At 56.0% G+C, this 57,671-nt stretch carries 50 protein-coding genes and 1 pseudogene (2 of these 51 cut by a window edge); 29 read left to right on the forward strand and 22 right to left on the reverse strand.

What is annotated here, in order from left to right; all coding sequences use genetic code 11:
* Together cpxR and cpxA are read left to right on the forward strand one after the other, a co-directional pair.
* Nucleotides 1-213 carry the final stretch of an envelope stress response regulator transcription factor CpxR gene (cpxR, locus tag KIF87_RS17295; RefSeq protein WP_006179159.1) on the forward strand. The gene continues 486 nt to the left of window position 1, outside the view, so the window shows 213 of its 699 coding nt (coding positions 487-699); the start codon falls outside the window, past its left edge; its stop codon occupies nt 211-213.
* The gene (gene cpxA / locus KIF87_RS17300; RefSeq protein ID WP_023309731.1) at nt 210-1,583 is read left to right on the forward strand and encodes an envelope stress sensor histidine kinase CpxA; all 1,374 of its coding nucleotides are present in this window, start codon (nt 210-212) and stop codon (nt 1,581-1,583) included. The genes cpxR and cpxA overlap by 4 nt, the downstream gene beginning before the upstream one ends.
* Nucleotides 1,584-1,636: 53 nt before the next feature.
* On the opposite strand, the gene yiiM is transcribed toward cpxA, so the two are convergent.
* Nucleotides 1,637-2,311: a 6-hydroxyaminopurine reductase gene (gene yiiM, locus KIF87_RS17305; RefSeq protein WP_213329793.1), complete on the reverse strand. Its 675-nt coding sequence runs from the start codon at nt 2,309-2,311 to the stop codon at nt 1,637-1,639.
* Nucleotides 2,312-2,382: 71 nt separating this feature from the next.
* On the reverse strand, nt 2,383-3,003 hold the full coding sequence (gene sodA / locus KIF87_RS17310) for a superoxide dismutase [Mn] (protein ID WP_010436906.1): 621 nt from the start codon (nt 3,001-3,003) through the stop codon (nt 2,383-2,385).
* Nucleotides 3,004-3,291: 288 nt separating this feature from the next.
* Here sodA and rhaT point away from each other — a divergent pair, with 288 nt between their 5' ends.
* Entirely contained in the window at nt 3,292-4,326 is a 1,035-nt protein-coding gene (rhaT, locus tag KIF87_RS17315) for an L-rhamnose/proton symporter RhaT (RefSeq protein WP_213329795.1), read from the forward strand.
* Here the strand turns inward: rhaT and rhaR are convergent, their stop codons facing one another.
* Both rhaR and rhaS read right to left on the reverse strand, forming a co-directional pair.
* Nucleotides 4,327-5,175, reverse strand: a complete 849-nt coding sequence (gene rhaR, locus KIF87_RS17320) for an HTH-type transcriptional activator RhaR (RefSeq protein ID WP_213329797.1) — start codon at nt 5,173-5,175, stop codon at nt 4,327-4,329.
* 73 nt (nt 5,176-5,248) lie between these two features.
* On the reverse strand, nt 5,249-6,085 hold the full coding sequence (rhaS, locus tag KIF87_RS17325; RefSeq protein ID WP_121423270.1) for an HTH-type transcriptional activator RhaS: 837 nt from the start codon (nt 6,083-6,085) through the stop codon (nt 5,249-5,251).
* A 301-nt stretch (nt 6,086-6,386) separates the two neighbouring features.
* Here rhaS and rhaB point away from each other — a divergent pair, with 301 nt between their 5' ends.
* The 5 genes from rhaB to rhaM all read left to right on the forward strand — a co-directional run bounded on the left by rhaB (nt 6,387) and on the right by rhaM (nt 11,541).
* Nucleotides 6,387-7,856, forward strand: a complete 1,470-nt coding sequence (gene rhaB, locus KIF87_RS17330; protein WP_213329798.1) for a rhamnulokinase — start codon at nt 6,387-6,389, stop codon at nt 7,854-7,856.
* Nucleotides 7,853-9,112 (forward strand): L-rhamnose isomerase, encoded by a 1,260-nt coding sequence (rhaA, locus tag KIF87_RS17335; RefSeq protein WP_213329800.1) that lies wholly within the window; start codon nt 7,853-7,855, stop codon nt 9,110-9,112. Before rhaB ends, rhaA begins: the two co-directional genes overlap by 4 nt.
* A gap of 97 nt (nt 9,113-9,209) precedes the next feature.
* Nucleotides 9,210-10,040: a rhamnulose-1-phosphate aldolase gene (gene rhaD, locus KIF87_RS17340; RefSeq protein WP_213329802.1), complete on the forward strand. Its 831-nt coding sequence runs from the start codon at nt 9,210-9,212 to the stop codon at nt 10,038-10,040.
* Between the two features lie 41 nt (nt 10,041-10,081).
* A complete protein-coding gene (gene fucO / locus KIF87_RS17345; RefSeq protein ID WP_213329803.1) occupies nt 10,082-11,230 on the forward strand; it encodes a lactaldehyde reductase in 1,149 nt (382 codons plus the stop codon).
* Nucleotides 11,227-11,541 (forward strand): L-rhamnose mutarotase, encoded by a 315-nt coding sequence (gene rhaM / locus KIF87_RS17350; protein WP_213329805.1) that lies wholly within the window; start codon nt 11,227-11,229, stop codon nt 11,539-11,541. The genes fucO and rhaM overlap by 4 nt, the downstream gene beginning before the upstream one ends.
* Here the strand turns inward: rhaM and KIF87_RS17355 are convergent.
* The 4 genes from KIF87_RS17355 to KIF87_RS17370 all read right to left on the reverse strand — a co-directional run bounded on the left by KIF87_RS17355 (nt 11,529) and on the right by KIF87_RS17370 (nt 16,640).
* Complete coding sequence (locus tag KIF87_RS17355) at nt 11,529-12,806, reverse strand: MFS transporter (RefSeq protein ID WP_121423264.1); 1,278 nt, start codon at nt 12,804-12,806, stop codon at nt 11,529-11,531. The genes rhaM and KIF87_RS17355 overlap by 13 nt on opposite strands.
* A gap of 44 nt (nt 12,807-12,850) precedes the next feature.
* Complete coding sequence (locus KIF87_RS17360; protein ID WP_213329807.1) at nt 12,851-14,974, reverse strand: alpha-galactosidase; 2,124 nt, start codon at nt 14,972-14,974, stop codon at nt 12,851-12,853.
* 104 nt (nt 14,975-15,078) lie between these two features.
* Nucleotides 15,079-16,074, reverse strand: a complete 996-nt coding sequence (locus tag KIF87_RS17365) for a LacI family DNA-binding transcriptional regulator (protein WP_213329809.1) — start codon at nt 16,072-16,074, stop codon at nt 15,079-15,081.
* 17 nt (nt 16,075-16,091) lie between these two features.
* Entirely contained in the window at nt 16,092-16,640 is a 549-nt protein-coding gene (locus tag KIF87_RS17370; RefSeq protein ID WP_033146956.1) for a helix-turn-helix domain-containing protein, read from the reverse strand.
* 103 nt (nt 16,641-16,743) lie between these two features.
* Between KIF87_RS17370 and KIF87_RS17375 the strand changes: the two genes are divergently transcribed.
* Nucleotides 16,744-17,403, forward strand: coding sequence for an AzlC family ABC transporter permease (locus KIF87_RS17375; RefSeq protein WP_047646952.1), 660 nt, complete (start codon nt 16,744-16,746; stop codon nt 17,401-17,403).
* Entirely contained in the window at nt 17,403-17,726 is a 324-nt protein-coding gene (locus KIF87_RS17380) for an AzlD domain-containing protein (protein WP_213329811.1), read from the forward strand. Before KIF87_RS17375 ends, KIF87_RS17380 begins: the two co-directional genes overlap by 1 nt.
* Before the next feature lie 39 nt (nt 17,727-17,765).
* On the opposite strand, the gene KIF87_RS17385 is transcribed toward KIF87_RS17380, so the two are convergent.
* Nucleotides 17,766-17,978, reverse strand: a complete 213-nt coding sequence (locus tag KIF87_RS17385) for a YdgH/BhsA/McbA family protein (protein ID WP_047345526.1) — start codon at nt 17,976-17,978, stop codon at nt 17,766-17,768.
* A gap of 114 nt (nt 17,979-18,092) precedes the next feature.
* Nucleotides 18,093-18,929 (reverse strand): formate dehydrogenase accessory sulfurtransferase FdhD, encoded by an 837-nt coding sequence (gene fdhD, locus KIF87_RS17390; RefSeq protein WP_213329813.1) that lies wholly within the window; start codon nt 18,927-18,929, stop codon nt 18,093-18,095.
* A 372-nt stretch (nt 18,930-19,301) separates the two neighbouring features.
* Here fdhD and fdnG point away from each other — a divergent pair, with 372 nt between their 5' ends.
* The 8 genes from fdnG (at nt 19,302) to KIF87_RS17430 (ending at nt 36,190) form a co-directional block, all read left to right on the forward strand.
* A complete protein-coding gene (fdnG, locus tag KIF87_RS17395; RefSeq protein ID WP_213329815.1) occupies nt 19,302-22,352 on the forward strand; it encodes a formate dehydrogenase-N subunit alpha in 3,051 nt (1,016 codons plus the stop codon).
* 12 nt (nt 22,353-22,364) lie between these two features.
* Nucleotides 22,365-23,267 carry a formate dehydrogenase subunit beta gene (gene fdxH / locus KIF87_RS17400; RefSeq protein ID WP_010436855.1) on the forward strand — a complete coding sequence of 301 codons (903 nt, stop codon included), beginning with the start codon at nt 22,365-22,367 and terminating at the stop codon, nt 23,265-23,267.
* Nucleotides 23,264-23,899 carry a formate dehydrogenase cytochrome b556 subunit gene (gene fdoI / locus KIF87_RS17405; RefSeq protein WP_008501832.1) on the forward strand — a complete coding sequence of 212 codons (636 nt, stop codon included), beginning with the start codon at nt 23,264-23,266 and terminating at the stop codon, nt 23,897-23,899. Before fdxH ends, fdoI begins: the two co-directional genes overlap by 4 nt.
* Nucleotides 23,896-24,825, forward strand: a complete 930-nt coding sequence (fdhE, locus tag KIF87_RS17410; protein ID WP_063144324.1) for a formate dehydrogenase accessory protein FdhE — start codon at nt 23,896-23,898, stop codon at nt 24,823-24,825. The genes fdoI and fdhE overlap by 4 nt, the downstream gene beginning before the upstream one ends.
* A 197-nt stretch (nt 24,826-25,022) precedes the next feature.
* Entirely contained in the window at nt 25,023-26,708 is a 1,686-nt protein-coding gene (locus KIF87_RS17415; protein ID WP_213329817.1) for a ShlB/FhaC/HecB family hemolysin secretion/activation protein, read from the forward strand.
* 2 nt (nt 26,709-26,710) lie between these two features.
* Entirely contained in the window at nt 26,711-27,223 is a 513-nt protein-coding gene (locus KIF87_RS17420; protein WP_213329819.1) for a toxin-activating lysine-acyltransferase, read from the forward strand.
* A 19-nt stretch (nt 27,224-27,242) separates the two neighbouring features.
* Entirely contained in the window at nt 27,243-35,879 is an 8,637-nt protein-coding gene (locus KIF87_RS17425) for a hemagglutinin repeat-containing protein (protein WP_249665952.1), read from the forward strand.
* A complete protein-coding gene (locus tag KIF87_RS17430; RefSeq protein WP_213329821.1) occupies nt 35,876-36,190 on the forward strand; it encodes a hypothetical protein in 315 nt (104 codons plus the stop codon). Before KIF87_RS17425 ends, KIF87_RS17430 begins: the two co-directional genes overlap by 4 nt.
* A gap of 51 nt (nt 36,191-36,241) precedes the next feature.
* Here the strand turns inward: KIF87_RS17430 and KIF87_RS17435 are convergent.
* A pseudogene (locus tag KIF87_RS17435) lies at nt 36,242-36,628 on the reverse strand (SymE family type I addiction module toxin); the annotation flags it as partial.
* A gap of 312 nt (nt 36,629-36,940) precedes the next feature.
* Between KIF87_RS17435 and KIF87_RS17440 the strand changes: the two are divergent.
* The 3 genes from KIF87_RS17440 (at nt 36,941) to KIF87_RS17450 (ending at nt 38,884) form a co-directional block, all read left to right on the forward strand.
* Entirely contained in the window at nt 36,941-37,621 is a 681-nt protein-coding gene (locus KIF87_RS17440) for a hypothetical protein (protein WP_213329822.1), read from the forward strand.
* A gap of 37 nt (nt 37,622-37,658) precedes the next feature.
* The gene (locus KIF87_RS17445; protein WP_213329824.1) at nt 37,659-38,219 is read left to right on the forward strand and encodes an Ail/Lom family outer membrane beta-barrel protein; all 561 of its coding nucleotides are present in this window, start codon (nt 37,659-37,661) and stop codon (nt 38,217-38,219) included.
* Between the two features lie 224 nt (nt 38,220-38,443).
* Nucleotides 38,444-38,884: a hypothetical protein gene (locus tag KIF87_RS17450; RefSeq protein WP_249665953.1), complete on the forward strand. Its 441-nt coding sequence runs from the start codon at nt 38,444-38,446 to the stop codon at nt 38,882-38,884.
* Nucleotides 38,885-38,992: 108 nt separating this feature from the next.
* On the opposite strand, the gene KIF87_RS17455 is transcribed toward KIF87_RS17450, so the two are convergent.
* Nucleotides 38,993-39,448 carry a SymE family type I addiction module toxin gene (locus KIF87_RS17455; protein ID WP_213329828.1) on the reverse strand — a complete coding sequence of 152 codons (456 nt, stop codon included), beginning with the start codon at nt 39,446-39,448 and terminating at the stop codon, nt 38,993-38,995.
* A gap of 266 nt (nt 39,449-39,714) precedes the next feature.
* On the opposite strand from KIF87_RS17455, the gene KIF87_RS17460 reads away from it, so the two are divergent.
* Together KIF87_RS17460 and KIF87_RS17465 are read left to right on the forward strand one after the other, a co-directional pair.
* A complete protein-coding gene (locus tag KIF87_RS17460; protein WP_213329830.1) occupies nt 39,715-39,933 on the forward strand; it encodes a hypothetical protein in 219 nt (72 codons plus the stop codon).
* A gap of 33 nt (nt 39,934-39,966) precedes the next feature.
* Nucleotides 39,967-40,887 (forward strand): alpha/beta hydrolase, encoded by a 921-nt coding sequence (locus KIF87_RS17465; RefSeq protein ID WP_213329832.1) that lies wholly within the window; start codon nt 39,967-39,969, stop codon nt 40,885-40,887.
* 8 nt (nt 40,888-40,895) lie between these two features.
* Here KIF87_RS17465 and fabY read toward each other — a convergent pair whose 3' ends face one another.
* The 7 genes from fabY to KIF87_RS17500 form a co-directional block, all read right to left on the reverse strand.
* Entirely contained in the window at nt 40,896-41,837 is a 942-nt protein-coding gene (gene fabY / locus KIF87_RS17470) for a fatty acid biosynthesis protein FabY (RefSeq protein ID WP_008501835.1), read from the reverse strand.
* A 44-nt stretch (nt 41,838-41,881) separates the two neighbouring features.
* Nucleotides 41,882-42,319, reverse strand: a complete 438-nt coding sequence (gene dtd, locus KIF87_RS17475) for a D-aminoacyl-tRNA deacylase (protein WP_008501836.1) — start codon at nt 42,317-42,319, stop codon at nt 41,882-41,884.
* Nucleotides 42,316-43,197, reverse strand: a complete 882-nt coding sequence (locus KIF87_RS17480; protein ID WP_063144322.1) for a virulence factor BrkB family protein — start codon at nt 43,195-43,197, stop codon at nt 42,316-42,318. The genes dtd and KIF87_RS17480 overlap by 4 nt, the downstream gene beginning before the upstream one ends.
* Nucleotides 43,191-43,790, reverse strand: a complete 600-nt coding sequence (yihX, locus tag KIF87_RS17485) for a glucose-1-phosphatase (RefSeq protein WP_213329833.1) — start codon at nt 43,788-43,790, stop codon at nt 43,191-43,193. The genes KIF87_RS17480 and yihX overlap by 7 nt, the downstream gene beginning before the upstream one ends.
* Before the next feature lie 88 nt (nt 43,791-43,878).
* Nucleotides 43,879-44,349, reverse strand: a complete 471-nt coding sequence (locus KIF87_RS17490) for a hypothetical protein (RefSeq protein ID WP_213329835.1) — start codon at nt 44,347-44,349, stop codon at nt 43,879-43,881.
* Nucleotides 44,346-45,089 carry a winged helix-turn-helix domain-containing protein gene (locus KIF87_RS17495; protein WP_213329837.1) on the reverse strand — a complete coding sequence of 248 codons (744 nt, stop codon included), beginning with the start codon at nt 45,087-45,089 and terminating at the stop codon, nt 44,346-44,348. Before KIF87_RS17495 ends, KIF87_RS17490 begins: the two co-directional genes overlap by 4 nt.
* Before the next feature lie 69 nt (nt 45,090-45,158).
* Nucleotides 45,159-45,533, reverse strand: a complete 375-nt coding sequence (locus tag KIF87_RS17500) for a hypothetical protein (RefSeq protein ID WP_213329839.1) — start codon at nt 45,531-45,533, stop codon at nt 45,159-45,161.
* A gap of 102 nt (nt 45,534-45,635) precedes the next feature.
* Between KIF87_RS17500 and KIF87_RS17505 the strand changes: the two genes are divergently transcribed.
* Both KIF87_RS17505 and KIF87_RS17510 read left to right on the forward strand, forming a co-directional pair.
* A complete protein-coding gene (locus KIF87_RS17505) occupies nt 45,636-46,253 on the forward strand; it encodes a helix-turn-helix transcriptional regulator (RefSeq protein ID WP_121423251.1) in 618 nt (205 codons plus the stop codon).
* A 71-nt stretch (nt 46,254-46,324) separates the two neighbouring features.
* Entirely contained in the window at nt 46,325-49,192 is a 2,868-nt protein-coding gene (locus tag KIF87_RS17510) for an autotransporter outer membrane beta-barrel domain-containing protein (protein WP_213329841.1), read from the forward strand.
* Nucleotides 49,193-49,246: 54 nt separating this feature from the next.
* On the opposite strand, the gene typA is transcribed toward KIF87_RS17510, so the two are convergent.
* Complete coding sequence (typA, locus tag KIF87_RS17515; RefSeq protein WP_029741474.1) at nt 49,247-51,070, reverse strand: ribosome-dependent GTPase TypA; 1,824 nt, start codon at nt 51,068-51,070, stop codon at nt 49,247-49,249.
* A gap of 378 nt (nt 51,071-51,448) precedes the next feature.
* Here typA and glnA point away from each other — a divergent pair, with 378 nt between their 5' ends.
* The 4 genes from glnA (at nt 51,449) to KIF87_RS17535 (ending at nt 55,724) form a co-directional block, all read left to right on the forward strand.
* The gene (gene glnA, locus KIF87_RS17520) at nt 51,449-52,858 is read left to right on the forward strand and encodes a glutamate--ammonia ligase (protein WP_014072406.1); all 1,410 of its coding nucleotides are present in this window, start codon (nt 51,449-51,451) and stop codon (nt 52,856-52,858) included.
* Nucleotides 52,859-53,028: 170 nt separating this feature from the next.
* Complete coding sequence (gene glnL / locus KIF87_RS17525) at nt 53,029-54,078, forward strand: nitrogen regulation protein NR(II) (protein ID WP_023333897.1); 1,050 nt, start codon at nt 53,029-53,031, stop codon at nt 54,076-54,078.
* Between the two features lie 11 nt (nt 54,079-54,089).
* A complete protein-coding gene (glnG, locus tag KIF87_RS17530; RefSeq protein ID WP_023309765.1) occupies nt 54,090-55,502 on the forward strand; it encodes a nitrogen regulation protein NR(I) in 1,413 nt (470 codons plus the stop codon).
* Between the two features lie 111 nt (nt 55,503-55,613).
* Nucleotides 55,614-55,724 carry a YshB family small membrane protein gene (locus KIF87_RS17535; RefSeq protein ID WP_023333898.1) on the forward strand — a complete coding sequence of 37 codons (111 nt, stop codon included), beginning with the start codon at nt 55,614-55,616 and terminating at the stop codon, nt 55,722-55,724.
* Nucleotides 55,725-55,796: 72 nt separating this feature from the next.
* On the opposite strand, the gene hemN is transcribed toward KIF87_RS17535, so the two are convergent.
* Together hemN and yihI are read right to left on the reverse strand one after the other, a co-directional pair.
* On the reverse strand, nt 55,797-57,170 hold the full coding sequence (gene hemN, locus KIF87_RS17540) for an oxygen-independent coproporphyrinogen III oxidase (protein ID WP_213329843.1): 1,374 nt from the start codon (nt 57,168-57,170) through the stop codon (nt 55,797-55,799).
* Nucleotides 57,171-57,358: 188 nt separating this feature from the next.
* On the reverse strand, nt 57,359-57,671 hold the 3' portion of the coding sequence (yihI, locus tag KIF87_RS17545; protein WP_033146972.1) for a Der GTPase-activating protein YihI. 203 nt of this gene lie beyond the right edge of the window; the window shows 313 of its 516 coding nt (coding positions 204-516); its start codon lies off the right edge, out of view; it ends in the stop codon at nt 57,359-57,361.

The raw sequence follows: 57,671 nt of genomic DNA on the forward strand, positions 1-57,671 counted from the left end.
ACCCTGCTGTATCTGCTGGCGCAGCACCTCGGCCAGGTGGTATCGCGTGAACATTTAAGTCAGGAAGTGCTGGGCAAACGTCTGACCCCGTTTGACCGCGCCATCGACATGCACATCTCTAACCTGCGCCGTAAGCTGCCGGAGCGTAAAGACGGTCATCCATGGTTTAAAACCCTGCGTGGTCGCGGTTATCTGATGGTTTCCGCTTCATGATAGGAAGCTTAACCGCCCGCATCTTCGCCATCTTCTGGCTGACGCTGGCACTGGTTTTAATGCTCGTACTGATGTTGCCAAAACTCGACTCACGCCAGATGACGGAGCTTCTCGACAGCGAGCAACGTCAGGGCGTGATGATCGAACAGCACGTGGAAGCCGAGCTGGCAAACGATCCGCCGAACGATTTAATGTGGTGGCGCAGGCTGTTTCGCGCTATCGACAAGTGGGCGCCGCCCGGACAACGCCTGCTGCTGGTGACCAGCGAAGGCCGCGTCATTGGGGCCGATCGCAATGAAATGCAGATTATCCGCAACTTCATTGGCCAGGCGGATAACGCCGATCATCCCCAGAAGAAGAAATATGGCCGCGTAGAAATGGTGGGGCCTTTCTCCGTCAGAGACGGAGAGGATAACTATCAGCTCTACCTGATCCGTCCGGCGAGCAACTCCCAGTCTGATTTTATCAACCTGCTGTTTGACCGCCCTCTCCTGCTGCTGATTGTCACCATGCTGGTCAGCTCGCCGCTGCTGTTATGGCTGGCGTGGAGCCTGGCAAAACCGGCGCGTAAGCTGAAGAATGCCGCCGATGAAGTGGCGCAGGGTAACCTGCGACAACACCCTGAACTGGAAGCCGGACCGCAGGAGTTCCTTGCCGCCGGGACCAGTTTTAACCAGATGGTGAGCGCTCTCGATCGCATGATGACCGCACAGCAACGTCTGCTGTCGGATATCTCGCACGAGCTGCGTACCCCGCTTACGCGCTTGCAGCTTGGCACCGCGCTCCTGCGCCGCCGCAGCGGTGAGAGCAAAGAGCTGGAGCGTATTGAGACGGAAGCTCACCGCCTGGACAGCATGATCAACGATCTGCTGGTGATGTCGCGCAATCAGCAGAAAAACGCGCTGGTGAGCGAAACGGTGAAAGCCAATCACCTGTGGCACGAGGTGCTGGACAACGCGGCGTTCGAAGCGGAACAGATGGGTAAATCCTTCACCGTCAACTTCCCGCCGGGCCCGTGGCCGCTGTACGGTAACCCCAACACGCTGGAAAGCGCGCTGGAGAACATCGTGCGTAACGCCCTGCGCTACTCGCATACCAAGATTGAGGTGGCTTTCTCGGTGGATAAAGACGGGATTACGGTCATTGTCGATGACGACGGCCCCGGCGTCAGCCCGGAAGACCGCGAGCAGATTTTCCGTCCGTTCTACCGTACCGACGAAGCGCGCGACCGGGAATCGGGTGGTACGGGACTGGGTCTGGCGATTGTTGAAACCGCCATGCAGCAGCACCGTGGCTGGGTGAAAGCCGACGACAGCCCGCTGGGTGGACTACGGTTAACGCTGTGGCTACCGTTGTATAAGCGTTCGTAGCTGTTAGTGCCGGGTGGCGGCTTCGCCTTACCCGGCCTACTTGCTGCGAAGGACTACTTTCCCCACAATCTCCGCGAATTATCCTCGATCTTGCTGCTTAAACGCCGCTTCTGCATCGTTCTTGTCCAGCTGGTGGATAACCCCGCCGCCGACAGCAGGCGATGATACTGCTCGTCATCAAACGGCATATGCCAGGCAATGGCGCAGGCGTCATAAACAGACACATCGCTCAGGCGCGACGCCAGCTCAAGCGGCGCGTCCGCTGAAACCTGCCCAGCCAGCACCACGCGGTACAGCCAACCGGTTTTGCCTGCTGTTTGCAGCTGGGCAGACATATCCTGAATGCCGAAATGGTAGTTGAGCTTGAAGCACGGCGAGCGTGGCTGCGTCACCTGAATCAGGGCATCGCCCCAGCGGTAGATATCACCGATAAACACGTTCTTTTCGGTGAGCCCTTCGGTGGAGAGATTCTCGCCAAACGCGGGGGCGACGAAGAGGTCCGCCTGCTCGGGGAACTCGGTTTTCCAGTGCTGATAGTGTTCGCGGGGATAGTGGCACAGCGCGCGCTCGGGCCCGCCGTGGATTTTCTTTTCGGCCTGCTCGTCACCCGCCAGCCCGAGGTCGGTTAGCGTCAGCTCGCCGTCGACCTGAATTTTGGCGATGGCGCTCGGGCGGCTGCCGTCGTACTCCCTTACCTTGCCTGTAAACACGTTCACCGGGTAATGCATTGCTGCCTCCATTACGCAGATACAAAAAAAGCGAGTCATAAGACTCGCTTCTCACAGGCGTCAATGCAACCTTATTTTTTAGCGGCGAAACGTGCTGCTGCTTCGTCCCAGTTCACCACGTCCCAGAAGGCTTTGATGTAGTCCGGGCGACGGTTCTGGAATTTCAGGTAGTAAGCGTGTTCCCACACGTCCAGGCCCACGATTGGGAAGCCGGATGCGCCAGAAATTGCTTCACCCATCAGCGGGGAGTCCTGGTTAGCAGTAGACACTACCGCCAGCTTGTCGCCTTTCAGAACCAGCCACGCCCAGCCAGAGCCGAAACGGGTTGCAGCGGCTTTTTCGAATTCCGCTTTGAAGTTGTCAACAGAACCGAAGTCGCGCTCGATAGCCGCTTTCAGGTCGCCCTGTAGGGTGGTACCGGTCTTCAGGCCTTTCCAGAACAGGCTGTGGTTTGCGTGGCCGCCAGCGTTGTTACGCAGAACGGTTTTCTTGTCCGCTGGCAGCTGGTCCAGCTTGGTGATCAGCTCTTCAGCAGACAGGTTAGCGAACTCTGGCAGGCTTTCCAGCGCGGCGTTCGCGTTGTTCACATAGGTCTGGTGGTGTTTAGTGTGATGGATTTCCATCGTCTGCTTGTCGAAATGCGGTTCCAGTGCGTCGTAGGCATACGGCAGGGATGGCAGTGTATAACTCATAATCCTCTCCATTATTGTCGGGCGGCACAGCTGTTAATGCCGCGTAAGCAGTTGGTTCATTATAGTTAATTAAATGATATTGAAAATGATTATCAATGCCGTAGTTTTTATATGGTTATTCGTTTTTCGATTAATAGCGGAAATGTGCGTCTGCTCACGCGGTTAACGTGCTGATTGCCATCCAGAACACATGTGCGGCAACCTTCTGAAGGTTCCCAAACCGCCTAATTTTTACACTCCTCAAGTCGGTGGGAAGCCACTGACGATAAAAACGATGAGGGTGTAAAAATGAATCATGCGATTACGATGGGTATCTTCTGGCATTTGATAGGCGCTGCCAGTGCAGCCTGTTTCTATGCTCCGTTTAAAAAAGTGAGGGGCTGGTCATGGGAAACCATGTGGTCCGTTGGCGGGATCGTGTCCTGGCTGATTTTGCCCTGGACCATTAGCGCCATGCTGCTGCCCGATTTCTGGGGCTACTTCTCCTCCTTCAGCGCCTCCACCCTGCTGCCGGTGTTCCTGTTCGGCGCGATGTGGGGCGTCGGCAACATCAACTATGGCCTCACCATGCGCTATCTCGGCATGTCGATGGGCATTGGTATCGCGATTGGCATCACGCTGATCGTCGGTACCCTGATGACGCCAATTCTCAACGGCAATTTCGACGTGCTTATTCATACTCAGGGTGGGCGGATGACGCTCCTGGGCGTGCTGGTGGCGGTCATTGGCGTAGGAATTGTCACTCGCGCGGGGCAGTTGAAAGAGCGCAAGATGGGCATTAAGGCCGAAGATTTTAACCTGAAGAAAGGCCTGCTGCTGGCGGTCATGTGCGGCATCTTCTCGGCCGGCATGTCGTTCGCCATGAACGCCGCCAAACCGATGCACGAGGCGGCTGCCGCGCTGGGCGTCGACCCGCTGTACGTTGCGCTGCCAAGCTATGTCGTGATTATGGGTGGAGGCGCAATGGTTAACCTGGGCTTCTGCTTCATTCGTCTGGCAAAAGTCAAAAACCTGTCGGTAAAAACCGATTTCTCGCTGGCAACATCGCTCATCATCACCAACGTGCTGCTCTCCGCGCTCGGCGGCCTGATGTGGTATTTGCAGTTCTTCTTCTACGCCTGGGGCCACGCCAGCATTCCGGCGCAGTACGACTACATAAGCTGGATGCTGCACATGAGCTTCTACGTGCTTTGCGGCGGGCTGGTAGGGCTGGTGCTGAAAGAGTGGAAGAACGCCGGACGTCGTCCGGTTGGCGTACTGAGCCTCGGCTGCGTGGTGATTATTATCGCTGCCAATATCGTCGGCCTCGGCATGGCAAATTGATTACGACCCTTTTCGACTGCGATGACGCCACTGTACCGGCGTCATCCCCACCTCGCGGTTAAACACCACTGAAAAGTAGTTACTGTCCTCAAAGCCGCAGCACATCGCTACATCGCTGACCATCCATTCCGTATGCTGGAGGAGATATTGTGCATGGCAGATGCGCAGCTGGCGCAGATAGTGGTTCACCGTCATCCCGGTCAGGGTGCGGAACTGCTGGCGCAGCGCGCGCTCGCTGCACTGTTCCTGCTCGCAGAATTTCTCCAGTACAAAGTTTTTATTCAGGCTGCCCGCAAGCCGGGTGATGAGCTTATCCAACAGCGCTTCCTGCGTCGTGGCGGAGGGGTTATCAGTGGCGTAACGGTGGCGCTTCAACGTCATCACCAGCTGGGCGAAAAGCAACTCCGCCAGCTGGTTAGACACCGGGTCGTTTTTCTGGCTCTCCTGCTCCAGTTGAGAAATAACCTGCCGGACCTGAGCCATGCCGTTACTACTTAAGCGCCAGTGCGGAGAACCCTTAGCATCATGAAAGCCTGGAATGTTCGCGGCCCAGTCCACGTTAAGCCTGAGCCTGTCCGGACAGTAAATAACGTTCTGCAGCACCAGGTCGTTAACCGAGGCGTAGGAGTGTTTATCCTCCGCGCGAATATAGAACAGATCGCCGCGCGTAATGCGGTAGGGACGGTCGTTGAGGATGTGCAGGCCGTTACCGCGCCACACCAGCACCAGCTCGCAAAACTCGTGGGTATGTTCGGCAAACACGTCTTGCGGGTAGCGATCGGCCACCGTGACGGCCTGACTCGCGGAGGCATAAAAATCATCTTTGCGAAGAATTAACTGAGCAGCCACACCACGACCTCTACGCCGAATAACCTGACACTATTAGCTTTTTTGCGGAAATAAAACGGTGACTGCCCTCGCGTTACTGAAGCATCGCGTCTTTCCCCTGACGAATATCGCGCGGCGACCAGCTAAATTCCCGGCGAAACAGCGTTGAAAAGTGATTGCTGTCGCCAAAACCGCAGCAGTAGGCAATATCTGTGACGCTTTCGTCGGTATGACGTAAAAGATGACGCGCTTTGATGAGACGCAGACGGTTAAGGTAGCGCTGCGGCGTCAGCCCGGTGTGCTGCTTAAGCTGGCGATGCAGGGTGCGCAGCGACAGTGAAAAATCATCCGCCAGCGTTTCCCAGCAGACGTCCTCGGCGAAATGATCTTCCAGCCAGGCCATCAGATGGTTCAGGCGCGCGTTGTTATCTTCCAGCCCTTCCACCAGGCTGCTGCGGCGCAGCAGCACCAGAAGCTGCATAAACAGCAGTTCGCGCGTGGCAATGGCGTGCGTCTCCTGCCCGTCCTCGCTCTTCTCCATCTGGCCCACCAGCTGACGCACCTGCTGCAGGATGGACTGATTCACCCGCCAGTGCGACGGATAGTGTCCGTCCTGCTCCTGGGGCAACAGCTGATTCAGCCCCGAAAGAAACTGGAACGCGTCCGGGGAACGGTAGAGCACGTTAGTCAGATACAGGTTGTCGGTATGTTCATACAGGTGCCGATCGTGGTCGCGCACGAAGCACACCGTACCGCCGCTGATGGTATAGGGCTGGCCATTGAAGACATGAATACCCGTCCCGCGTTCAACAATCACAATCTCATGAAAATCATGATGATGCTCCGGGAACGCGGCCTGAGGAAGCCGCGGCTCAATCGCGACGGGCGAACCTCCTGAAGGAAAAAAATCCACGCAGTGCAGTACGGTCATAACGGCCCCCACCAATGAAAAATGTTCTCAAAATAGTAATTAAGGCCTCCCGCGCTCACCTTCAATTTTTGGCAGTAAACCTCGCAAAAGCTGTCCATTTTTCAAGAAACAGGGGGAAAGATCGGGAAATGCGGCCAGCGTCACACTGCCTGAGAATCCCGCCGCTGCCGGAAACTGTGAACTCCCTCACATTCATCTTTGCTTTCTTGCCAGCGCGAGATTTGGCCTGTCAGTGGTGAGAAGGTGACTTTTTCTTCCCTTTTTTACACTCACCGCTAATGACTTAAGAAAGGACCCGACCATGACTTTTCGCCATTGTGTGGCTGTCGATTTAGGCGCATCCAGCGGCCGCGTAATGCTCGCGAGCTGGGACCGTGAGCAGCACACGCTTTCGCTTCGCGAAATGCACCGTTTCGCCAACTGCCTGCAAAAGCAGGACGGTTTTGAGGCCTGGGATATCGATGCCCTGGAGGCGGAGATCCGTATCGGACTGAACAACGTCTGCGACGATGGCATTCGCATCGACAGCATCGGCATTGATACCTGGGGCGTGGACTACGTTCTGCTTGATAGCCATGGCGAGCGCGTCGGCCTGCCGGTTTCTTATCGCGACAGCCGCACAGACGGCCTGATGGCGCACGCTATCGCCCAGCTTGGCAAGGACAACATCTACGGGCGCAGCGGCATCCAGTTTCTGCCGTTTAACACGCTTTATCAGCTGCGTGCCCTGGTCGAGCAACAGCCGGAGCTGGTCGCGGACGTGGCCCATGCGCTGCTGATCCCGGACTACCTGAGCTATCGCCTGACCGGCAACATGAACTGGGAATATACCAACGCCACCACCACGCAGCTGGTCAATATCAACTCGGATAGCTGGGATGAACATCTGCTGGCCTGGACGGGGGCATCGCCTTCCTGGTTCGGCACCCCAACCCACCCGGGTAATGTGATCGGTCACTGGATTTGCCCCCAGGGGAACGCAATCCCCGTCGTTGCCGTCGCCAGCCACGATACCGCCAGCGCGGTGATAGCGTCCCCACTTGCGAGTAAAGACGCGGCGTACCTCTCGTCCGGCACCTGGTCGCTGATGGGCTTTGAGAGCAAAACCCCGTACGCCAGCGATGCCGCGATGGCCGCAAACATTACCAACGAAGGCGGTGCCGAAGGGCGCTACCGCGTACTGAAAAACATCATGGGGCTGTGGCTGCTCCAGCGGGTGCTGAAAGAGCAGAACGTTACCGACCTGCCTGCGCTTATCGCCGAAACCGAGAAGCTGAAGGCCTGCACGTTCCTGATCAACCCGAACGATGACCGCTTTATCAATCCGGCGCATATGAGCGCCGAAATCCAGGCCGCCTGCGTTGAGGGCGGGCAGCCGGTGCCGTCCAGCCCTTCCGAACTGGCGCGGTGCATTTTTGACAGCCTCGCCCTGCTGTATGCCGACATCCTCAGCGAGCTGGCCGATCTGCGCGGCAAGCCGTTCAGCCAGCTGCATATCGTGGGCGGCGGCTGCCAGAACCAGCTGCTGAACCAGCTCTGCGCGGATGCCTGCGGCATTACCGTGGTGGCAGGTCCCGTGGAGGCCTCCACGCTCGGCAATATCGGCATCCAGCTGATGACCCTGGACGAACTTTCCAACGTTGACGACTTCCGTTCGGTGGTAGCGGCGAACGCCAGTCTGACCACCTTTACCCCCAATCCCTGCCGTGAAATTGCCCGCTTTCGGGCGCAGTTTCAGCAAAACCGACTGACTAAGGAGCTTTGCGCATGACCACTCAATTAGAACAAGCCTGGGGCCTGGCTAAACAGCGTTTCGCCGCCGTCGGCGTGGATGTCGAAGAGGCGCTGCGCCAGCTCGACCGTCTGCCCGTCTCCATGCACTGCTGGCAGGGCGATGACGTCGCCGGTTTCGAGAACCCAGGCGGTTCCCTGACGGGTGGTATTCAGGCCACGGGTAACTACCCGGGCAAAGCGCGTAACGCGACCGAACTGCGCGCCGACCTGGAGCTGGCGCTGAGCCTAATCCCGGGGCCAAAACGCCTGAACCTGCACGCGATTTATCTCGAATCCGACGAGCCGGTGGCGCGCAACGAAATCAAACCGGAGCACTTTAAGAACTGGGTAGAGTGGGCCAAAGCCAACAGGCTGGGCCTGGACTTTAATCCGTCCTGCTTCTCACATCCGCTGAGCGCGGACGGTTTTACCCTCGCCCACGCGGACGACGACATCCGCCAGTTCTGGATCGACCACGTGAAGGCCAGCCGCCGCGTCTCGGCGTATTTCGGCGAGCAGCTCGGCACGCCGTCGGTGATGAACATCTGGATCCCGGACGGCATGAAGGACATCACCGTCGATCGTCTGGCTCCGCGCCAGCGCCTGCTGGCCGCGCTGGATGAGGCCATCAGCGAGAAGCTGGACCCGGCGCACCACATCGACGCCGTAGAGAGCAAGCTCTTCGGCATTGGCGCCGAGAGCTACACCGTTGGCTCGAACGAGTTCTATATGGGTTACGCCACCAGCCGCCAGACCGCGCTGTGCCTGGATGCTGGCCACTTCCATCCGACCGAGGTGATCTCCGACAAAATCTCCGCCGCCATGCTCTACGTGCCGCGCCTGCTGCTGCACGTCAGCCGTCCGGTGCGCTGGGACAGCGACCACGTGGTGCTGCTGGATGACGAAACCCAGGCGATCGCCAGCGAAATCATCCGTCACGACCTCTTTGACCGCGTGCACATCGGCCTCGACTTCTTCGATGCCTCCATCAACCGCATCGCGGCGTGGGTTATCGGCACCCGCAACATGAAGAAAGCCCTGCTGCGCGCGCTGCTGGAGCCTGTCGCCGCGCTAAAACAGCTGGAGGCTAACGGCGACTACACCGCACGTCTGGCGCTGCTGGAAGAGCAGAAATCCCTGCCGTGGCAGGCGGTGTGGGAGATGTACTGCCAGCGTAACGACGCCCCGGCGGGCAGCCAGTGGCTGGACAACGTGCGGGCGTATGAGAAAGACGTTCTCGCCGCTCGTCAGTAAAAACATCGCCCGGCGGCGCGTTGCTTGCCGGGCCTACAGCTAAGCGTAGGCCGGGTAAGCGCAGCGCCACCCGGCATTTTCAAAGGAACCACACAGTATGCAGACCATCACCACTTCCTGGTTCGTCCAGGGCATGATCAAAGCCACCTCCGACGCCTGGCTGAAGGGCTGGGACGAGCGCAACGGCGGCAACCTGACGCTGCGCCTGGACGACGCGGATATCGAACCGTTCGCCGCCGATTTCCACCAGACGCCGCGCTATATCGCGCTGAGCCAGCCGATGCCGCTGCTCGCCAACACGCCGTTTATCGTCACCGGCTCCGGCAAGTTCTTCCGCAACGTCCAGCTCGACCCGGAGGCCAACCTCGGCCTGGTGAAAGTGGACAGCGACGGCGCGGGCTACCACATTCTGTGGGGCCTGACCGACGAGGCGGTGCCCACCTCCGAACTGCCTGCGCACTTCCTCTCCCACTGCGAGCGCATCAAGGCGACTCACGGCAAAGACCGCGTGATCATGCACTGCCACGCCACCAACCTGATCGCCCTGACCTACGTGCTGGAAAACAGCGCCGACTTCATCACCCGCAAACTGTGGGAAGGCAGCACCGAGTGTCTGGTGGTATTCCCGGACGGCGTGGGCATTCTGCCGTGGATGGTGCCGGGTACCGACGAAATCGGCCAGGCAACCGCCGTGGATATGCAGAAGCATTCCCTGGTGCTGTGGCCGTTCCACGGCGTCTTCGGCAGCGGCCCAACGCTGGATGAAACCTTTGGCCTGATCGACACCGCCGAGAAATCAGCGGAAGTGCTGGTGAAGGTGTACTCCATGGGCGGCATGAAGCAAACCATCACCCGGGAAGAACTGATCGCACTGGGCAAACGCTTTGGCGTGAGCCCGTTGCAATCCGCGCTGGATTTGTACGCATAACGCTTTCGCAGAAAAAACGTTGATCGTTAAGGAAAATTATCATGAGCTTTATGTTGGCACTTCCAAAAATCAGCCTTCACGGCGCGGGCGCAATCGGCGATATGGTCAACCTGGTAGCGAACAAGCAGTGGGGAAAAGCGCTGATTGTTACCGACGGCCAGCTGGTAAAGCTGGGCCTGCTCGACAGCCTGTTTACCTCTCTGGACGCCCATCAGATGTCCTATCACCTGTTCGACGAGGTGTTCCCGAACCCGACGGAAGCGCTAGTGCAAAAAGGATTTTCGGCTTACCGGGACGCGGAGTGTGATTACGTGATTGCCTTCGGCGGCGGCAGCCCGATTGATACCGCCAAGGCGATTAAAATCCTCACCGCCAACCCCGGCCCGTCAACCGATTATTCCGGCGTCGGCAAGGTGAAAAATGCGGGCGTGCCGCTGGTGGCGATCAACACCACCGCAGGCACGGCGGCGGAGATGACCAGCAATGCGGTGATCATCGACTCCGCGCGTCAGGTGAAAGAGGTGATTATTGACCCGAACATTATCCCGGACATCGCCGTGGACGATGCCAGCGTGATGCTCGATATTCCCGCCTCCGTGACCGCCGCAACCGGTATGGATGCCTTGACCCACGCCATTGAAGCCTACGTCTCCGTCGGCGCGCACCCGCTGACCGACGCCAACGCGCTGGAAGCGATTCGCCTGATCAACCTGTGGCTGCCGGAAGCAGTCGACAACGGCCATAACCTTGAGGCACGCGAGCAGATGGCGTTTGGTCAGTATCTGGCGGGCATGGCGTTTAACAGTGCGGGTCTCGGCCTTGTGCATGCTCTGGCGCACCAGCCGGGCGCGACCCACAACCTGCCGCACGGCGTGTGCAACGCCATCCTGCTGCCGGTCATCGAAAACTTTAACCGCCCGAACGCAGTCGTCCGCTTCGCCCGCGTGGCGCAGGCGATGGGCGTCGATACGCGCGGCATGAGCGATGAAGCCGCCAGCATGTCCGCCATTCAGGCGATTCGCGACCTGAGCGCTCGCGTCGGTATCCCTGCGGGCTTCAGCCAGCTCGGCGTAACCAAAGCCGATATTGAAGGCTGGCTGGATAAAGCCCTCGCCGATCCGTGTGCGCCGTGCAATCCGCGCACCGCCAGCCGCGATGAGGTCCGTGAGCTGTACCTGGAGGCTTTATGATCCGCAAAGCGTTTGTGATGCAGGTAAACCCGGACGCGCACGAGGAGTACGCGCGTCGCCACAACCCGATTTGGCCCGAGCTTGAATCGGTGTTGAAAGACCATGGCGCACACCACTACGCCATTTATCTCGATAAAGCCCGCAACCTGCTGTTTGCGACCGTAGAGATTGAATCGGAGGAGCGCTGGAGCGCGGTAGCGAATACCGACGTCTGCCAGCGCTGGTGGAAATATATGGGCGACGTCATGCCGTCGAACCCGGATAACAGCCCGGTGAGTGCGGAGCTTAAAGAGGTCTTTTACCTGGACTGATGTGTTAACGCCGCTGCCCCCGCGGCGGCGGCAATCTCCCGCCTGCTGCTCAGCGTAAACGCCGACACCACCGTAATCGCCAGCACGAAACAGCCCAGCATCAGATACGTCTCCTGGAAGCCGATCCGGTCATACATATTCCCGGCAAAAGCGGAGAGAATAATCGCCGCCGACTGTTTGGCGAACTGGAAGCCGATCAGGTAAATGGTGGCCGACAGCCGGGTATCAAACACCCCGGTGATGTACTTGAAGGCGCCCACCAGCAGGAACGGGACTTCCAGCGCGTGCAGCATCTTGAGGGCAATCACCTCCACGGCGGTGGTGGCGAACGACGAGCCGATAATGCGCGTCGCCATAATCACCCCGGCGATCAGCAGCGTGTTCTTCGCGCCGATGCGGTTAATGATCCACGGCGAGCAGAACATGATGATAGCGTTACAAATCTCCCCCGCAGTCGTTGCGAAACCAAAGGCGCGGGTGCCTTCCTGCGGCGTGGCGAAGAAGGTTTTGAAGAAGGTGGCAAACTGCTGATCGAAAACGTCATACACGCAGGCCACGCCAATCACGTAGAGGATAAACATCCACATTCTGCGCTGGCGGAACAGGTTGAACACGGTTTTTGCGGTGATTTGCGGCTGGTTCGCGCCCAGGGCATCCATGACCTGCGCCGTCTGGTTGGGCTTCGGCTTCGCGACCACCAGCAGGAGCATCAGCAGCAATGCCGCTCCCGATCCCATCCAGAAAACATACGATGGATCGATGCCGAACAGGATGCCGCCCGTTGAGGCGCACAAGCCCCAGCCGAGACAGCCAAACATCCGCGCCTTGCCGTATTCAAAGAAGCTGTTGCGGCTCACGCGTTCAATGTAGGCCTCAATGGCCCCCGATCCGGCCGAGAAGACAAAGCCGATATACAGCCCGCCGCTCAGCGCGCCCAGCCAGATATTGGCTTTCAGCAGCGGCGCGAAGACGTACAGGAAGAACGGTGCGAACAGAAACAGCAGCACCGCGATGATCCACAGCAGGTGTTTTTTCAGCCCCAGCTTGTCCGAAATGACGCCCAGTAGCGGCTGGAAGGCGATGGCCGACAGCGAGATGCAGGAGAAGACAATCCCGGTATGGGTTTTATTCAGGCCGATGATGTCCGACAGCCAAATCGGCAGGAACGGAAAGCAGGTGGCCATGATGAAGAAGTAGAGAAAGAAGAACAGCCCGAAGATCCAGAAGTTAGGGTTGTCTTTGTGGGTACAGGTTGTTGTGTTCATTATTTTTATCCTCAACGGAGGGCCAGTTCCCCGGCCCGTCACCCTTACACGCGTTCGACGCCAATCAGAATGGCGGTTTCCGGATCCAGAATCGGCAGCGCAATGCCCGCCTGCATCAGCCACTCGCCGCTCACCGTTTGCGGCGTTTCCATCCACTCTGGCAGCTTACGCATGGTGTGCCCTCCCTTGCCCGTAATCTGTATATTCGGGTGATCGAGCAGCGTGACGCGGTACCGCGCACTGGCCTCCAGCCCCGCCATGCGCAGCGGCATCATCAGGGTGTAGTCCGGCATCGCGAGCTGGCTGACCATAAACAGCCCCTGCGTCTTATCTTCGCTCACAATCCCCTGCGCCAGCGTGGTGGCATCCGGCATATCAATACGCCACTGGGTACCGTGGTGAATGACCTCCCGCCACTGCTTGTGCAGCGCGGCGTAATGGCGATAGCCTTCGCGCTCCTGTGCGTCCACGGTGAGCGGATCCAGTTCCAGCCCCATATGGCCGAACAGCGCCGTCAGACCACGGAACTGGATGCTGTGCTGGCGGAAGGTGGCGTGACATTTATGATGACCGATATGCGCGCCCATCACCTCCGGCGGGAAGAAGTAGCTCATGCCGCGCTGGATGGAGCTGCGCTCCAGCGCGTCGTTGTTGTCGGACGCCCAGAAGCGGTGGCTGCGGGTCAGTACGTCATAATCAATGCGTCCGCCGCCGGATGAGCACGATTCAAACTCAATGTGCGGGAAGCGCTCGCCCAGCATGTCCAGCAGGCGGTAAAACTGGCGGGTCTGGGCGTCGGCGGCGGCTTTACCGTTGTGTCCCGGCTGCACCAGCTCGCGGTTCATGTCCCACTTCACGTAGTCGACCGCATGCTCGCCCAGCAGCCAGCTGATGCGCTCCACGAGGTAGTCAAAGGCCTCCGGGATGTTGAGATTGAGCACCAGCTGGTGTCGTCCGGTCGCCTGGGGATAGCCCGGCAGCGCCAGCACCCAGTCAGGGTGCGCACGGTACAAATCGGAATCCGGGTTGATCATCTCTGGCTCAACCCAGATGCCAAACTCCATGCCGAGCCGTTTGACGTGGTCGATCACCGGCGTCAGGCCGTTCGGGTATTTCTTCTCGTCCAGATACCAGTCGCCCAGCGCGGCATGGTCGTCATTACGGCCTTTGAACCAGCCGTCGTCGATAATAAAGCGTTCCACCCCAAGCGCCGCGGCCTCGTCGGCCATGCGCATGATGTAGTCCGGATCGTGGTTGAAGTAGATCCCTTCCCAGGTATTGAGGTGCACCGGGCGCGGTTTGTTTTCCGGGAAGCGGATGATGTTGTCGCGCAGGTAGCGGTGGAACGGCTGGCTCATGCCGTTCAGGCCCTGCGTGGAGTAGCTGGCATACAGGCGCGGCGTCCAGAGCGTATCGCCCTCCTCAACCGCCATTTCACCCGGCAGGTAGAGCGCTTCGGCCTGCAGATAGCGACGACCGTCGGTTTTCGCTTCCGCGCGCAGGCGGTGATTACCGCTCCAGCCCAGATGCACGCCCCAGACGTCGCCCTGCATTTCGCTGAACGACGGCGTACCGGCAATCAGCGCCGGGAAGTGCTCGTGGGAGGTTTTACCCCGACGGTTTTCAATCACGAAGCTGTCGTGTTCAAGCTTTACGCGGTGCGGCTGAAATTCTCTGATCCATCGTCCGTGGAAGGCCATCACTTCCTGCGCACGCTCGGCCACCGGCAGCGTGACGGCGAAACGGTCCACCTGCCAGGGGATCGCTTTCAGGTTCGTTAAACCGTGACGAACCACCAGCACGCCGCTGGCATCCAGCGCCAGCTCGCTGGTCAGGCGCAGTCCCGCATGCTCATCTTCGGCGGTTATCGTCAGGGTGTTTACGTCCTGCTGCACCTGCGTGGTTTTGAACACCGGGGAACCGTCCAGCCCCTGGCGATGTCCCTCAATGCCCGGCGAGCCAAACAGGCCGTGTCCCAGCTCGGCCATCAGCGTGACCGGGGAGTCAACGTCCAGCCTGCCGTTGGCAACAGGGCGCGCAATGCTCAGCGCATCCTGCGGCGAAAAGTGCTGAAGGTGCGGCCCCCAGTAGAGAATTTCGGCGAACGGATGGGTTTTAATCACCACGTCTACCGTCGTGGTTTCGAGACGTAAAACGGAATCTTGCATCAGACATCTCCTGTCATCGGGATGATCTGAGTGTTGATCCGAAACGTTTCGGATACAAACCAAAACGTTTCGGATCTGTGATCGGGTTAGGAATTTTTGTGGGTTTAGGCCGTCTGGCCCGGAGAGAATTCTGGCTGCCAGAGCACCTGAAGCTGTTCAATATCGTCGCCGTTAATCAGCTGGCGCACCATATCAGCAATCTGTTTCCCGACTCCCTGGCGGGTGGACTGGATCACCGACGCCACGTCGATATCGACGATGCTGTCCTGCGGCAGTCCGTCATAGACCACCAGCGCGACGGCGTTGTCGCCGGATAAACGCCCCAGCTGTGCCAGCGCCATCGCCGCGCCGTCGCCGTGGGTGTTGCAGTCGGTGATGATGGCCGTGGGCGGCTGCGGCAGGGCAAGGAGTTCTCTCGTGGTGGCATACCCGACGCGGCGCGAAGGCGGCATGGCGCGCAGCCATTCGCTGGAAAGCCCGGCTTCCCGCAGGGCGTCCAGATAGCCCTGACGGCGCTGGGTGATAAACGCCTGATTGTTGCTTTCGCCAAGTAGCGCGATACGCTGATGGCCTTTCTCGATCAGCCAGCGGGTAGCCTGATGCGTACCGGCGTAGTTGTCGAAGTCAAACCACGCGTACGGCTGCGGAAGGTGGCTGCGCCCGAGCGCCAGGAAAGGAAAACCGGCGGCCTGCAGCTGCTCAAGACGGGGATCGTGATCCAGCGTGTGCGCCACGATCAGCGCGTCGACGCGGCGGCTTTGCACCATGCGCATATAGCTGTGCTTATCCGCCAGATCGTCGTCGGCGATAAGCAATAGGTCGATCTCATGTCGCGCCAGTTCGTGGCTAATTTCGCCGACCATGTCCATAAATACGCTGTTATTGAGCGGAACAGGGTGTACGGGAAACACCAGCCCGACGGCGTCAATTTTGCCCATCTTCAGGCGGCGGGCGAAGGTGTTCGGTCGGTAACCACGGCGCTGGGCCTCTGCTTCCACGCGTGCGCGCGTCTCGGCGGAGACGTCGTCATATCCGTTGAGGGCGCGGCTGACGGTGGTGACTGACAGCCCCAGTTCTTTGGCAATGGCTTTAAGCGACATGAGTTTCCGTATCTCTGTTAGTTTTGTTCCGCCACCAGCAGCGCGTGCGTATCCGGCTCCAGCGCCTTAAAGATATGCGGCAGATCGGCGGGATAACAGATGTAATCTCCCGGGCCGAGCTCTTCCGCCGCGTCGATCAGGCCGACTAACGCGCGCCCCTGCGTCACAATAATATGTTCAACGGACCCCGGCGGATGCGGCTGGGAAATGCGGTCTGCGCCCGGCTGGGTAAGCAGGAGGTATACGTCGCGTCGCGCGCCAGGCGGACATGCCGCCAGCAGTATCGCCTCGTAGTTGGCCTGTCCGGCAACGACCTTCGTCCCTTCACCGCGACGGATCACCTGAGTGGTAGGCTGCTGTGGTTCGAGCAGGCGAGCGAAGGGGATATCCAGCGCCACGCAAAGCGACCACAGCGTTTCCAGGCTCGGGTTACCGTTGCCGGACTCAAGCTGAGAAAGCGTGGATTTGGCGATCCCGGCGCGGCGAGCGATTTCCGCCAGTGAAAGTCCGGTTCGCAGGCGTTCTCGCACCAGGCTTTTGGCGATTACGCTGATTGGCTGCGTCATAAAACGGCCCTTTTGTTCTATAAATCGAACGAATCGTTCATCTTGAAAAACACCTCTGTTGCGTTCATTATAATGGATACACGTTCGATATGGCTAAAAATGTATGAAGCATCATCTCTCTTGCCTGAAAGGCGACACCATAAAAGCAATCATCCTGGTCTGCCTCGCGGTCGGCGTGGTCGGGATGTCATACGGCTCCCTGGCGATGGCCTACGGTTTCCCGGTCTGGGTACCGTTTGTACTCTCCATCACCGTACTCGCGGGCGCGTCTGAGTTCATGTTTATCGGCATTGTGGCAAGCGGCGGTAATCCGCTGGCGGCCGCGGCCGCGGGGTTGCTGGTCAACGCGCGGCACGTGCCGTTTGGCGTGACGGTACGTGAACTGGTTGGCAAACGTGGCCTGAGCCTTTTGGGCTGCCACATCATGAACGACGAAAGCGTGGTCTTTGGCCTGTCGCAAAAAACGCCCGAACAGCGCAAAGCGGCGTACTGGTTATGTGGTTTAGGCGTGGCGATTGTCTGGCCGCTGGGGGCCCTGCTGGGTGCCATGGTCGGCAAACTGCTGCCGGATCCGGAAACCATTGGCCTGGATGCGGTATTCCCGGCCATATTACTGGCGCTGGTGGTTCCCGCGTTTAAAAACCGAACCACGCTCATCCGCGCCTGCAGCGGTGCCGTTGTGTCGCTGGCCGCCGTACCGTTTGCCCCGGTGGGATTACCGGTGCTGCTCTCTTTACTGGGTCTCGCTGCGAGGAAAAAATAATGGGAAATATGACGTTTTTTATTCTCGGCATCGCCCTTTTGTCTGCGGGAACGTATCTGATGCGTCTTGGCGGGGCGAAACTGGGCAGCAGGCTGGCATTGTCAGAGCGTTCGCAGGCGCTGCTGTCAGATGCGGCAACGGTATTGCTGTTTTCCGTGGCGCTGGCGACCACGTTTTATGAAGGTGACCACTTTGCCGGCATGGCGCGCGTGCTGGGCGTGGCGTTCGCGGTGTTTCTGGCCTGGCGGAAGATGCCGTTAATTGTGGTGATCGTAGCGGCGGCAGTGGTAACCGCGCTGCTGCGCGTGGCGGGCATAAGCTAAAAAAGCGCCCCGAGGGCGCTCTTTCGACGGTGGGACGGCTTATTTAGTCAGTTCAGCAGTCATGTGTACGCGGTTACCTGAGAACGCCTGGGTAATTTTGTAAGATGACGCGCCGGCTTCCTGAGCCTGAGCCGCGATTTTCGCTTCTGCGCCGTCAATGGTCGACGCGGTTGCGGTCACGGTCTGAGCAGCGAAAGAACCGAAAGAAGCAGCCAGAGCGATTACAGCGACAAAAGTTTTGATGCTTTTCATGATATAAACCCTTTCATTAAGTTGTTTAGGTAAGGCACCGTGCCTTGATGAGATAAATACTAGACCTCATCATGAACAACTAAAAGCGGAAGGATTTGCTATTATCATTCAAAATTATTGACTAAAAATTAATCGCTGTGGATGGGTATAAACGGTCGCCCTTCCCGGCTTGCAGAAGCCCACCAGCGTCAGGTTGCAGCGCGCCGCCACCTCCACCGCCAGCGTCGTTGCGGCTGAGACCGCAAACAGAATTTCCACACCGCACACCGCGGATTTTTGCACCATCTCATAGCTGGCGCGGCTGGAAACGAGTGCCGCCCCCTGCTTCCAGACGTCACTTTCACGCGCCCGGCGACCAAGCAGCTTATCCAGGGCCACGTGGCGACCAACGTCCTCATGCCCCCCGGCAATATCCCCCGACGGCAACACCCATGCCGCCGCGTGCGTGCAGCCGCTCAGCTGGCCGATGGGCTGTACATCGTTCAAATGCTCGAGCGCATGGTCGAGGTGAGCCAGATCAAAGGTCTGAGTAAACGGCAGTGGCGCAACGGGTTTGCCAATATCATTGAGCTGCTCAACGCCACAGACGCCGCAGCCGGTACGCCCGGCCAGCGCGCGGCGGCGCTCTTTCAGCCCCATAAAGCGGCGGCTGGAGAGTTCGATTTGCACTTCAAGGCCGTTGCAAGCCTGCACCACGTCCATGCCGTAGATCTCCTGCGGATGGTCGATGATGCCTTCCGAGAGGGAAAAACCGATGGCGAACAGCTCAAGATCCTTCGGCGAAGCCATCATCACCACGTGGGAGATACCGTTGTAAACGAGCGCAACGGGCACTTCTTCCGCCAGAAAATCCGGCGTGGCATGGGTGATGTGGGGCGGTCTGTGTACCGACAGTTCCACAATGCCCGCAGGCAGTGGTGACGAGTGGGGAGCACGGTTTTGTTTAGACACAGCGGTATTCCTGAACAACCACGGAGGTGAGCCTGCTATTGCAGCATAATCCACAGGCTGTACGCATAGTATGGATCAACTTTTCAACAATCATTCTCCTACTCATTTAGAAGGGGTGCAACCCGACACCCGCTACACCCCTTTAACAAGCGGAGCTGTTAATGTGATCGATATCACACTTTATAATCAACATGGTGATAATACGTTCACTTTGTATTAACGCCATTAGAACAGCTGTACCGACATTGTGGTATTCTGATGATATCCCTCGTGGAATTGAGGGATTAACGCAAATTTTTTTCCTTTGCGGTCATTCTTCAGCCGCGAAGTCAAAACTACATATGTAAGCAATGTCGAAACAAGGAGTGACCCATGCAGGTCAGCAGAAGGCAGTTCTTTAAGATCTGCGCTGGCGGTATGGCAGGCACCACGGCAGCGGCACTGGGCTTTGCGCCCGGCGTAGCGCTGGCGGAAACGCGGCAGTATAAACTGCTGCGCACCCGTGAAACCCGTAATACCTGTACGTACTGCTCTGTCGGTTGCGGGCTGTTGATGTATAGCCTCGGCGACGGTGCTAAAAACGCCAAAGCGTCTATTTTCCATATCGAAGGCGACCCGGATCATCCGGTCAACCGCGGCGCATTGTGCCCGAAAGGGGCCGGTCTGGTGGACTTTATCCACTCCGAAAGCCGCCTCAAATTCCCTGAATATCGCGCGCCAGGCTCCGACAAATGGCAGCAAATCAGCTGGGAAGAGGCGTTCGACCGCATCGCAAAACACATTAAAGAAGACCGCGATGCCAACTTTGTTGAGAAGAACGCCGACGGCGTTACGGTCAACCGCTGGCTCTCCACCGGGATGCTGTGTGCCTCTGCTTCCAGCAACGAAACCGGTTATTTAACCCAGAAATTCACGCGCGCACTCGGTATGCTCGCGGTCGACAACCAGGCGCGTGTCTGACACGGACCAACGGTAGCAAGTCTTGCTCCAACATTTGGTCGCGGTGCGATGACCAACCACTGGGTCGACATCAAGAACGCCAACCTCATTGTGGTGATGGGCGGTAACGCCGCTGAAGCGCACCCTGTCGGGTTCCGCTGGGCGATGGAAGCCAAAATCCACAACGGTGCGAAACTGATTGTGATCGATCCCCGCTTTACGCGTACTGCGTCAGTGGCGGATTTCTACACCCCAATTCGTTCAGGTACTGACATCACTTTCCTGTCAGGCGTATTGCTGTACCTGATGACCAACGAAAAATATAACCGCGAATACACCGAAGCCTATACCAACGCCAGCCTGATCGTGCGTGAGGATTACCACTTCGAAGATGGCCTGTTCAGCGGTTACGACGCCGAAAAACGCAAATACGACAAAACCAGCTGGAACTACGAGCTGGATGAAAAAGGCTTTGCGAAGCGCGATACCACCCTGCAACACCCGCGCTGCGTGTGGAACCTGCTGAAAGAGCACGTATCCCGCTACACGCCGGAGGTGGTCGAAAACATCTGCGGTACGCCGAAGGCGGACTTCCTGAAGGTGTGCGAGCTGATCGCCGAAACCAGCGCGAAGGACAAAACCGCATCGTTCCTGTACGCCCTCGGCTGGACGCAGCACTCCATCGGTGCGCAGAACATCCGTACCATGGCGATGGTTCAGCTCCTGCTCGGCAACATGGGGATGGCAGGCGGCGGCGTGAACGCCCTGCGCGGTCACTCCAACATTCAGGGTCTGACCGACCTCGGCCTGCTGTCTCAAAGCCTGCCGGGTTACATGAACCTGCCAAGCGAGAAACAGACCGATCTGCAAACCTACCTGACGGCCAGCACGCCTAAACCGCTGCTCGAAGGCCAGGTAAACTACTGGGGCAACTATCCGAAGTTCTTCGTCTCAATGATGAAAGCCTTCTTCGGCGACAAAGCGACGGCGGAAAACAGCTGGGGCTTTGACTGGCTGCCAAAGTGGGACAAAGGCTACGACGTTCTGCAGTATTTCGAGATGATGCACCAGGGCAAAGTGAACGGCTATCTGTGCCAGGGCTTTAACCCGGTTGCCTCGTTCCCGAACAAGAACAAGGTTGTTGAGTCTCTGTCGAAGCTGAAGTTCCTGGTGACGATTGACCCGCTCAATACCGAAACCTCAACCTTCTGGCAGAACCACGGTGAATCGAACGACGTCGATCCATCGAAGATTCAGACCGAAGTGTTCCGTCTGCCGTCTACCTGCTTCGCGGAAGAGAACGGTTCTATCGTCAACTCCGGACGCTGGCTGCAGTGGCACTGGAAAGGCGCGGACGCCCCGGGCATCGCCATGAACGACGGCGAGATCCTGGCCGGCATCTTCTTACGCCTGCGTAAGATGTATGCGGCAGAAGGCGGCGCGAACCCGGAACCGTTGCTGAACATGAGCTGGAACTACTCGACGCCGGAAAACCCTGCGCCGGAAGAAGTGGCGATGGAGAGCAACGGTAAGGCGCTGGCGGACGTTATCGACCCGGCCACCGGTACCGTGCTGGCGAAGAAAGGCGATCAGCTCAGCACCTTCGCACACCTGCGCGATGACGGCACGACCTCCAGCGGCTGCTGGATCTTTGCCGGTAGCTGGACGCCGAAGGGCAACCAGATGGCCAACCGCGATAACGCCGACCCGTCGGGTCTCGGCAATACGCTGGGCTGGGCATGGGCGTGGCCGCTCAACCGCCGCATCCTCTATAACCGCGCATCCGCTGACCCGCAGGGCAACCCGTGGGATCCGAAGCGTCAGCTTCTGAAGTGGGACGGCGCGAAATGGGGCGGCGTGGATATTCCGGACTACAGCACTGCCGCACCGGGCAGCGACGTTGGGCCGTTTATCATGCAGCCTGAAGGGATGGGACGCCTGTTTGCTATCGATAAGATGGCGGAAGGTCCGTTCCCGGAACACTACGAGCCGTTTGAGACGCCGCTGGGCACCAACCCGCTGCACCCGAACGTGGTCTCTAACCCGGCAGCCCGTATCTTTAAGGGCGATTTCGAAGCGCTGGGTAAAAAGGACAAGTTCCCGTACGTGGGCACCACCTACCGTCTGACCGAGCACTTCCACTACTGGACCAAGCACGCGCTGCTTAACGCCATCGCGCAGCCGGAACAGTTTGTGGAGATCGGCGAGAAGCTGGCGGGCAAGCTCGGCATCGCCCATGGCGATACCGTGAAGGTCTCCTCTAACCGCGGCTATATTAAAGCCAAGGCGGTGGTGACCAAGCGTATCCGCACGCTGAACGTTCACGGTCAGGAGGTGGACACCATCGGTATCCCGATCCACTGGGGCTATGAGGGTGTGGCGAAGAAAGGGTTCATTGCGAACACCCTGACGCCGTTCGTCGGCGATGCGAACACGCAGACGCCGGAGTTTAAGGCCTTCCTCGTGAACGTGGAAAAGGTGTAACGGAGACGACTTATGGCTTATCAATCTCAAGACATTATCCGTCGTTCCGCGACAAACAGTTTCACGCCCGCGCCTCAGGCGCGGGACCACCAGCAGGAAGTGGCGAAGCTTATCGACGTGACCACCTGTATCGGCTGTAAAGCCTGTCAGGTGGCGTGTTCAGAGTGGAACGATCTGCGTGACGAAGTGGGTCACAACGTCGGGGTATATGACAACCCGGCGGACCTGACCGCCAAGTCCTGGACGGTGATGCGTTTCTCGGAAGTGGAGCAGAACGACAAACTGGAATGGCTTATCCGCAAAGATGGCTGTATGCACTGTGCGGATCCGGGCTGCCTGAAGGCATGTCCGTCAGAAGGGGCTATCATTCAGTATGCCAACGGCATCGTCGACTTCCAGTCCGAACAGTGCATCGGCTGCGGCTACTGCATCGCGGGCTGCCCGTTCGACGTTCCGCGCCTGAACCCGGAAGACAACCGCGTCTACAAATGCACGCTGTGCGTTGACCGCGTCACCGTCGGCCAGGAGCCAGCGTGCGTGAAGACCTGCCCAACCGGCGCTATCCACTTTGGCTCCAAAGAGGATATGAAAACGCTGGCGGCAGAGCGCGTGGGCGAGCTGAAAACCCGCGGTTACGACAACGCGGGCCTGTACGATCCAGCCGGGGTTGGCGGTACGCACGTGATGTACGTGCTGCACCACGCCGACAAGCCGAATCTGTACCACGGCCTGCCGGAGAACCCGGAAATCAGCGCCACCGTGAAGTTCTGGAAAGGCATCTGGAAACCGCTGGCAGCGGTCGGTTTTGCTGCCACCTTCGCAGCGAGCATCTTCCACTACGTCGGCGTTGGTCCGAACCGCGCGGAAGAGGAAGACGACAACCTGCATGAAGAGAAAGACGAGGTGCGCAAATGAGAAAACGTGACACCATCGTGCGCTACACCGCGCCGGAACGCATCAACCACTGGGTCACCGCCTTCTGCTTCATGCTGGCGGCGATAAGCGGGCTGGGATTCTTCTTCCCGTCCTTCAACTGGCTGATGCAGATCATGGGGACACCACAGCTGGCGCGTATTCTGCACCCGTTTGTGGGCGTCATCATGTTCGCGTCGTTTATCATCATGTTTTTCCGCTACTGGCACCATAACCTAATCAATCGGGATGATATCTTTTGGGCGAAGAATATTCGTAAGATCGTCGTCAACGAGGAAGTGGGTGATACCGGGCGTTATAACTTCGGCCAGAAATGCGTATTCTGGGCGGCGATTATCTTCCTGGTCCTGTTGCTGGTAAGCGGCGTGATCATCTGGCGTCCGTACTTTGCGCCTGCTTTCTCAATCCCGGTGATCCGATTCGCGCTGATGCTGCATTCATTTGCCGCAGTGGCGTTAATTGTGGTTATCATGGTGCATATCTACGCCGCCCTCTGGGTGAAAGGCACCATTACCGCGATGGTGGAAGGATGGGTAACCAGTACGTGGGCGAAGAAACATCACCCGCGCTGGTACCGAGAGGTCCGCCAGAAACAGGAAAAGTCATCTGAATGAGTATTCGCATAATCCCGCAAGATGAGCTGGGGTCGAGCGAGAAACGCACGGCGGATTATATTCCGCCGTTGTTATTCCCCAGACTCAAGAACCTCTACAACCGCCGCGCAGAGCGTCTGCGCGAGCTGGCAGAGAACAACCCGCTGGGTGATTTTCTGCGCTTTGCCGCGCTGGTTGCCCACGCGCAGGAAGTGGTGCTGTACGACCACCCGCTGCAAATTGACCTGACCGCGCGCATCAAAGAAGCCAGCGAGCAGGGCAAGCCGCCGCTGGACATTCACGTCCTGCCGCGCGACAAACACTGGCAAAAGCTGCTGCATTCGCTGATTGCCGAGCTGAAGCCGGAGATGAGCGGCACCGCGCTGGCGGTCATTGAGAATCTGGAAAAAGCCTCTGACCTGGAGCTGGAAGAGATGGCGAGCGCGCTGTTTGCCTCTGACTTCTCTCTGGTCAGCAGCGATAAAGCCCCGTTTATCTGGGCCGCGCTGTCGCTCTACTGGGCGCAAATGGCCAGCCTGATCCCGGGCAAAGCCCGCGCCGAATACGGCGAGGCGCGCCAGTTCTGCCCGGTCTGTGGCTCCATGCCGGTATCGAGCATGGTGCAAATCGGCACCACTCAGGGGCTGCGCTACCTGCACTGCAACCTGTGTGAAACCGAGTGGCACGTGGTGCGCATCAAGTGCAGCAACTGCGAACAGACCCGCGATCTGAACTACTGGTCGCTGGAAAATGAAGAAGCGGCGGTGAAAGCGGAAAGCTGCGGCGACTGCGGGACCTACCTGAAGATTCTGTATCAGGAAAAAGACCCGAAAGTCGAAGCGGTGGCCGACGATCTCGCCTCGCTGATTCTGGACGCGAAGATGGAGCAGGAGGGCTTTGCCCGCAGCTCGATCAACCCGTTCCTGTTCCCGGGTGAAGGGGAGTAATCCTCTGTGACAGTGCCGGGCGGCGCGAGCTTGCCCGGCCTGTAATTTCTCTTTTTGTCCGCTTTCACACTTCTCAAGTGCCTGTCACAACGCTAAATTTTAGGATTTTATTTAGCCGCTACGCGTAGAAAACTCTCTCTTACTTCGTCACTATCCCTCGCAAGAAAACATTACTTTTTGTAAGGGAAAATGTTGAAATGGAATTTCAACGATTAACGACGGAAAGCGCCGTCTTTTTCATCTGCGCTATTCTCAGCCTTTCAGCGACGGCTATCGCCGCACCGGCAGATGAGCAATTTATCCTTCAGCAGCAGCGTCAGCAAGCACTGGAAGCCCAGTTGACGCCGCAGGCGCCGGATATTCGCCTGCAACCCCCCGCCGAAAAAACCATCACCACGGCCTTTCCTGCCGAAACGCCCTGCTTTGTTATTCACGACGTCACGCTCTCGGGACAAGAAGCATTGCCACACTGGCTGCCGCTGCAACGCCTCGCGGATCGGGCGGCTGGGAGATGCCTCGGCGCAAAAGGGATTAATTATCTGATGAGCACGCTTCAGAACCGGCTGATTTCCCATGGCTGGACGACAGCACGCGTGCTGGCTCCCGCTCAGGATATAAAAAGCGGCCACTTAAAGCTGGCTGTGATACCGGGAAAAATTCGTCACGTCACCTTAACCGGTGAGAGCAGCTCCTGGATTTGGCTATACGGCGCCTTCCCGGCGCATGAGGGCAATCTGCTCGATTTGCGGGACATTGAACAAGGGCTTGAGAACCTTCAGCGTTTACCCACCGTTCAGGTGGAAATGGAGATTGTTCCTGCCGCACAGCCCGGCGAGAGCGATATTGTCATTTCCCGCCAGCAGCGCAAATTCTGGCGGCTTGGCCTGTCGCTTGACGACTCCGGCTCGTCATCAACCGGACGCTATCAGGGGGGAGTGACCCTCTCACTGGACAACCCGCTGGCGTTGAGCGATCTCTTCTGGTTTTCCATTAACCATGATCTGCAAACCGGACCGGAGAAAGGCAACCAAAACCTCAGCGCCCACTGGTCCGTTCCGGTTGGCTGGTGGGGGTTTTCCCTGACCGGCAGCGACTACCACTATCACCAGACGGTCGCCGGGTTGAGCGGTGATTACCGCTACAGCGGCAAGAGCCAAAGCGTGGTTGCCCAGCTCAGCCGGGTACTGCACCGCAACAGCGCGCAAAAAACATCATTCACGTGGGACGTCGAGAGCCGGACAACGCGAAATTACATCAGCGACACTGAAATCGAGGTGCAGCGTCGCCACGTTTCCTCCTGGAAAGCGGGGCTTTCGCACCGTCACTATATCGGCCCGGCAACGCTGGATGCAGGAATCAGCTATCAGCGCGGTACTCGCTGGTTTGGCGCACAGCCTGCGCCAGAAGAAGTATTCGATGAAGCCACGGCGCTGAGCCGCATTCTTCGCACGGATGCCCGCCTGAGCCTGCCGTTTGAGCTGATCGACCAGCATTTCCGCTACGACATAGTCTGGCAGCGTCAGACCAGCACCACCCCGCTGACTTCGCAGGATCAATTCTCCATTGGCGGGCGCTGGACCGTACGCGGCTTTGATGGCGAACGCACCCTGAACGCCGATCGTGGCTGGCTGGTACGCAACGATCTCTCCATACAGACCCCTCTCCCGGGCACCGAGTTTTATCTGGCAGCCGACTACGGAGAAGTGGCGGGCAGCGGAACGGAATACCTGACGGGAAATCATCTGGCCGGCGGTGCAGCCGGGCTACGCGGCACGCTCTGGAAAGTCGGTTTCGACCTGTTTGCGGGCGTTCCGTTTTCTCGCCCCGAGGGCTTCAAAACCAGCCCGGCCACCTTCGGTTTCAACCTGAACATGGATCTCTGACGATGCGGTATGGCGAATTCACGGTCCACTGTCCGCTTATGCTGGCCGAAACCCTTAACGAAGCGGAAGCGCTGGGTGCATCGGTCTGGTTATGGATGCACTCATTCAACCATCGGGATGCACCGCTGCACGTCCTGCCCGCGGTTCTTCTGCCCGTCATCAAGCGCCAGCAGTACGTACTGGTGGAAATGGGAGGTCGCCCGGTCTTTTTTTTGAGCTGGGCGTGGATGAGCGAAGAGGCTGAACGCCGCTATCTCAACGAGGCCGCCATTACCCTGCCAGAGGAAGACTGGTGCAACGGCGATCGCCTGTGGTTTCGCGACTTTATCGCCCCCTTTGGCCACGGGCGAGACATGTTCCGCCTGTTACGCGAAGAGATTTTCCCGCATCACATGGCCCGTTCTCTCTGGCATCGCGGTGAAGAAAAAGGACGCCGCATCAAAACGTTTTACGGCAAACGGGTCACGCGCGACGCGTTGCTGAACTGGAAAAAGACGCACCCGCTGCACGGATAACACATAAAAGGATTTTCACATGAACAAACGTCTTTACCGTATCGTCTTTAACAAAGCTCGCGGCATGCTGATGGTGGTATCGGAGCTGGCTCGCGGCTGTTCTGGCAGCGCGCCCTCTTCCGGTTTACAACATAACCACCAGCGACTTATCTGCCGCGTCGGGGCGATTAGCCTCAGCCTGTGGCTGGCAAGCGGGGCAATAACGGTACAGGCCGCAGGGATTGTGGCGGATGCATCGGCACCCAATAAACAGCAGCCAACCATTATCAGCACCGCCAACGGTACGCCGCAGGTCAATATCCAGACGCCTTCAGCGGGTGGCGTTTCCCGCAATACCTTCAGTCAGTTCGACGTTGAGCAGAATGGCGTCATTCTCAACAACTCCCATAAAAATGCCGCCACCCAGCTTGGTGGAATGGTGGCAGCCAACCCATGGCTGGCAAAAGGCGAAGCGAAAATTATCCTCAACGAGGTTAACGCCCGCGATCCGAGCCGCCTTAACGGCTTTATCGAAGTGGCAGGACAAAAAGCGGACGTCGTCATCGCCAGTCCGTCGGGCATTAGCTGCGACGGCTGCGGATTTATCAACGCCGGGCGTGCCACGCTCACCACCGGCACGGCGCAAATGCAGAACGGTCAGATAACGGGCTACCGGGTCGAGCAGGGTGAAATTCACATTAACGGTAACGGAATGAACGCTACCGGCCAGAGCCACACCGATATTATTGGCCGCGCGGTGCAGGTAAATGCGGCCATTCATGCCCAGGATTTACGCGTCACGACCGGGCGCAACAGCGTGGATGCCGCTCACGAACAGATTACTGCGCTCGCGGATAACGGCACGGCAAAACCCAGCCTGGCGCTGGATGTATCGCAGGTGGGCGGCATGTACGCCGGCAAAATTCGCCTTCGCGGGACGGAAAAAGGCGTCGGGGTGCGTAATGCGGGCAACATTGGCGCAGAAGCCGGTATGGTCACCCTCTCAGCCGAGGGTCATATCGAAAACAGCGGTGCAATCTGGTCTGCCGCAGACGTTGACCTCTCTGGCACGGCTTCCGTACAGAACAGCGGCTCCATCGCAGCTCAGCACAACATCAGCCTGACGGGCAACACGATTGCCAGCACCGGCACGCTGGCCGCAGGCGTACAGCCAGACGGCACCTTAGGCAGCGAGGGCGATATGACGCTCAACGCCAGCGGAAAACTTGAGATGCATGGCCTGAACGCGGCGGGCGGTAACGTAAGCGCCACCGGGTTGGGTCTCGATGCTACCGGGAGCCTGACGCAGGCAAAAAACATCACGCTTAATGCCGGTCAAGGGGATATCAGTACCGCCAGCGCGCAGGTCGTCGCGAATGAGCGACTCAGCGTCACGACATCCGGCACCCTCGATAACAGCAGCGGCCTGCTTGCTGCCGACCGCGTCATGCTCACGGCGAAAAAGCTGCAAAACCAGAAAGGCCAGATAAGCCAGAGCGGAACGCAGGCGCTGGAGCTCACCCACCGGGATGGTATTGATAACCGCGACGGTACCATTGCCGCCAACGCCGCTATATCCCTCAATGCCGCCGCGCTGGATAACCGTAAAGGCCAGATCCTGGCCGCAGATGGGGGTAGCCTGTCAGTGCAGACCGCGGGTGCGACGGATAACCGCGAAGGCGTTCTGGCCGCCGCAGAAGGTGCCAGCGTGACCGCAGACCAGTTGCTCAACGACGGTGGGCTTATTAGTGCGGAAAAGGGCCGTATCGCGCTCACCAGCATCAAGTCGATAACTAACGTCAGCGGGCAAATCGCCGCCCGCAGCACGCTGTCCCTTGAAAGCGGCGCGTTGAATAATGATTTCGGCCTTATCCAGTCTGGTTCGGCAATGTCCATCAACACGCACGGCAATGCGATTTCAAATAAGGACACCCTCACCACGGGGGGCATCGTCAGCTTTGGCGAGCTGGATATCCTCGCCAGCGCCATTGATAACCAGCACGGCATGTTGGCCGGTGCGCAAAAGAGTGCGATTCAGGCCACCCGCGTGGATAACCGCGACGGCATACTGGCCTCTGAAGCCATCCTGCATCTGGATGCGCTCTCCGTTGACAACCGGTTCGGTACGGTTAGCGCAGGTGAAAGCATGACGCTGGACTTAACCGACGCGCTGAATAACCGCAACGGTACGGTCAGCGCGACGGGAGCGCTTAATGCACGTACCGGGACGCTTGAGAATACGCAGGGAACGCTGGTATCGGGTGACAGTGCGCGTATAGAAACGGCGCAACTCGTCAACCAGGGAGGGGTTATCGCCGCCCAACGCGATCTTACGCTCACGGCGCAGCGGCTGGATAACGACGGTGGCGGTCTGGTACAGAGCGGTGGTGACCTTACGCTGAACGTGGAGCATATCAGCAACCGCGAAAGCGGCGCCACCGGCGGGATCGTTAGCCAGGGGAACATGTCAATCCAGGCCGCCGATGTGCAAAACGATGCGGGAGTCGTGCTGGCGGGGAAACAGGCGACGTTAGACACCACCCGCTTTAGCAATATCGCTGGCACGCTGGTGGCGCTGGACGTGCTAACGCTTGCAACGCGCAGCGATACTGATAACCGTCAGGGAGTGATGCAGGGCAACGGCATTTTCCTGGATACACACGGATATCAGCTGGATAACCAGCAAGGCACGCTCTACAGCCTGGCGTCAATGCAGCTGGCGACCACCAGCCTGAATAACCAGAACGGCACGATCGGAGCAAAGAGCGATATCACGCTGCACGCCGCGTCGCTGGATAATCGCGCAGGCGGGCGCGTGGTCAGCGAGCAGGCGATCGCGTTAAATCTCGAACGTCTTGATAACCACGAGGGGCAAATACAATCTCTCGGCAACCTGATGGTTAACGCCGTTTCGGGGGTCATCGACAATACGCTTGGGCTGATGCGCAGCGGCGCAACGGTAACGCTCAACGCGGCCAGCCTGATCAACCGGAACACCCAGGCCGCCGGGAAAGGGATTGAGGGGCTGGATGTGGCCATCGTCAGCCAGCAGCTTGATAACGCGCAGGGAACGGTGATTTCAGGCGATACGCTGCAGATTGCTCACGTCGATACCCTTAATAACGCTCAGGGCGAACTGTCCGCCGCGGGCACGCTGTCGCTGAGCGGCGCGGCTCTGCGCCTCATCAACACTGACGGTGTCGTGATTGGCGGCGAGAACGTCACGCTTGAAGCCGATTCCCTGACCGGCGATGGGCAGCTCCTCTCGCTCGGCGACATGATGATTCGTACGCAGCAGAGCTTTAACAATTCGGGCGACGTCATCGCCAACGGCAGCATGACATTCACCACGCCAGGTAGCGTGACCAATAGCGGTAACCTGCTGGCAGGTGAGAAACTTAATTTCAGCGCCGCCAGCCTGCTCAATACCGCGTCCGGTGAGATTGCCGCCGGAGCGACCTGGCTGACCGTCTCCTCATCCCTCAGTAACTACGGTCTTATCGACGGCAGCCAGACGTGGATTCACGCTGCCACGCTGACCAACGTCGGAACGGGGCGACTTTATGGCGACCATCTTTCACTTCAGGCGACAACGCTCAATAACCTCGCCCAGGACGGTACGGCGGCAACCATTGCCGGACGCCAGCGCGTGGACATCGGGGCGGGGACGATCAACAACCGTGACCACGCGCTGATTTACAGCGATGGCGTGCTCGCCATCGGTGGACGCGTGGACGAAAACGGCTTTGCGACCGGACAGGCGCAAACGCTGAACAACCACAGCGCGACCATAGAGTCCGCAGGTGACATGGCACTCTCCGTCAGCCAGCTTAATAACGTCAACGACCATTTCAGCACCGAGGTGGCGCTGATTTCCACCGAGCAGATCCACGAGTACCAGCACAAGGGATCGCCCAACCGCTGGAGCGCTGATGAGGAAGGCGTGTTTGTCGACCATAACTCGGCCGACGACCTGCTGAACCTCAACACGCCGGAAGATACCGGTGCCAACAACGACAACTTTTACGAGTACAACTACACCCGCACCATCGAAGAGGAGGTTATCGCAGAGAGCGACCCGGGCAAGATCCTCTCCGGCGGGCAAATGACCATCAGCGCGAACCACGTGCTGAACGACAAAAGCCAGATTGTCGCGGGTGGTACGCTCGGTATTTCCGCCGATTCGGTAGATAACATCATGCCGGAAGGCAGCCGATGGATAACGGATGCAGGCTCGGTCACACACTACAGCCGTAAAACCAAAAAAGGCGGCGACTCTCAGGGAAAAAGTACCTCGGACTATCTGCCACCCGTGGTGATCCAGTCTATCACCCTGTCGCCAGGGAAAATGGAAGGATACAGCCAGACCGAGGGCAGCGGCATGACCCTTTCGCCCGCCACCGCGCACGGAACAGATGCCACGCTCAATGGGACAGGGAGCTTGTCCGTCGACGTCGACGCGGCGTCACCGGAACAGGAAAAACTTTCCCCTGTGTTGCCTGCCAGCAATACGGCAGGGAAATGGATTGAAACCCCTGCCAGCGGCGCAGAGGGCGACGTGATCCGCGCAATCGCCCCCGACATCCGCCTGCCGGACAACAGCCTGTTTAACACGCTGCCAGCACCCGATGCCCGTTACCTGATCGAGACCGACCCACGCTTCACGAACAATAAAGAGTGGCTGGGCAGCGACTACATGCAGGACGCGTTCGCGCTGGACCATGACAATATGCACAAGCGTCTTGGCGACGGCTATTACGAGCAGCGGCTGGTGCGGGAGCAGGTGATTGCGCTTACCGGCGAGCGTTACCTGGGCGATCACCGTGACGACGAAACGCAGTTCAAAGCGCTAATGGATGCCGGTATTTCCTTCGGCAAGGCGCATCAGCTTGTTCCGGGGGTAGCGCTCACCGCCGAGCAGATGGGTCTGCTGACGGAAGATATGGTTTGGCTGGTCAACACCCGCGTCCAGCTTGCGGACGGAAGCTGGCAGACGGTGATGGTGCCGCAGGTTTATGTTCGCGTACAGCCGGGTGACGTTGACGGCGCTGGCGCGCTGATGGGCGGTCAGAACGTGGTGATGAACCTGAACCGCGATCTGGTTAACAGCGGCACGATCCACGGCAAGGAGAGGGTTCAGCTTAGCGCAGACTCCCTCACCAACCGCGCGGGCACCATTCACGGTGCGGATGTCAGCCTGTTGGCCCGCACGGACATTAACAACATCGGCGGCACAATTTCAGGTAACAATTCCGTACTGGCAACCGCCGGGCGGGATATCAATCTCACCACCACGACCCGTAGCGCCAAAAGTACCGCCGGGAAAAACAGCTTTGAGCGCACCACCCTTGAGCGTGTTGCGGGCATCTACGTTCAGGGCGACGACGGCAAGCTTGTGCTTAACGCCGGGCGCGATCTCAATCTGACCGGGGCGCAGGTCGTTAACAGCGGCAGCGAGAGCCAGACGGTGCTTAACGCAGGACGTGACCTGAACCTCACCACCGTGACCACCTCCGCCAGCGATAACCTGACCTGGGATAAAAATAACTGGCTGAAGCAGTCCACCACGCAGCAGGTGGGTAGCGAGGTGGCTGGCGGGGGCGATGTCGCAATGCTGGCCGGGCGCGACATTAGCGCTCAGGCCGCGACCGTCGAAGCGGGCAGCAGCCTTGCCGTCAGCGCAGGTCGCGACATGTCCATCACCGCCGCCATCGACAGCAGCGAATTTGAATCACACCATCAGTCCACCGGCAGCAGCGGCGCGTTCTCGAAAAAAACCGTGACCACGCACGATGTAGTAAATAGCGAGACGGCGCAGGGTTCCCTGTTCAGCGGCGAAAGCGTAACCCTGCAGGCGGGACATGATTTACGGGTTCAGGGTAGCGATATTGTCGGAGATAACGATGTCCGGCTCGCAGCCGGAAACAACCTGACCGTCACCTCCGCAGAAGAGCACGGCCAGGAGAGCCATCAGCGACAGGAGAAAAAATCCGGCCTCTCCGGCACGGGCGGCATCGGTATCAGCTACGGCAGCCAGAGCCTGAAGGTAACGGATAATGCGCAGGAGGTGACCCATCGCGGCAGTACCATCGGTTCCGTAAACGGCAATGTCTCGCTCAGCGCAGGTCATGATCTGGCGGTGCACGGCTCTGACCTGATAGCCGGACAGGACATGACGCTTGCCGGGAAAAATGTCAGCATCACCGCCGCCGCGGACAGCAACGCACAGACTCACACCGTAGAGCAGAAATCCTCCGGCCTGACGCTCGCCCTTTCCGGTACCGCGGGCAGCGCGCTTAACACCAGCGTGAGCACCCTGAAGCAGGCCAGGGAGACCGATAACGATCGTCTGGCCGCGCTGCAGGCGGTCAAAGGTGCGCTGACCGCGGGACAGGGAGCGCAGGCAGTCCTCACCGACCAGGCCACCGGCAACCAGGCAGGCAACGACAACACGGTCGGTATCAGCCTCTCTTACGGCAGCCAGTCCTCAACATCGACGCAGACCATGAAGGAGACCACGGCGAAAGGCAGCAGCCTCTTCGCCGGAAATAACCTCTCGGTGGTGGCGACGGACGGGGATGTGCTGGTGCAGGGAAGCCAGCTAGATGCCGGAAACGACCTGCTACTTCAGGCCAGCCGCGACGTGAACCTCATATCAGCGCAAAACACCTCAACGCTTGAAGGCAAAAATGAGAGCCACGGCGGCAGCGCGGGCATCGGGATTGGCTTTGGCTCCGGTGGCGCGGGCATCAACGTTTCCGCCAGCGTGAATGCCGGGAAAGGTAAGGAGAACGGCACCACCCTCACCCACGCCGAAACCACGGTTAACGCGGGGGATACGCTCACGATTATCAGCGGCCGCGATACGAATCTCACCGGGGCGCAGGTCAGCGGGGAGAGCGTGCTGGCCGATATCGGGCGTAACCTGACCATTACCAGCGAACAGGACACCGACCGCTACGACAGCAGCCAGAAGAACATCAGCGCAGGCGGCAGCTTCAGCTTCGGCACCATGACCGGCTCGGGCGGCATCAGCTACAGCCGCGACAAAATGGACAGCGATTTTGCCTCCGTGCGGGAGCAGAGCGGGATATTCGCAGGCTCCGGCGGGTTTGACGTCACGGTGGGCGGCCACACGCAGCTGGACGGTGCGGTTATCGCCTCCTCCGCCATGGCGGAGAAAAACCGCCTCGACACCGGCACGCTCGGCTGGCGGGATATCCAGAACACAGCCGAATACAGCGTGGAGCACCAGAGCGCGGGCATCAGCACCGGCGGCAGTATCGCAGGACAGTTTGCCGGGAATATGGCAAACGGCATGCTGAGCGGGGCAGACAGCAGCGGCAGCGCGGAGGGCACCACGCGTGCTGCGGTTGAAAATGGCACGGTGATTGTCCGTGATAAAGCGAATCAGGCGCAGGACACCGCCGCCCTCTCCCGCGACACGGAGAATGCAAACGGCAGCATCGACGCTATCTTCGATAAGGAGAAAGAGCAGCGCAGGCTCGACGAGGCGCAGCTTATCAGCGACATCGGGAGCCAGGTGTCTGATATCGCCCGGACGCAGGGCGAGCTGAACGGGGAGGCGCAGTCCGGCACGGGCAGCGACATCCAGCGGGCCATCCAGGCCGCCACCGCTGCGGCTCAGGGGGTGGCGGGCGGAGATATGACCGCCGCGCTGGCCGGGGCTGCCGCACCGTACGTGGCGGAGATTATCGGTCACCGGTCCGGGCTGGACGACGGGATGGAAAAAGCCGCGGCCCACGCGGTGGCCAGTGCCGTACTGGCGGCAGTGCAGGGGAAAGACGCGCTTGCAGGTGCGGCGGGTGCCGCCGCCGGAGAGCTGGCGGGCACGCTCGCGCTGGAGATGTACGGGAAGGATGTTGCTGCGCTGAGCGAAAGTGAAAAGCAGACCATCAGCACCCTGGCGACCCTCGCCGCAGGCATCGCGGGCGGGCTGACGGGTGACAGCACGGCATCTGCGGTTGCAGGGGCGCAGACCGGGAAGACGACGGTGGAGAATAACACGCTGAGTCTGCCGAAAGGGATGACGGAAACCGGACAAGCAGCCGCATCCTGGGTGAAGTATGCGCAGGATAATAATCTTTCGCCGGAGCAAGTTCAGGCTGGATTGCAGGATATCGTGCAGGGTGATTTGCCGGAAAGCGCGGACATTATCAAAGCGATCCTGGAAAACAATCCGGGAACAGATACGGTAATGGCGCTGCTTTCAGCGGAAGATGCGAAAGATTACGCACTGGCGCTGCTGTCATCTATACCGGCAGAAAGAGCACTGGCTCTGGCTGGAAAAGCCGCAAAGGTTATTGATAACAAGATACTAATCAGTGCAGCGGAGAAGATCTCGACGGCTAAGCCGGGAAAACAGTTTACTGCACCGAGGGATCTGAATGAGCAACTTTTGTGGAATCAGGTTGAAGAAAATCCGACAATTGGCAAGACATTGGATGGAATGAATAATGATCCACGTTTCCCCGCATCTGCAGGGTTCCAGAAGATGGAAGCAAAACAAAAACTTTCAGATGGTTCAACAGTAACTGTCCATTATCAGTACAACTCAACAACTGATAAGGCGTATGACCTGAAAATAACTACACCACAAAGGATTCAGCCCAATCCTCAAGACGTCATAAGTAACATAAAGGATCAAGTTCGATGAAAATAAAAGAACGTGATGGCGAGGTTGTTGATGTATACGCAATTTACTTCATTAATGGTGAAGTAAATTTTTTAGGGATGCCCAAAAATTATGGTGGGTTATCTGCTTACTCAGCTAGAGAGGTAACGGTTATTGACCCGGAAATTGAAGGCGATTGTGTTTATTTTAAAAATAATGGGCATGGTATTTATCATTGGGCATTGATAAAAGAAAAGCTTTTGGACGATCTTCTTGAACTGGATGAGACAGCTTACAAACGCTTCCTTGAGATCCTGAAAGCGGAAGGTCTGGTAGATCCAGACTTCTTTTGACCGTCAAAGATCCCGGCCCTTGAGCCGGGATCTTTTTATCAACCGCCAGTCTTACCCACAATGCCCGCTCCCACGCTTGTCTACCGGCACATCACCAGTATCATTCAGCGCTCCCGGAAACATCTTCAACCAGTTAGCGACTTTCTGTTTATTTATATTCACTACACTCATACCTTAAAGACATCCCCATAACTCACGGGTGTGCTGTGGCGTAATCACGATGCAATCCTTCATCACACGGATTTTCACAGGTATGCCATCAATAAATCCTGCATTCGACAACCACTTCCCGTTAAGGGGAAGATAATTTTTATCCATCCGGGAATAAAGCTCACAACAGGCTGAACTCTCCTCCGGCGATTCTACTCTTGGATGCACAGAGGCAGCATCAGTCCGCTTACCATGGAGGCGACGGGCATCTTTTTTGTGCACCGCCTCGAGAAAATAATAACGATACCAGTAACGTTTTCTTTTAAATAACTTCAGTGAATATATTCAAGCAAAGAGATGCAGGTGGAAAATAATCTGGTGGCACAGGGTGCCTTTGCATCTGATGCTAAACCAGTAAAAATATTTCAGAAGAAAACTCACCACCATTAAAGACTCAACTAATGAAAACATAATTGCTTATTGTTATAATGGAAATATTGCAGAAATGGTTTCGGAAACAAATGGAAGTTAACATTAAGCCGGTCTGCAACCAATACATCATGATGTCGCAAGCACAAATATAACCTGAATGGATATTATATGAAATATTTATATTGCGCAATGCTTGTCAGTTTTTTTGGACTTTCTGGCTGCAGTATGTTGCCACAAGCAGGTCCATTAGCTGGAAAAGACGTTGCTGAAATTAACAATACTATCGTCGATGGAAAAACCACTTACTCTGATCTGCAGGCTATCTACGGTGATAAAGCCGTGCTTATTAACGCGTGGCCGGATAAAAAAGTTGTAAACTGGTACCGTACCTGGAGTTCAGGATTTACTCAGGACACAACGGTGTTGAGCGTATTGACGGATAAAAACACGGTCACCAGACATATTGTTCTGAGATATAAAACCAGCACCGATTACAGCTTCGTCAGTAAACTCTCTGACGTTGAGTTAACATCATTTGTTACGCCAGGAAAAACAACATTTCAGGAGATCGAGAATAAATTCGGCAAGCCAAATGATAACGCGTTTGATGAGGAAGGTAATCAGATAGTCATTTATATGTACGCCGATATCAGCAACAGCCAGTTTGGCTGGTTACCGAATGTCGGAGGATATGTGGAAGCATTAGCAGGAAGTAAAAAAATCAAACTTAATACCCTGCAGTTCATCATGAACAGTAACAATACGGTAAAAGCTTTCTCATTAAACGCCAATAATTACCATCAGGGTGTTGGGTTATTAAATTCATCTGGTGTAATTGAAGATAAATAAAAAATTTATTTAGCGATTAACTTAACGGAATAAGTATATGAAAAACATTTGTCTGGCTGTACTGCTGGCAGTTTCTACGATGAGTAGCGTAGCACTTGCCAGTAGCCACACGGTATCATTGGGCTATGCACAAAGCGATGTACAAAACTTCAATGATATTAGCGGCGCTAACCTGCAGTACCGTTATGAATTTGATTCCCCATTGAGTATCCTTGGCTCCTTTACCTATATGCAGGGCGACGGTAAGAATAGCTATTATGTTGCAAACGATGCCGTAACCAACAGTGCTGATGTAAAATATTACTCCTTTTTAGTCGGCCCCGCCTGGCGAATTAACGACTACGTTTCCTTATACACCCTTGGTGGTTTTGCTTATGTCAAAGCTTCAGGCACGACGAAATGGGAAGATTCTGCATCAGATTATATTGGGCGTGAAGATCTCTCCGAAAAATCAACCTCTTTCGCTTATGGAGCAGGTGTACTTATTAATCTGCAGGAGCATATTGCTGTTAACATCGGTTACGAAGGCACTCAGGCAGATATGGATGGTAACTACTCTATCAGCGGTTTTAACGTTGGTATTGGTTATCGGTTCTAAGTGATAACGGGAGTTGCCTCTTTTTTGCGTTTCTATACCAGGTTAGAGGCACCCCATATACTTTTTAATCATGCATACGTTGGAGCCGAAAATTCCGGATGTTTAGAAAATTACACTCTAAATACAGCCGCACCCATTACATAGTAGCGATCATATTTCTTATTCTGGCATTATGGTTGTGTTATATGGGGTGGTCTACACGTATCGCAATGCGGTCAATATTAATGCGCGACATACCTGAATTTACAACTTACATAACTGTTGGCTCCGCCCTTGGTCTTATATGTGCTGGTCGCGCAACATACTTTCGACCTGTGAGTAAAACATCAAAACATGTCGTTGAAATGTTTTGTGGCGGTTTTTGTTTCGGCTTTGTATGCAGCTTTAATTTTTATGACGTCTACTCTTATCTGTTACCAGGAGAAACCATTCAATATCAGACTGATTATGAAATATCCCTCCCTGGACCTTCTCTGGGAAAATCTGGTCATTGTGAAGCAGGATTATGGTTTAAAGATTTTCATACCGATCGCTGGATCCAACTCTGTACAAATAAAACCAATTTAGCTAAACAGCGAAAGCCAGGAATGAATAATATATGGGTAACAGCACATACAACCAACATTGGGACCTATATTATAGATTATGAATTTATCTATAAATAGCTTTACACTTTGCGGAGATAGCTTCGTTGAGTATAGTGAAAAAAATAGCCAGGCGATAAAACAATATTCATCGCTCCCGGCCAATACTCCGGGAGCACAGCAATACCCTTACCTGCCCCGCTTAATCACCGGCACATCCCCCAGGTCATTCAGCGCCCCAGGAAACGTCTTCAGCCAGTTAGCCACTTTCTGCTTATTTATATTCACCACACTCATACCTTCAAGACATCCCCATAACTCGCGCGTATGCTGTGGCGTAATCACGATGCAATCCTTCATCACACGGATTTTCACCGGCATGCCATCAATAAAACCTGCATTCGACAACCACTTTCCGTTAAGGGGCAGATAATTTCTGTCCATACGGGAATAAAGCTCACAACAGGCTGAACTGTCCTGAGGCGTTTCAGCTCTCGGATGTAAAGGAGCAGCATCAGTCCGCTTACCATGGAGGCGACGGGCATCTTTTTTGTGCACCGGCTCGCGGATTTCGTTATCATCCTCAAATACTGCATTTTCTGTTTGGGCAATAGCCCACTCTGGCATAGAATTCTTCTCAGCCATAATCAACTCCTGTTTAGTTGTTTGTGGTTAGCGGTATATCGGTGCGTCAACACCTTTATACCGCGTACTTACCGTTTCACTTTCATTACATATTATTCACAGCCCATGCCGCTGAAACTCCCTGTGCCTATTATACCGCTATGGATAAAAACACAGCGATGTATTACAGGGAATGTTTAATAAATGCGAAGCGGCTCGAAAAAATAACAGTGGCATCAGTAATATTGCATTTCAAATAACTTCAGTGAATATATTAAGGAAAAGAAATGCAGACGGGAAATAATCTTCTGGCCCACCTCAGTGCAGGTAATCATCCGGTGGTTCAGATTCCAGACCTGATATCAGCACAAAACACCTCAAGCCTTGCAGACAAAAATGAGGGCCACGGGAGCAGTGTGACAACCGCACTCGCCTTTGCGAGCCGCTTTCCAGATTTTAATCCTCGACAATTTTCTTATTTTCTTTTGGATCAAACCAGGTTATAAAACTGTATATCCATACAGTTAAAGGGAATTCTCATGGCACTGGAACAGGGCATTGCGCAGCTGGTTCAGGGATTTATCGCTGCAGGTCGGCCCTCGTCGCGTCGACAGACCATTGAGGTACGACGAGCTGGGTATATTGCCAGCACGGGGCTTGCCGGGAAGACAGAAACGCGCGTACAGGTGGAGACGCTCGTTCTTGACGGTCTTACCATTCGGGTGTTTTCACCTCTCAATGCGCCTGAAATATTGCCTGCAGCCATCTACTATCACGGCGGATGCTTTATCAGCGGCGGCTTTGATACCCATGATAATCAACTGCGTCAGTTAGCGTACTACGGCAATTGTCGGGTAATTGCGATTCAGTATAGATTGGCACCGGAGCATACCTTTCCCGCCGCGCATGACGATGCTGAAAGAGGTGCGGATCTGGTCTGGCAGTATGCAGACAAATTAGGCGTAGATAAGAACCGGCTCACCCTCTGTGGAGACAGCGCAGGAGGGCATCTGGCGCTGGTAACGGCGCTGAGGCTTAAGATTAAAAAGCAGTGGCAACCTGTACAGCTTATTCTTATCTATCCCATGCTCGACGCCACGGCCAGTTTTGAAAGCTATGCCCTTAATGGCACAGATTATATTATCACCCGCGATACCCTGCTTAGTGGGTATGAAATGTATCTCGCAGAAACTGACCGCCAGCATCCGGAAGCTAGCCCGCTGTGGCGCGATGATTTTTACGGGCTTCCGCCAGTGCATATCATTACCGCAGAGTACGATCCGCTGTGCGATGAGGGAGAAATGTTGTATCAGCATCTGACTGAGCAGGGTGTGAAGTGTACCGCTCAGCGCTGGCTGGGCGTCATCCATGGCTTCTTTCAGCTTGGCGGCGTCAGCCAGTCAGCGCGAGACGTAATGCGGGATATCGCCGGGCGGATTAAGCACGCCCGAGGTGAATGAACAAGAGATTACTCCTCCTCGTTCCCACCCTCTTCATACGCGCCAAAAGGCTTCGCCGGAAGAACAATGTAGGTGCCTTCAAACACCGCGCCCGGTGTTTTATCACCAAACAGTTCGACCTGCATTTGTACGCGAGCTTTGCGGCCGCGTGCCAGACGGTCAAGATCGCCGCCCAGTGATCCCAGATCGGCCACGGCGGTCGGCTTGCCGCTTATCGGTGCGCTATAGCGAATGTGGGCATCGGCCAGAATGATGGTGCCGCCCAGATGGCGCTCGCGCAGCATCAGCCAGATAAGCCCCCAGCCGGTGAGCGTGGCCAGCGAGAAAAGACTTCCGGCAAACAGGGTGTGGTGCGGGTTCTGATTGCCGGTTTCCGGCATGGTGGTAATAAATTTTTGTCCGGTGTACTGCTGAATGCGCACGCCCATTTTTTCACTGAGTGGAATGTGCTGATACCAGGCCTGCTGCAGCTGACCACACCAGTCGGCGCGATGAAGAATATCATCCAGCGTGGCGATGGGTTTAATCATCAAAAAATGACGAATCGGCGTGGTTTGCGGGGTCGTGATCTCCCCCTGATTCACAAAACCGAGTTTGGCGAAGAATTCTACGGCATCTTCGCGGGCGCTACAGGTGACGCGCTTAACGCCTTCCTGACGGGCAACGGACTCAAGGGTCATCGCCATTAGCGTCCCCAGACCTTTGTCCTGCACGGAGGGATGAACCGCCATAAAGCGAATAGACGCTTCGTTATCGGCGTTGATGTATAAGCGCCCGACGGCGACGAGGTTACCCTCTTCGTCCATCACCATCTGATGGTGGGCCATCGCGTCCCAGGCATCGCGTTCAGAGCCTTTTGGCTGATGCAGTGGCTTGCGCAGCATTTCCCAGCGGAACTGGTAATAAGCGTCTAACTCTTCTTCCGTTTGCGGTACTCGAAGGTGATACATAGCTGTACTCTCTCTTGTTACCCGCGGCCAAGCCGCCAGTTGGCTCATACCTGGAGCCAGAATGTGACGGGGCCATCGTTCACCAGCGAAACCTGCATATCTGCAGCGAATCGTCCGGTTTGCGTATTCATTTCCTGCTGGCGACAACGCTCAACAAAGTACTCGTAAAGTGCTTCTGCACGATCCGGCGCGGCGCCTTTAGAGAAGCTCGGGCGCATGCCGCGCTCGGTATCCGCTGCCAGCGTAAACTGGGAAACCACCAGCACGCTGCCGCCCGCCTGCTGGACGTTCAGGTTCATCTTGCCTTCCGCATCGCTGAAAATACGGTAGCCCAGCACGCGCTCACACAAGCGGTTGGCTTTTTGTTCGTCGTCATCCTTTTCGACACCTAACAACACCAAAAGTCCTGGGCCAATTTCACCCGTCACCTCTCCCTCCACGGTGACGCTGGCACGGGTTACGCGCTGTATCAATGCAATCATGGTTGGTCTGCTTCTTGTTGTTTTTCAGCTTCTGCTGCTTTTTTCAGTTCGCGGTATACGCCGAGAGTGACAGTTATTTCGGCACCAAGCAAGACGATACACCAGGTCCAGTAGACCCAGACAAACAAAATGGGGATCACCGCCAGCACGCCGTAAATCAGCTGATAGGACGGGAACATGGTGATGTAGAGGGCAAACCCTTTTTTACCGAGCTCGAAAAGCAGCGCCGCTACCAGCGCCCCCACAACCGCATCGCGGTTAGGCACGCGCGTGGTCGGCACGACGCTATAGAGCAGCCAGAACGAGAGCCACGACAGGATCAACGGAAAGATGCGAAGCGCATTATCAATAGCGCCGTTTAGATCACTCGCCCAGCGCAAGGAAAGGAGATACGAACTGATTGCCAGGCTCGCCCCGGCCAGCAGCGGCCCCAGCGTGAGGATCATCCAGTACACGGCAAAGGAATACACTTTTGGCCGCGCTTTTTTACTCCGCCAGATCGTGTTCAGTGCGTTATCGATGGCATACATCAACAGCAGCGCCGTGACGATAAGACCGCATGCCCCCACTGCCGTCATCTTGCTGGAGTTGGCGACAAACTGCTCAATGTAGTTCTGGATGACATCCCCGGTTGCAGGAATGAAATTCGCGAAGACAAAATGACGAAGCTGCAGGCTGACGTCCGCAAACATCGGAAAGGCGGAAAACAGGGCAAAGATGACCGCCACCAGCGGCACTAATGAGAGCAACGACACGTAGGCGAGGTTACCCGCCAGCGTGGTCATGTTGTCCTCATCAATACGGTGCCAGAGCAGTTTCAGCCAGGCCCTCAGCGGGCGAGTATGATGCGTGGCTTTTTGATGAACGGTTTTTAGCATAGCTGCTTCGCGAAGTAGTTTGGTATCGTCTCTTTTCCGGTCACCAGAATTGACGTTATACCCAACTGGCTAGCTCCCTCTATATTATCGGCGTTGTCGTCGAAAAAGACCGCATCGGCCGCGGTGAATCCCTCTGACTGCAGAACAGCCTGATAAATTCGCGCTTCAGGCTTACGCATCCCCATCTCTTGCGAAAGATAGATCTTGTCGGCCGCCGCCTTAACTTCAGGGTATTCCTCAGGCCAGAACGTGGTGTGCAGACGGTTGGTATTTGACAACACGACGACCCGATGGCCCTGCTCGCGAAGCTTATGCATGATGTCGATCGCTTCAGGCCGGATGGCGACAAATACTGCCTGCCAGCCGTGTGAAAACTGCTCGTAGCTTAAGGGTAGATCCATCTCCTGACAGAAACGTTCCGCGAATTCTTCATCGTCGATCTCGCCGCGTTCATGCTGATGGAAGGTTTCGCCCATCGCGAAATTCTGCTTCAGTGTCGCCAGCGGAACGCGGCTAAAGTCGCTCCATGCACCCAGCACGCGATTAAAATCGATATCGACGATTACGTTTCCTAAATCAAAGATATAAAGCATGGTTATCTCCTGCTCGCCGTGGAGAAGTAACTGTAGCGGGAATAGAGAGATTTGACTATGCGTGCCGTCTAAGGTGTGCGATCGATTTCTACGGCACGTTTTTACGACAGTAAAGTGAAGGGACGTTTGACGCGGCGAAAAGCCAGGCCCCGCGATACTCATCGATCATCAGGCTCAGCTCTCTTCCCGGCGTACGATAAAAACCCGGCAGCGTTGCATTGATATCAACCTCATCCGCATCATCGGCGAAGGTTTTAACAATCCGATCGTTATTTAATACGCGCGCGTTCTGATGATAGCTGTAGTGAAAATAGATGGTCCGGTTAACTTCAGAAACCGTCTGACCAAATAATTTACCGTTAATGACGGTAGACCCCTCCCGATGCTGCATCCGCCAGGACACCGTACCCACAAATCGGTTTTTACCAATCGTCCATTCCACATCTCCCGTACAGCGTATCGGCGTACTCGAAAAATGCGAATACGCTAACCAGCCGCTGGTGATAGCGGCCATCAGAAACGCAGCCAGCAAAATAATACGGTTCCGGAGTGTCTTCATTGCTCATGCGCCCAAAAATAATGCGTGGTACATAATGCTGCCGCGTCCCGTCGCGCATCGTTATTACAGACAAACGCCGCGATCCGCTCCGTTTTACTATAGCCGATGAGAAAAACGTATTGTTTTTCGGCGCACAGACCGGGATTGTTTTTTAACAGGGTCAAGTAATGATCCTGAATATGTTCATTAGGTGCATAAAAAAGCTGGCAGGCGTTGGTCGTGCTGCCCGTTGAAAGTGGAATGAAGTGACTAAACGGCATGTTCTGGTGGTGTTTATATAATATCACCCCGTTGATAAGCGCGATCAGCAAAAGCGTCGCGGTGATAATTATCAACCAGGCCGGCTTCTGCCTCGCGGTGCTTTCGGCTATTGCCACGTCTTTATTGACGATTGTCAGCTCAGCGGTTGGGCTAAATACTTCAACCTGAGTGGCTTCGGAAAGCATCAGCCCGCGGCGAGAAATCGTTTTTACCGTATCGCGCGGTAACCCCACCTCAGCCAGAGCATTGCGTAATGTCAAAATGGCCTGGTAAAAGGTATTCGGTGTGGTGACGTCATTGCGCTCCCCCCACCCCACCACCATTAACTGGTTTTGCGAAATAATTTCCCCAGGATGAGTGACGAGAAAAAGAAAACAGAGATTGGCAGGAAGCTGTAATTGTATCGAGCGCCCGGTAATATGATTCGCCAGCGTTTTGTTTTCTGGATCATACTCGACCAACTTGTTAATGAGATACAATTTTCCTTTCCTCTGCAATAACAATGCTTAACTTTATACGCTAAAAACATATACGTATATTTAACAACATTATAGGTCAGATGGATTAGGACGCGATACCACCCCACCTAAGATTAAAAACAACGTATTACTTTTCAATCTGTTACAAGCTGCTTTTCTTAGGCTTACCTCATCTAAAACGACATAATGAGATTTCATTACACTTCGCCAGGCTAAATAACTATATTGAGCCGCAACCAGAGAAAAGGCTGACGTAACGGCAGAAAGAAGAAACGAATCTTTAGCTATTAGTGCTATTTCGTAAATCTCCTTTTCGACTTTTTTTTGTCGAATAATCTTAAAGGATTGATGAATATTCCTGGTTTCTTCTGCCAGCTGATGTTCTTTCGCTTTGACGACGGCCTGACGGAATAGAGACCACCAGGAATTTATATTCCCTGCCATTGTTTTTCGTAAATAAGGCAGGTTCACCAAATATGTTTCAAGATTGACACATTTGAGCGGCAGTGAAATATTGACTATGAAAATAAGACAGGAGTGGACTGGATGATAACATCGTCGCAAAAGGTTGTCCGCTGTATAAGCTGTGAATTGTCCTGTCAGTTATATCCAGACAACGCAGTACGTTCACAATACTGTGGCAACGCCTCGTTCGCGGTTTGGCCGGTTGGTAACCATTTCCTGCAGACTGCAGTTGAAAATAAAATATTGCACGGGAATAAGAATCACTTATCACGTGGATTTATTTTTGTAGATTTTTCGATGTACAACCTGCGCGTACTTGCCGATCCGCAATGGATTGAACGTCTGGCGATAACCAACATGAACATCGTGATTATCACGGACCGCAGGCTGGAGGCGCTAGCTAATTATTTATTCAATCACCGCAGTGAAATAAAGGGAGTTATTTATTCGGATGATAATGACGTTATATTACAGGAAAAAATTAGCCATCTTTTCTCCGGTAGAAGGGTGAATAGCAGACGAGGAAGTACGTTGAATACCGTCGAATTCACTTTACTTAACCGATTTTTATCAGGAGCGTGCCTCCAGGAGATTATAAAAACAGATAGCATTGATGTTAAAAAAATTTATGTTCATAAAATACGACTTGAGAGGAAGTTAGGTACCAGTATTCATAAAATTCTCGTTTCTATTTTGTAATTTCAACCACTTAACATACCCACATTTAATGCTGTGGAGGATGTTCTACGCCTGAAAGAAAGGGGCTATCTATGCCATATTTAATGAAACACTCACCAATCGCCGCTGCGATTTCTCTGGCGTTATCGTCAGCGCTATTTACCGCACATGCGGCGGTAATAGATTTTGCTAATTTACCTGCCTCTGGAGCAGTAACGGATTTGCCTGCAGAAATACAGGCGTTGATTCCTGCAACGGCAAACGCGAACTTTAGCAAAAATACCGGCGATCCTAACTATGTCTACCAGTACAGCGCGGGTAATATCCCGATCTACGGAGATGGGATCACCCTCGAAGGACCAGGGGCGGAAGCCTTTGAGCATTCGGTCACCGTTATTCAGAACTCCACGTCCGGCAGCCCGGGGGTGATATTTGGTGACGATCTCACTATTCGCACCCAGTCAAAAGTGGCCGCCAATAATGGTAAAGACGTGGACGGCATTCGCACCCATGGTATGAACACGCCGGACAACCCGGTGTTTATCATTACCGGCGACCGCACCCATATTTACGTCAATGGCCAAAGCGGTGACGGCATCAATGCCGGATACAGCTCCTTCAGCCAGGGCTCTCTCGGCTCCGCCAATATTTATGTGGGTGACGATCTCTATATCGAAACCACCGGCAGTACCGGTCGAGGTATCAGCGCCTATGCACTGAATGATGCGTCAAAGGCCAAAAATAACGTTATCGTCGGCGATCGTGCGCATATTGTAACGCGTGGTACCTACGCCGAGGGGATTCGTACCAACCAGAGCGGCTCATACGTTCGTCTGGGGAATGAGGCCGCCATCGAAACGTACGGCACATCGGCCTACGGCCTGTATGCAGGTTCCGCATCTAAAATTGAGCTGGGAAAAAAAGCGGCGATAACCACCGACGCGGCCAGCGCCTCCGGGGTTTATTCTACCGGCTCGTCAACCATCACCCTTGATGAGGGCGCGACCATCACCACCAACGGAGCCAGCGCGCATGGCGTCTATGCGTACACAGGCGCGGTGAATCTTGGAGATAAGGTCACGATTGCGGTCAACAGCAGCGAGAAAACCAGCAGCTCCGCGCAGGCGCCGCACGGGATGTATGCCTGGTCACGCGGCGTGATTACGCTCGAGGGTGGTGCAACCGTTACCACCGCAGGCCAGCGCGACAGCGGAAGCTATGCCCTGAACGCCGGCAGCGGTGGCGTGATTGATGCCTCTGCGGGCGGAAAATTCGTCCTCAACGGCGATATCCTCTCCGCAGGCGGCGTCGCGGCCACCAGCACTGCCGCAGCGCAGAACAGCGCGATCGCGCTAACCATGCAGGATAACTCACTCTGGAACGGGGCGTCTTACATTGAGAGCAACGCCAACGGTACCGGGACTATCGCGCTTACGATGAATGATGCCGTGTGGAATATGCGCGACAGCTCCACGCTGACCAGCCTGACGCTGAATGCGGGCGGCACGATTAACTTCCAGCATGCTGAGGATGCGGCGTGGCAAACCCTGACCATCAGTGACGATTTTATCGGCAACGGCGGCAAGCTGGTTTTCAATACCGTGCTGTTTGACGATACCTCGGAAACGGACAAACTGATCGTTGAAGGGAACACCTCCGGTCATACCGGGGTGGAAGTGAACAACATTGGCGGTACTGGCGCACAAACCGTAGAAGGGATTGAAATTGTCAGCGTGGGCGGCAACTCTGACGGAACGTTTGAGAAGGCCAGCCGTATCGTGGCGGGAGGCTATGACTATAACGTTGTGCAAAAAGGTAAAAACTGGTTTCTGACCAGCCTGGTTGAGCCCGTTGACCCACCGGTTGACCCGATAGACCCACCTGTTGACCCTGTGGACCCGCCTGTCGACCCGGTAGATCCACCCGTCGACCCGGTGATTCCGCCGCAGGAACCGGTCCCTCCTGCTGCACCACCGAAAAGCGAGCATCAGTATCGCCCGGAATTTGGTAGCTATCAGGCAAACAGCTATGCGGCAAATACGCTGTTTATGACCCGCCTGCACGACCGTCTGGGTGAAACGCAGTACACCGATATCCTCACAGGCGAGCAAAAAGTAACGAGCCTGTGGATGCGTAACGTCGGCGGCCATACGCGTTTCAGAGACGGCAGCGGCCAGTTAAAAACGACCGCCAATCGCTACGTGCTGCAGCTGGGTGGTGATGTCGCCCAGTGGAGCACAGACGGCCTGGATCGGTGGCATCTCGGCCTGATGGCGGGCTACGGCAACAGCCAGAGCCGGAGTGCTTCCAGCCTGACCGGATACAACTCACGTGGCGAAGTGAATGGCTATAGCGTAGGCCTGTACGGCACCTGGTACGCAAACGACGCGGATAAAAGCGGTACCTACGTTGATAGCTGGATGCTGTATAACTGGTTCGACAATAAGGTGATGGGGCAGGATCAGGCGACTGAGCGTTATCGCTCCAGCGGCGTAACCGCCTCTGTAGAAGCTGGCTATAGCGTTAAGGTGGGCGAAAGCGGCCGCAACAGCTACTGGCTCCAGCCGAAGGCGCAGGCCGTTTGGATGGACGTGCAGGCTGACGACCATCGCGAGCGCAACGGCACGCGGGTGAAAGACGAGACTCAGGGGAACCTGATGACACGTCTCGGCGTGAAGGCCTATATCAGCGGACATAACGCGATTGACGACGGTAAAGCCCGCACCTTCCAGCCGTTTATCGAGGCGAACTGGATCCACAATACCCAGACCACGCGCATCCGCATGGATGACGTCAGCAATGAAACGCGCGGTACTCGCAATATCGGTGAACTTAAGACAGGTGTAGAAGGACAAATTACGCCGCAGCTTAGCGTATGGGGCAATGTGGCTCAGCAGATGGGCGACAAAGGCTACAGCGATACCCAGGGGATGCTGGGGGTGAAATACAGCTTCAAATAACAACAAAAAAGCCGCTGATTTCTCAGCGGCTTTTTTTAATACGCATTAGCCGTATTAGTCTTCTTTCGGACCGCGCATCGCACGTTTACGATCGTTCTCGGTCAGGTGACGTTTACGGATACGAATTGACTGTGGAGTCACTTCTACCAGTTCGTCATCATCGATGAATTCCAGAGCCTGCTCCAGAGTCATCTTGATCGGTGGAACCAGAACCGTTGCTTCGTCAGTACCGGACGCACGCATGTTGGTCAGTTTCTTACCGGTCAGGCAGTTTACGGTCAGGTCGTTAGAACGACTGTGAATACCGATGATCTGGCCTTCATAAACTTCAGCACCGTGACCCAGGAACAGCTTACCGCGATCCTGCAGACCGAACAGCGCAAACGCAACCGCTTTACCCTGACCGTTGGAGATCAGCACGCCGTTGTTACGCTGGCCCACTTCGCCCGGACGCACGTCGTCGTAGTGGCTGAAGGTGGAGTACAGCAGACCGGTACCGGAGGTCATGGTCATGAACTCTGAACGGAAGCCGATCAGACCACGGCTTGGGATCACGTAGTCGAGACGTACGCGGCCTTTGCCATCTGGATTCATGTTTTTCAGGTCGCCTTTACGCTCACCCAGAGCCTGCATCACAGAACCCTGGTGCTGCTCTTCAACGTCCAGCGTTACGTTTTCAAATGGCTCTTGTTTACGGCCATCGATCTCGCGGAAGATTACTTTCGGACGGGAAACCGCCATTTCGAAACCTTCACGACGCATGTTTTCGATCAGAACAGACAGGTGCAGCTCACCACGACCAGAAACGCGGAATGCGTCTGCATCCGGGGTTTCTTCAACGCGCAGCGCAACGTTGTGCACCAGCTCTTTGTTCAGGCGGTCAAGGATCTGACGAGAGGTAACGAACTTACCTTCTTTACCACAGAACGGAGAGGTGTTGACGTTGAAGAACATGGTTACGGTTGGTTCATCAACGGACAGGGCTGGCAGCGCTTCGACGTTCTGCGGATCGCAGATGGTGTCGGAGATGTTCAGCTCACCCAGACCGGTGATAGCGATGATGTCGCCCGCTTCAGCGATGTCGCTCTCGATACGCTCAAGACCCAGGTGAGTCAGTACTTTACCAACTTTACCGTTACGGGTTTTGCCTTCGCTATCGATGATAGTAACCTGCTGGTTAGGCTTCACTTTACCGCGCTTGATACGACCAATGCCGATTACGCCAACGTAGTTGTTGTAGTCGAGCTGAGAGATCTGCATCTGCAGGGTGCCGTCGAGATCGACGTTTGGCGCAGGAACACGGTCAACAATCGCCTGATACAGCGGGGTCATGTCTTCAGCCATGTCTTCGTGGTCCAGACCTGCGATACCGTTCAGCGCAGAGGCGTAAACGATAGGGAAGTCCAGCTGCTCGTCGGTCGCGTCGAGGTTAACGAACAGGTCGAAGACCTGGTCAACAACCCAGTCAGGACGCGCGCCAGGGCGGTCAACTTTGTTGATAACAACGATTGGCTTCAGACCATGGGCAAAAGCTTTTTTGGTCACGAAGCGCGTCTGTGGCATTGGGCCATCCATTGCGTCAACGACCAGCAGAACGGAGTCTACCATGGACATTACACGTTCAACTTCACCACCGAAGTCGGCGTGCCCTGGGGTATCAACGATGTTGATACGGTAGTCATTCCATTTAATCGCGGTGTTTTTCGCGAGGATGGTAATCCCACGCTCTTTCTCCAAATCGTTGGAGTCCATCACGCGTTCTTGGGTTTCGGCACGCGCATCAAACGTACCGGATTGCTGCAGCAGCTTGTCAACCAGGGTAGTTTTACCATGGTCTACGTGCGCGATGATGGCGATGTTACGCAAATTTTCGATCACAACTTTGCCTCAGGCATTTAGAAATAGCGCGTTATTGTACACGGATTAATCGCACTACAAAACAGGATCACAAACATCCCCCGCAAACAAGTATTGCAGAGATGCTTTGTGATCGCTTTCACGGAGCGGTAAAAGGGCACTTTAACGTAAATTGCACCAATATGGTGCTCAATGTTCACATTGAAGCACTATACTGGTGCAACAAATCCATCGTGGTGCAGCCCTTTTGCACTATGGTGCGCATGATAACGCCTTTTTGGGGTGTTTTAAAAGTTGGCACAGATTTCGCTTTATAAAAAATACATGGCAACAGCCAGTACAAACAGAAATTGAAGACCTCGTTACCACGACGACAATGACCAATCTGGAGAGTTAAGTATGTCCGCTGAACACGTTTTGACGATGCTGAACGAACATGAAGTGAAGTTTGTTGATCTGCGCTTCACCGATACCAAAGGTAAAGAACAGCACGTCACAATCCCTGCTCATCAGGTGAACGCCGAATTCTTTGAAGAAGGCAAAATGTTTGACGGCTCCTCCATTGGTGGCTGGAAAGGCATTAACGAATCCGACATGGTTCTGATGCCGGACGCGACCACTGCGCTCATTGACCCGTTCTTCGAAGAACCAACCCTGATCATCCGTTGCGACATCCTCGAGCCAGGCACGCTGCAGGGCTACGACCGCGACCCACGTTCTATCGCAAAACGTGCTGAAGAGTACCTGCGTTCTACCGGCATCGCAGACACCGTTCTGTTCGGGCCAGAGCCAGAGTTCTTCCTGTTTGACGACATCCGTTTCGGCGCTTCAATTTCTGGTTCCCACGTGGCTATCGACGACATCGAAGGCGCATGGAACTCTTCCACCAAATACGAAGGTGGTAACAAAGGTCACCGTCCTGGCGTGAAAGGCGGTTACTTCCCGGTTCCTCCGGTCGATTCTTCACAGGACATCCGTTCTACCATGTGTCTGATCATGGAAGAGATGGGCCTGGTTGTTGAAGCGCACCACCACGAAGTGGCGACCGCTGGCCAGAACGAAATCGCTACCCGCTTCAACACCATGACCAAGAAAGCGGATGAGATTCAGATCTACAAATACGTTGTGCACAACGTTGCGCACCGTTTCGGTAAAACCGCGACCTTCATGCCAAAACCAATGTTTGGCGATAACGGTTCCGGTATGCACTGCCACATGTCTCTGTCCAAGAACGGTACCAACCTGTTCTCTGGCGACAAATATGCCGGTCTGTCCGAGCAGGCGCTGCACTACATCGGTGGTGTTATCAAACACGCTAAAGCGATCAACGCCCTGGCGAACCCAACCACTAACTCCTACAAGCGTCTGGTCCCGGGCTACGAAGCGCCAGTGATGCTAGCCTACTCTGCACGTAACCGTTCTGCTTCTATCCGTATCCCGGTTGTTGCTTCTCCGAAAGCACGTCGTATCGAAGTGCGCTTCCCGGATCCAGCGGCTAACCCATACCTGTGCTTCGCAGCACTGCTGATGGCCGGTCTGGACGGTATCAAGAACAAGATCCACCCGGGCGAAGCGATGGACAAAAACCTGTACGACCTGCCGCCAGAAGAAGCGAAAGAGATCCCACAGGTTGCTGGCTCTCTGGAAGAAGCCCTGCAGGCGCTGGACGCAGACCGTGAGTTCCTGACTGCGGGCGGTGTGTTTACTGATGAAGCGATCGACGCTTACATCGCTCTGCGTATTGAAGAGAACGACCGTGTACGTATGACTCCACACCCGGTTGAGTTCGAGCTGTACTACAGCGTTTAATAAAGTTGTTTTACCCGGCGTGATAAGCGCCGGGGGTAGTTGCCGTGGAAACTTTTAGCCCATCTCCGGATGGGCTTTTTTCTCCACCAACAACCTGATCTCACGCGCTTTTTACACCGAAAACGCTATACTGCACTAAAACAGTGCAAACAACTCCAGGAGACTGCTGAATGGCAACTGGCACGCTGCCCGATGCTGGGCAGATCCTCAATTCTTTGATTAACAGCATTTTGCTGGTCGATGACGAGCTGGCCGTTCATTACGCCAACCCGGCGGCGCAGCAGCTGCTCGCCCAAAGCGCACGTAAACTGTTCGGCACCCCGCTTCCTGAACTCCTGAGCTATTTTTCGCTGAATATTGGCCTGATGCAGGAAAGTTTGCAGGCTGGCCAGGGGTTTACCGATAACGAAGTGACGCTGGTGATCGACGGGCGCTCGCACATTCTGTCGCTGACCGCGCAGCGTCTTCCCGATGGGATGATCCTGCTGGAAATGGCGCCGATGGATAACCAGCGTCGACTGAGCCAGGAGCAGCTTCAGCATGCGCAGCAAATTGCCGCCCGTGACCTGGTGCGCGGTCTGGCACATGAAATCAAAAACCCGCTGGGTGGATTACGCGGCGCGGCGCAGCTTCTGACCAAGGCGCTGCCCGACCCCGCGCTGGCGGAGTATACCAACGTCATCATTGAGCAGGCGGACCGTCTGCGGAATCTGGTAGACCGTCTTCTCGGTCCTCAGCAGCCGGGAATGCACGTCACTGAAAGCATCCATAAAGTGGCTGAGCGGGTGGTGAAGCTCGTCTCAATGGAGCTGCCGGAGAACGTCACCCTGGTACGTGATTACGACCCAAGCCTGCCGGAACTGGCCCATGATCCGGACCAGATTGAGCAGGTCCTGTTGAATATTGTGCGTAATGCCCTGCAGGCGCTGGGACCCGAAGGGGGCGAGATTATTTTACGCACCCGCACCGCCTTCCAGCTCACGTTACACGGCGTGCGCTACCGGCTGGCGGCCCGAATCGACGTTGAGGATAACGGGCCCGGCATTCCATCGCATCTACAGGATACCCTGTTCTACCCGATGGTAAGCGGTCGCGAAGGCGGTACCGGCCTGGGCTTATCCATTGCCCGCAGTTTGATCGATCAACACTCCGGGAAAATTGAATTTACCAGTTGGCCGGGACATACCGAGTTTTCGGTTTTCCTGCCGATTAAAAAATAAAGGTGACGTTTATGCAACGAGGGATAGTCTGGGTAGTCGATGACGATAGCTCCATCCGTTGGGTGCTTGAACGCGCGCTCACAGGGGCGGGATTAAGCTGCACGACGTTTGAGAGCGGCAGCGAAGTGCTCGACGCACTCACCACCAAAACGCCAGATGTTCTGCTTTCGGATATTCGTATGCCGGGCATGGACGGGCTGGCGCTGTTAAAGCAGATCAAACAACGCCACCCTATGCTTCCGGTCATCATAATGACCGCGCACTCCGATCTGGATGCCGCAGTGAGCGCCTACCAGCAAGGGGCGTTCGATTATCTGCCCAAACCGTTTGATATCGACGAAGCGGTGGCGCTGGTTGAGCGCGCGATTAGCCATTATCAGGAGCAGCAACAGCCGCGCCACGCGCCCGATTTTGGGCCAACGACAGACATCATCGGCGAAGCGCCGGCGATGCAGGACGTGTTTCGCATTATTGGCCGTTTGTCCCGCTCGTCCATCAGCGTATTGATTAACGGTGAATCGGGAACCGGTAAAGAGCTTGTGGCGCATGCATTGCATCGCCATAGCCCACGGGCAAAAGCGCCGTTCATCGCCCTGAATATGGCGGCGATCCCGAAGGATTTGATTGAGTCCGAACTGTTCGGCCATGAAAAAGGGGCATTTACCGGCGCAAATACCATTCGTCAGGGGCGGTTCGAACAGGCTGACGGCGGCACGCTGTTCCTGGATGAAATCGGCGATATGCCGCTGGATGTCCAGACCCGCCTGCTGCGCGTGCTGGCCGACGGGCAGTTTTATCGCGTGGGCGGCTATGCGCCGGTGAAGGTGGACGTGCGTATTATCGCCGCGACCCACCAGAACCTGGAGCAACGCGTGCAGGAAGGGAAATTCCGCGAGGATTTATTCCACCGTCTGAACGTCATCCGCGTTCATCTGCCGCCGCTGCGTGAGCGTCGGGAAGATATTCCCCGCCTGGCACGCCATTTCCTGCAGGTGGCCGCCCGCGAGCTGGGTGTGGAAGCCAAGCAGCTTCACCCGGAAACCGATGCCGCTCTGACGCGTCTGGCGTGGCCGGGCAACGTGCGCCAGCTGGAAAACACCTGCCGCTGGTTAACCGTAATGGCCGCCGGGCAGGAAGTGCTGATTCAGGATTTACCGGCCGAGCTGTTTGAAGCGACCGCACCTGAAAGCAGTACCGGGCACGCGCTGCCGGACAGCTGGGCGACGCTGCTGGCACAGTGGGCCGACCGCGCGCTGCGTTCCGGTCATCAAAACCTGCTGTCTGAAGCTCAGCCAGAGATGGAGCGTACGCTGTTAACCACCGCGCTTCGTCATACGCAGGGTCATAAGCAGGAAGCCGCTCGCCTGTTGGGATGGGGACGTAATACCCTGACGCGCAAGCTTAAAGAGCTGGGAATGGAGTGATCGTACTCCGCTGTGTAAAGGTTATTAATTGAGCGCAAATTGCCGTTATTTTGCGCTTTACTGTTCCGATGAGTTTTGTATGATCGTGCCCGGAAATTGGGGGTGAACATCATGCTGGAAACAATCGTGAATATGCTCTCTAGCGGAGCCGCTGAAAGCCACACGCCACAAACAGCCGTTGCGGCTATGTTGTGCGCGGCGCTGGTTGGGCTGTTTAGCTAGCGAGTTGAACGTAAAAGCCGGGTGGCGGCTTCGCCTTACCCGGCCTACGTTTCGTGCTTTTGGCAATGCGCCTTAAATCACTCGCGAGAACTGCTGCATACGCGCTTTCTGACGCAGATACGCATCAAAGCACATGCAGATATTACGAATCAACAGACGCCCTTTCGGCGTGACCTCAATCGCGCTCTCCGACACATCCACCAGCCCGTCTTTCGCCAGCGGTGCAATCAGCTTCAGGTCTTCCGCAAAATAATCGCTAAAATGCAGATCCCACTGCGACTCAACGTCGCTGAAATCGAGACGGAAGTTGCAGATGAGCGCCTTAATGACATCGCGACGGATGCAGTCGTCGCGCGTTAACGCAATGCCGCGCCACAGCGCGTTGCCCGTTTCATCAACCTGCTGGTAGTAGCGCTTCAGCTCTTTCTGGTTCTGCGCGTAACAGTCGCCAATCATACTGATGGCGGAGACGCCCATCCCCAGCAAATCGGTATCGCCCTGCGTCGTGTAGCCCTGGAAGTTGCGGTGCAGAACGCCTTCCCGCTGAGCAATCGCCAGCTCGTCATCCGGACGAGCAAAGTGATCCATTCCGATAAACTGATAGCCGGTTTCGGTCAGCGAGGTGATGGTTTCCTGCAGAATATCCAGCTTCTGCTGGGCAGAAGGAAGATCGGCATCTTTGATTTTGCGCTGGGCGGCAAAGAGCGTCGGCAGGTGCGCATAGTTAAAGACGCTCAGGCGGTCCGGGTTGAGTTCGGCCACGCGCTTCAGGGTGAAGGCGAAGCTTTCCGGCGTCTGCTTTGGCAGGCCGTAAATCAGGTCGATATTGGTCGAGGTGAAACCAATCTCACGCGCGTGATTGAGTAAGGCGAAGATAAACTCTTCGTCCTGCTCGCGGTTCACCAGACGCTGAACCTCTTTATTGAAATCCTGCACGCCCATGCTCAGACGATTGAAGCCTTCGGCGCGTAAGTGATCCAGTACATCCAGCTCAATTTCACGCGGATCGACTTCGATCGAGATTTCAGCGTCGGCGTTAAAACTGAAATTGCCGCGCAGCAGGGTCATCAGGCGGCTGATTTGCGCTTTGTTCAGATAGGTTGGCGTGCCGCCGCCCCAGTGAAGCTGGCTGACGTGACGGCCAGCAAACAGCGGTGCGCGATGGACAATTTCTTGTTCGAGCGCATCAAGATACTGGTCGGCTTTATGCTGCTGACGGGTAACGATTTTATTGCAGCCGCAGAAGTAACACAGCTTATGGCAGAACGGAATATGGACGTAGAGCGACAGCGGACGCTCAGGATAGCGCGCGACAGCCTGCTGGAAATCACGCTCGCCGAAGGCATCGGAGAACTCCAGCGCGGTGGGGTATGACGTATAACGCGGCCCGGAATAGTTATATTTCTGGATTAGGGCCAAATCCCAGTCGATAGTTGGTGCTGACATGCTCACTCCTTCCGTTGGTGTCGCGTTCGTATACGGCGGCCCGTTCTGGCCCCGTTGCGGGCCATCACTCGGGTGCGCAGCCACTTCTGTCGCCGCGACAACCGCCGTAGTTTAACGAATAACCACACCAGATAACATATAACCGGAAGGGTTATAAGCAGGACTATCGTGCCTGCCGGGTGCAAATGTTAGTTTCCACCCTTCAGAAGACGCATCATATCTTCCTGCTTCTCGTCTTCTTCTTCATCTTCGTCATCGTCGTATGACAGGCCCAGCTTCTGCATCAGTTCATCGATACGATCCAGCTTGGCATCCACCCATGACTGCTCTTCAGCGGTCAGGGTTTCCCCCTCTTCAAGACGTTCCAGCAGCGCGTCCAGGCGCTCATCGTTCTCCAGCAAATCCAGCTCAGCCTGCGGTGAAAGCATAGGTTTCTCGCTCTTTGGTTTGTGCTGCTTAGTGACCGGGGTGTCTGTCACGCCCAGTGGAATGGGAGTTTTA

The sequence above is a fragment of the Enterobacter sp. 120016 genome, assembly GCF_018383635.1.
Classification (GTDB): domain Bacteria; phylum Pseudomonadota; class Gammaproteobacteria; order Enterobacterales; family Enterobacteriaceae; genus Enterobacter; species Enterobacter asburiae_D.

What these genes read in the sequence shown, in the direction of transcription:
- cpxA (WP_023309731.1), top strand. Translation starts at nt 210, where the DNA reads ATGATAGGAAGCTTAACCGCCCGCATCTTCGCCATCTTCTGGCTGACG.
- yiiM (WP_213329793.1), bottom strand. Translation starts at nt 2,311, where the DNA reads ATGCATTACCCGGTGAACGTGTTTACAGGCAAGGTAAGGGAGTACGAC.
- sodA (WP_010436906.1), bottom strand. Translation starts at nt 3,003, where the DNA reads ATGAGTTATACACTGCCATCCCTGCCGTATGCCTACGACGCACTGGAA.
- rhaT (WP_213329795.1), top strand. Translation starts at nt 3,292, where the DNA reads ATGAATCATGCGATTACGATGGGTATCTTCTGGCATTTGATAGGCGCT.
- rhaS (WP_121423270.1), bottom strand. Translation starts at nt 6,085, where the DNA reads ATGACCGTACTGCACTGCGTGGATTTTTTTCCTTCAGGAGGTTCGCCC.
- rhaB (WP_213329798.1), top strand. Translation starts at nt 6,387, where the DNA reads ATGACTTTTCGCCATTGTGTGGCTGTCGATTTAGGCGCATCCAGCGGC.
- rhaA (WP_213329800.1), top strand. Translation starts at nt 7,853, where the DNA reads ATGACCACTCAATTAGAACAAGCCTGGGGCCTGGCTAAACAGCGTTTC.
- rhaD (WP_213329802.1), top strand. Translation starts at nt 9,210, where the DNA reads ATGCAGACCATCACCACTTCCTGGTTCGTCCAGGGCATGATCAAAGCC.
- fucO (WP_213329803.1), top strand. Translation starts at nt 10,082, where the DNA reads ATGAGCTTTATGTTGGCACTTCCAAAAATCAGCCTTCACGGCGCGGGC.
- rhaM (WP_213329805.1), top strand. Translation starts at nt 11,227, where the DNA reads ATGATCCGCAAAGCGTTTGTGATGCAGGTAAACCCGGACGCGCACGAG.
- KIF87_RS17355 (WP_121423264.1), bottom strand. Translation starts at nt 12,806, where the DNA reads ATGAACACAACAACCTGTACCCACAAAGACAACCCTAACTTCTGGATC.
- KIF87_RS17360 (WP_213329807.1), bottom strand. Translation starts at nt 14,974, where the DNA reads ATGCAAGATTCCGTTTTACGTCTCGAAACCACGACGGTAGACGTGGTG.
- KIF87_RS17365 (WP_213329809.1), bottom strand. Translation starts at nt 16,074, where the DNA reads ATGTCGCTTAAAGCCATTGCCAAAGAACTGGGGCTGTCAGTCACCACC.
- KIF87_RS17370 (WP_033146956.1), bottom strand. Translation starts at nt 16,640, where the DNA reads ATGACGCAGCCAATCAGCGTAATCGCCAAAAGCCTGGTGCGAGAACGC.
- KIF87_RS17375 (WP_047646952.1), top strand. Translation starts at nt 16,744, where the DNA reads ATGAAGCATCATCTCTCTTGCCTGAAAGGCGACACCATAAAAGCAATC.
- KIF87_RS17380 (WP_213329811.1), top strand. Translation starts at nt 17,403, where the DNA reads ATGGGAAATATGACGTTTTTTATTCTCGGCATCGCCCTTTTGTCTGCG.
- KIF87_RS17385 (WP_047345526.1), bottom strand. Translation starts at nt 17,978, where the DNA reads ATGAAAAGCATCAAAACTTTTGTCGCTGTAATCGCTCTGGCTGCTTCT.
- fdxH (WP_010436855.1), top strand. Translation starts at nt 22,365, where the DNA reads ATGGCTTATCAATCTCAAGACATTATCCGTCGTTCCGCGACAAACAGT.
- fdoI (WP_008501832.1), top strand. Translation starts at nt 23,264, where the DNA reads ATGAGAAAACGTGACACCATCGTGCGCTACACCGCGCCGGAACGCATC.
- fdhE (WP_063144324.1), top strand. Translation starts at nt 23,896, where the DNA reads ATGAGTATTCGCATAATCCCGCAAGATGAGCTGGGGTCGAGCGAGAAA.
- KIF87_RS17415 (WP_213329817.1), top strand. Translation starts at nt 25,023, where the DNA reads ATGGAATTTCAACGATTAACGACGGAAAGCGCCGTCTTTTTCATCTGC.
- KIF87_RS17420 (WP_213329819.1), top strand. Translation starts at nt 26,711, where the DNA reads ATGCGGTATGGCGAATTCACGGTCCACTGTCCGCTTATGCTGGCCGAA.
- KIF87_RS17425 (WP_249665952.1), top strand. Translation starts at nt 27,243, where the DNA reads ATGAACAAACGTCTTTACCGTATCGTCTTTAACAAAGCTCGCGGCATG.
- KIF87_RS17430 (WP_213329821.1), top strand. Translation starts at nt 35,876, where the DNA reads ATGAAAATAAAAGAACGTGATGGCGAGGTTGTTGATGTATACGCAATT.
- KIF87_RS17440 (WP_213329822.1), top strand. Translation starts at nt 36,941, where the DNA reads ATGAAATATTTATATTGCGCAATGCTTGTCAGTTTTTTTGGACTTTCT.
- KIF87_RS17445 (WP_213329824.1), top strand. Translation starts at nt 37,659, where the DNA reads ATGAAAAACATTTGTCTGGCTGTACTGCTGGCAGTTTCTACGATGAGT.
- KIF87_RS17450 (WP_249665953.1), top strand. Translation starts at nt 38,444, where the DNA reads ATGCGCGACATACCTGAATTTACAACTTACATAACTGTTGGCTCCGCC.
- KIF87_RS17455 (WP_213329828.1), bottom strand. Translation starts at nt 39,448, where the DNA reads ATGGCTGAGAAGAATTCTATGCCAGAGTGGGCTATTGCCCAAACAGAA.
- KIF87_RS17460 (WP_213329830.1), top strand. Translation starts at nt 39,715, where the DNA reads ATGCAGACGGGAAATAATCTTCTGGCCCACCTCAGTGCAGGTAATCAT.
- KIF87_RS17465 (WP_213329832.1), top strand. Translation starts at nt 39,967, where the DNA reads ATGGCACTGGAACAGGGCATTGCGCAGCTGGTTCAGGGATTTATCGCT.
- fabY (WP_008501835.1), bottom strand. Translation starts at nt 41,837, where the DNA reads ATGTATCACCTTCGAGTACCGCAAACGGAAGAAGAGTTAGACGCTTAT.
- dtd (WP_008501836.1), bottom strand. Translation starts at nt 42,319, where the DNA reads ATGATTGCATTGATACAGCGCGTAACCCGTGCCAGCGTCACCGTGGAG.
- KIF87_RS17480 (WP_063144322.1), bottom strand. Translation starts at nt 43,197, where the DNA reads ATGCTAAAAACCGTTCATCAAAAAGCCACGCATCATACTCGCCCGCTG.
- yihX (WP_213329833.1), bottom strand. Translation starts at nt 43,790, where the DNA reads ATGCTTTATATCTTTGATTTAGGAAACGTAATCGTCGATATCGATTTT.
- KIF87_RS17490 (WP_213329835.1), bottom strand. Translation starts at nt 44,349, where the DNA reads ATGAAGACACTCCGGAACCGTATTATTTTGCTGGCTGCGTTTCTGATG.
- KIF87_RS17500 (WP_213329839.1), bottom strand. Translation starts at nt 45,533, where the DNA reads ATGGCAGGGAATATAAATTCCTGGTGGTCTCTATTCCGTCAGGCCGTC.
- KIF87_RS17505 (WP_121423251.1), top strand. Translation starts at nt 45,636, where the DNA reads ATGATAACATCGTCGCAAAAGGTTGTCCGCTGTATAAGCTGTGAATTG.
- KIF87_RS17510 (WP_213329841.1), top strand. Translation starts at nt 46,325, where the DNA reads ATGCCATATTTAATGAAACACTCACCAATCGCCGCTGCGATTTCTCTG.
- glnA (WP_014072406.1), top strand. Translation starts at nt 51,449, where the DNA reads ATGTCCGCTGAACACGTTTTGACGATGCTGAACGAACATGAAGTGAAG.
- glnL (WP_023333897.1), top strand. Translation starts at nt 53,029, where the DNA reads ATGGCAACTGGCACGCTGCCCGATGCTGGGCAGATCCTCAATTCTTTG.
- glnG (WP_023309765.1), top strand. Translation starts at nt 54,090, where the DNA reads ATGCAACGAGGGATAGTCTGGGTAGTCGATGACGATAGCTCCATCCGT.
- KIF87_RS17535 (WP_023333898.1), top strand. Translation starts at nt 55,614, where the DNA reads ATGCTGGAAACAATCGTGAATATGCTCTCTAGCGGAGCCGCTGAAAGC.
- hemN (WP_213329843.1), bottom strand. Translation starts at nt 57,170, where the DNA reads ATGTCAGCACCAACTATCGACTGGGATTTGGCCCTAATCCAGAAATAT.